Origin of the sequence: Dolomitihabitans soli (assembly GCF_022213955.1) — a bacterium.
Classification (GTDB): Bacteria; Actinomycetota; Actinomycetes; order Streptosporangiales; family Streptosporangiaceae; genus Streptosporangium_A; species Streptosporangium_A soli.
In genome coordinates this window covers 400,895-458,094 of sequence record NZ_JAKNTW010000007.1, presented here as the reverse complement: position 1 = coordinate 458,094, position 57,200 = coordinate 400,895, and the positions used below count along the sequence as shown (strand labels likewise).

Here is a 57,200-nt window from a genome sequence, read left to right as displayed (position 1 = left end):
GGCCGTCGCGGGCAGCGCCAACCTCGCCAACCTGTTCGACCTGCGGCCGGGCCGGGCCATCAAGGTGGGCCTGCTCACCGGCGGCCCGCTGCTCGGCGTCTCGCTGCTGCGTGGCCGTCCGGTCGCGGCCGCACTCACCGCGATTCCGCTGGGCGCCGCCGTCGCGCTGCTGCCCGACGACCTCGGCGAGCGGGCCATGCTGGGCGACGCGGGCGCCAACGCGCTGGGCGCGCTCCTCGGCCTCGCCGCCGTCACCCGGCTGGGCCGTCCCGGCCGCCTGGCGCTGCTGGGCACCGTCGCGGCGCTGACCGCGGCCTCCGAGAAGATCAGCTTCACCAAGGTCATCGCGGGCAACCCGGTGCTGAACCGCGTCGACATGCTCGGCCGCCGCCCGGCGCCGCCCGCCGTCCCCGCTCCCGTCCCGGCCGGGGTCTGAAGCGAGCGGAAGTGTTCAAACGGCTCGGCACGGGGATCGCCGGGGCGGCGGTGCTCATCGGGGCCATCACGATCGCCGCCCGGGTGACCGGATTCGGCAAGCAGCTCGCTTTCGCCCGTACCGTCGGGACCGAGTGCCTGTCGACCGCCTACTACACCGCCAACCATGTGCCCAACCTCGTCTACGAGGTCGTCGTCGGCGGCGCGCTCGCGGGAATGGTCGTGCCGGTCCTGGCCGGGTCCGCCACGCTGGCGATCGCCGGCGACCATGAGGCGAGAGCCCGGGTCGGCCGCGTCACCTCGGCACTCCTCACCTGGGTGATCATCGTACTGGTCCCGCTCGGCGCGCTCACGGCGGTGTTCGCCGAGCCGATCATCCGCCTCTTCCTCGGCGCCGCCGTGGAAGGCTGCGACGACACCGCCGGCCTGGTGACCGTGGCGACCAGGATGCTCGTCGTCTTCGCCGCGCAGATCCCGATGTACGGCGTGGCCGTCGTCCTGTACGGCGTGCTCCAGGCGCATCGGCGGTTCGCCGGGCCCGCGGTGGCCCCGCTCCTCTCCAGCCTGGTGGTCATCGCCGCCTACCTGGCCTTCGTCCCGCTCAGCGGCGGCCATCACCCCGACCTCGCGGACGTTCCCTGGCCCGCCGAGCTGGCCCTGTCGGCGGGGACGACCCTCGGCGTTCTCGCGCTCGTGGTCGCCGTGATCGGCCCCGCCGCCCGGCTCCGGCTGCGCCTGCGGCCGACGTTGCGCTTCCCGGACGGTGTCGCCGTGCAGGTCAGAAGCCTGGCGGCGGCGGGGCTGGCCGCGCTGCTCGCCCAGCAGGCCGCGATGGCGCTGGTCGTCATCCTGGCCAATCGGAAGGTGGGGGTGGGGGGCATCGCCGCCTACAACTACGCCTGGGCGATCTACCAGGTGCCCTACGCGGTGCTCGCCGTACCGATCGCGACGAGTGCCTTTCCCGCGCTCGCCGCGCGGGCGGCGGACGCCGTGGGGTTCGCCGCGACCGCCGCGCGGACCAGCCGGGCGGTGGTGCTGGTGTCGGGGCTGGCGGCCGGGTTCCTGGGGGCGGTGGCGCTGCCGGTCGCGAAGGTGTTCGTGCAGGGCACCGACAGCGGGGTCGACGCGGGGGAGCTGGCCAGGGGGATCGCGCTGTTCGCGCCCGGGCTCGTCGGGTACGGGCTGGTGGCGCATCTCAGCAGGGTGCTGTACGCGGCGGGGCGGGGGCGGGCCGCGGCCGCGGGGATGGTCACGGGATGGGTCGCCGTGATGATCGCGCAGACGGTCTTCGTGTTCGTGCTGCCGCGTGACTGGCTGATCGGCGGTCTCGCGCTGGGGAGCGCCGTCGGGATGAGCGTCGGCGGCGGCCTGCTGGCGGTGGCCGTGGTGGGGGCGCGGGGAGCGGCGGCGCTCGCCGGGGTGGGGAGGGCGACGGCGGCGGCGGTGCTCGGCGGCGGTCTCGGCTGGCTCGCCGGCGCGGCCGTGGTGGCCTGGCTCGATCTGGACGGCGTGTGGGCGAACGTGTTCCTGGCCGCCCTCGCCGGTCTGGTGGCCCTCGCCGTGAGCGGGCTGGTGGCGGTTCTGGTCGACGGGCCCGACGCTCGTGCGGTGCTGGCGCGGGTCACGCGCCGGAGGGACGACGTGGGAGAGGAAGGCTGATGGGCGAGCTGCGGATCATGCTGGTGCTGGGAACGAGTTCCGGCGGGGTGGGGCGGCACGTACGGATGCTCGCCGGCGGGCTGGTGCGGCAGGGACACCAGGTCGTGGTGGCGGGGCCCGCCGGCACCGAGGATCGCTTCGGGTTCACCGCCGCGGGCGCCCGCTTCCAGCCCGTCCCGATCTCCGACCGGCCGCACCCGCTTCGTGATCTGCGTGCGGGGACGACGATCCGGGGGGTGGCCGCGGGCCCGCGTCCCGGCGTCCCGGGGGCGGGCGCGGACGTGGTGCACGCGCACGGGGTGCGGGCCGGGGCGCTGGCCGGGCTGGCGTTGACGGGGACCCGGGTGCCGCTGGTGGTGACGTTGCACAACGCGCTCACCGCGGGCGGGGCCGTGGGGGCGGTGTACGGGGTGCTGGAGCGGGTGGTGGCCCGGAGGGCGTCGGCGGTGCTCGCGGTGTCCCCCGATCTGGGCGAGCGGATGTCGGCGCTCGGGGCGAAGGACGTGGCGGACGCCGTGGTGCCCGCGCCCGCTCCGGCCGGGCCTCGCCGTACGCCGGAGGCGGTGCGTGCGGAGCTGGGCGCCGGTGACCGGCCCGTGCTGCTCACGATCGCGAGGCTGGCCCAGCAGAAAGGGCTGGAGACGCTCCTCGACGTCGCGGCGGGATTCCCGGGCGGGCCGCTCTTCGTCGTGGCGGGGGGCGGGCCGTTGCGGGCGGAGCTGGGGGAGCGGATCGATCGGGACGGGCTTCCCGTGCGGCTGCTGGGGGACCGGGACGACGTCCCCGACCTGCTCGCCGCGGCGCACGCCGTACTGGTGCCGAGCAGGTGGGAGGGGCAGCCGCTGAGCGTCCACGAGGCGTTGCGGGCCGGGCGGCCCGTCGTCGCGACCGCCGTGGGGGGGATCCCCGCGATGGTGGGGGACGCGGGGCTGCTGGTGCCGTACGGCGATGTGGCGGCGATGCGGACCGCGGTGGCGCGCGTGCTGGACGACCCCGGCCTGGCCCGGAGCCTCGCCGAGGCGGCGGTACGGCGGGCCGGCGAGTTGCCGGACGAGGAACAGGCGCTCTCGGCGGCCCTGGCCGTCTACCGCCGCTGTGCCGGCGGCCGTCCCCGGCCGGGGCGTGCCGACGAGACGGGACGCTGATCCGGCGCCTCCGGATCGGGATGGCCCGGCTTTCAGAGGGGTTTGATCAGCGCGTATCCCGGTCCGTGGGGGATGATTAGGTCAGGCTTAGCCGTTCACCTATACTGAGCCGATTAGGGGGGGAGTATCCCTTCGCGACAGTCTCGTCATCACGGTGCCGCCTCGCTCCACGAGGCCCCCGGGGCTGCCGGTCCGTCTTGTTCAAGGGCGGGAGAGACCTCCGGCAGACTTGTCGCGCGCGCCGGAGGGTCAATTAACTGTGGACGTTTCTGTATGGGCATGGGCCGCCGTGATCGGCGGCCTTCTTGTGGTGCTCGCCGTCGATCTGTGGATCGTCGACCGAGGTGAACCCCGCGAGTTCTCGATGCGGCAAGCCGGCTTCTGGGTCGGCTTCTACGTCAGTCTCGCGGTTCTCTTCGGCCTCGGCGTCTGGCTGTTCGACGGGCCGACCCACGCGGGCCAGTTCTTCGCGGGCTATCTCACCGAGTACAGCCTGAGCGTGGACAACCTGTTCGTCTTCTACATCATCATGACCCGCTTCGCGGTCCCCAAGGAGTACCAGCACAAGGTGCTGCTGGTGGGCATCGTGATCGCGCTCGTCATGCGCGGCATCTTCATCGCCCTGGGCGCCGCCGCCCTGGCCAACTTCAGCTGGCTGTTCTACGTCTTCGGCATCTTCCTGATCTACACCGCGGTCAACCTCGTCCGCCAGCACGGCAAGGAAGACGATCTCAACGAGAACGCCCTGCTGCGCTGGGCCAGGCGTGCGCTGCCGACCACCGACGACTACGTGGGCTCCAAGGTCACCGTCAGGGTCGACGGCCGGCGGATGGTCACTCCGATGCTGATCGTGATGATCGCGATCGGCACCACCGACCTGCTGTTCGCGATCGACTCGATTCCGGCCATCTTCGGGCTCACCCAGGACGCCTTCATCGTCTTCACCGCCAACGCGTTCGCCCTGATGGGCCTGCGCCAGCTCTACTTCCTGCTCGGCGGTCTGCTCCAGCGTCTCGTCTACCTCAGCTATGGTCTGGCGTTCATCCTCGGTTTCATCGGAGTTAAGCTGATTCTTGAGGCGCTGCACTCCGGTGGCGTCACGTGGGCTCCCGAGGTGCCGATCTGGATGTCGCTGTCCGTCATCGTGCTCAGCATGTTCGTCACGACGGTCGCCTCTCTGGTCAAGTCCCGGCGCGACGCGCGCGGGGAGATCTCGACCGCCGACAGTTCGACACAGGGCTAGCGGAACGGCGTTCGAGACGGTTTGCTTGTCTCATTACGCCGACTATGGGTTGTGGGATCGGTAACATTCTCCACAAAGGCGGCGCACATAGCCGAAAGTCATCACAAAAGGTTCCCCGTGTCCCACGATTCTGCAAGGTCCAAGTCCGGCCGGGTACGGCTGGCCCGCGGTGTCTCACCGTGGCTGGCACCGACCGCGGCGGCCGCGGCGGCCACCTCGCTCCTCGCCGGGCGAGACCGGCGCTGGGCGTTCGCCGCGGTCCCGCTGACCGCGCTCACCGGCGGCATGCTCTGGTTCTTCCGCGATCCCGAGCGTGCCCCAGGGCCCGCGCGGATCCTCTCGCCGGCCGACGGGGTGGTGCAGAGCATCGACCCGTGGCCGGACGGCCGGACCAGGGTGGCGATCTTCATGAGCCCGCTCGACGTACACGTCAACCGGGCGCCTCTTGCCGGGACCGTCACCTCGGTGGAGCATGTGACAGGTGGATTCGTTCCCGCCTTCAACAAGGACAGCGACCAGAACGAGCGCGTGGTATGGCATTTCGACACCGAACTCGGCGACATCGAACTGGTGCAGATCGCCGGCGCGGTCGCGCGCCGCATCGTGCCGTATCTGAGGGTGGGCGCCAAGGTGGCGCGCGCCGACCGGATCGGACTGATCCGGCTGGGCTCACGGGTGGACGTGTACCTCCCCGAGGGCATCGCCCCGGCGCTGACCGTCGGGCAGAGAACCGTTGCGGGGGTGACAGGCCTTGACCACGGCTGACGCTAGCTGGCCGGTGGAGGAACTGGACGACGTCGACGAACCCAAGGGTCCGGTCGGTAAGGCGTTCCGCCTGTCCGCCGCGGACTCCTTGTCACTGGGCAACGCGCTGTGCGGCTTCCTCGCCGTGTGCGTGCTCGCCTGGTCGGCGATCAGCCAGCTCCAGGCGGAGCAGAAGTTCGCTCCTGAGCCACGCTACTTCGCGACCGCGGTGGTGCTGCTGCTGATCGGCGCCACCTGCGACCTGTTCGACGGGCTCGTGGCACGCAGGTTCCGGGCCTCCGCGATGGGCGCGGAGCTCGACAACCTCGCCGACGTGATCAGTTTCGGCTTCGCGCCGGCCTTCATGGTGGTGATCTGGGCGGGCTTCACCTCGAAGCTCCCGCTCTGGCTGGTGCTGTGCGCCGCGGCCTCGGTGCTGATCGCCGGTGTCGTACGGCTGGCCAGGTTCGCCTGCGTGAAGACCAACAGCGGCGACTTCATGGGACTGCCCATTCCGATGGGCGCCATGACCGTCGTCTCGGTCGTCCTGCTCTTCCAGCCGACGTACCTGTCGCTGGGCGCGATCTTCGCGGTGGCCTGGCTGATGGTCAGCCGGATCGAGTATCCCAAGCCCAAGGGCCAGCTCGCCGCGGTGGTGCTCGCCTGGATCATGATCAACGTCGCCTGCCTGACCGTGTGGGCGGCCTGGCCCGAGGGCGGCGACACGCTGATCAAGGTCGGTGCGAGCATGCAGATCGCGCTGGTCACGGCGATCCCGTTGCGCGTGCTGATGTTCAAGCGGGAGCAGCGCAGGGAACGCCGCCCCGGCTGATCGTCCCTGAGCCGGATCCGACGGCGAAGACCCGTGCACCGGGTCTTCGCCGTTCCGCGTTCCGGGGGCTACCAGCCGCGGGCCTCCCACTCGGGGAGCGAGGCGCGCTCCGCCCCGAGCGTGGTGTCCCTGCCGTGACCCGGGTAGACCCAGACCTCGTCGGGCAGCCTGTCGAAGATGCGCTCCTTCACGTCTCCGAAGAGCTGGGCGAAGCGGGCCCGGTCGCCCTGGGTGTTGCCCACCCCGCCGGGGAAGAGCGAGTCGCCGGTGAACAGGTGGGCGTCCTGATGGAGCAGGGCGATCGAGCCGGGTGTGTGACCGCGCAGGTGGATGACGTCCAGGCTCACGACGCCCACGGTGATCCGGTCGCCGTGCTCGACCTCCAGGCCGACGGGCACCGGCAATTCGGGTGCGTCCAGGGTGTGGGCGACCACCGTGGCCCCGGTGGACCTGGCCAGTTCGGTCAGTCCCATCCAGTGGTCCTTGTGCCGGTGGGTGGTGACGATCTTGCTGATCGGCAGGTCGCCGATCAGCTCGCGCAGCCGGTCGGGCTCGGCCGCCGCGTCGATCAGCAGGCCGTCGCCGGTCTCGTTGCAGCGAAGCAGGTAGGCGTTGTTGCCGAAGTCGCCGACCTCGAGCTTGCTGATGGTCAGCTCGGTCAGCTCGCGGACGTCGGCGGGGCCGCCTTTGGAGACGTCGCCGGTGTAGGTCACAAATACTCCCTCGACAGTGTCGCGTTCGGGCCCGCCGCCATGCGGCCCCTAAGGGTCCTATCCTCCACTACGCGGGCATAACTCGGTCGCCTCCCGTTGTTCCACCAGGTGACCTGCGAGAAGGCAGCCGGGCCCCTAGTCTGAAGAGGGCCGGGCACCGGGCGCCGGAAATTGTCGTAGCCCCCCGCTACCCTGCCCGTGAAGCAGGTACTGACCTTTTCGACCTTCGACATCGGGACCGCCGTGGCTGACCGCCTCATCGTGCGTGGCGCACGTGAACACAACCTCAAAGACGTCTCCCTGGATCTGCCACGGGATTCTCTGATCGTCTTCACCGGGCTCTCCGGGTCCGGCAAGTCCAGCCTGGCCTTCGACACCATCTTCGCGGAGGGCCAGCGCCGCTACGTGGAGTCGCTGTCGTCCTACGCCAGGCAGTTCCTCGGCCAGATGGACAAGCCGGACGTCGACTTCATCGAGGGCCTCTCGCCCGCGGTCTCCATCGACCAGAAGTCGACCAGCCGCAACCCGCGTTCGACCGTGGGCACCATCACGGAGGTCTACGACTACCTGCGGTTGCTCTGGGCGCGCATCGGCAAGCCGCACTGCCCGCAGTGCGAACGGCCCATCGCCCGGCAGACCCCCCAGCAGATCGTCGACCGCGTCCTGGAGTTGCCCGAGGGCACGCGTTTCCAGGTCCTGGCGCCGGTGGTCCGCGGCCGCAAGGGCGAATACGCCGAGCTCTTCGGCCAGCTCCAGACCAAGGGCTTCGCCAGGGCCAGGGTCGACGGCACGGTGGTCCGGCTGGAGGAGCCGCCCACCCTGAAGAAGTACGAGACGCACGACATCGAGGTGATCGTCGACCGGCTCGCGGTGAAGGACACCGCGCGGCGGCGGCTCACCGACTCGGTGGAGACCGCGCTCCTGCTCTCCGGCGGCACCATCACGCTGGAGTTCGTCGACCTCCCCGACGACGACCCCGGCCGTGAGCGGTTCTACTCCGAGCACCTCTACTGCCCCTACGACGACCTGTCGTTCGAGGAGCTGGAGCCGAGGTCCTTCTCCTTCAACTCGCCGTTCGGCGCCTGTCCCGACTGCACCGGGCTCGGCACCCGGATGGAGGTCGACCCCGACCTGGTGGTGCCCGACCCGGAGAAGACGCTCGGCGACGGCGCCCTGTCACCGTGGGCCAGCGGCCACACCAGCGACTACTTCATCCGGCTCGTCGAGGCGCTGGGCAACATCATGGCCTTCACCCTCGACACTCCGTGGGAGCGGCTGAGCAAGAAGGCGCAGAAGGCCCTGCTGCACGGTCACGACGAGCAGGTCCACGTCCGCTACAGCAACCGCTACGGCCGGCAGCGCTCCTACTACACGACCTACGAGGGCGTCATCCCCTGGGTGCAGCGCCGGCACGTGGAGGCGGAGAGCGACTCCTCGCGCGAGCGGTTCGAAGGCTTCATGCGCGAGATCCCCTGCCCGACCTGCAAGGGCGCCAGGCTGAAGCCGGTCTCGCTCGCGGTGACGGTCGCCGACCGGTCGATCGCCGACATCTCGGGTATGTCGATCGGGGAGTGCGCGAAGTTCCTGGCCGCGCTGAAGCTCTCCGACCGTGACATGCAGATCGCCGAGCGGGTGGTCAAGGAGATCAACGCCCGGATGGGCTTCCTGCTCGACGTCGGCCTCGACTACCTGACCATGGACCGCGCGGCGGGCACCCTGGCCGGTGGCGAGGCGCAGCGGATCCGCCTGGCCACGCAGATCGGCTCCGGCCTCGTCGGCGTCCTCTACGTGCTCGACGAGCCCTCCATCGGCCTGCACCAGCGTGACAACCACCGGCTGCTGGAGACCCTGATCCGGCTCCGCGACATGGGCAACACGCTGATCGTCGTCGAACACGACGAGGACACGATCGCCGCGGCCGACTGGGTCGTCGACATCGGCCCCGGAGCCGGTGAGCACGGCGGCCAGGTGGTGGTCTCCGGCACCGTAGAGGACCTGCTCACCAGCGAGGAGTCGATGACCGGCGCCTACCTGAGCGGCCGGAAGTCGATCGGCGTCCCCGCGGAGCGCCGCAAACGGGACAAGAAGCGTCAGCTCACCGTCAAGGGCGCCCGCGAGCACAACCTCAAGGGCGTCGACGTGGAGTTCCCGCTCGGCGTGTTCACCGCCGTGACGGGCGTCTCGGGCTCGGGCAAGTCGACCCTGGTCAACGACATCCTCTACAACGCCCTCGCGAGAGACCTCAACGGCGCCCGTACCGTCCCCGGCCGGCACTCCCGGGTCAACGGCGTCGACCAGGTGGACAAGGTCGTGCACGTGGACCAGTCGCCGATCGGCCGCACCCCGCGGTCCAACCCGGCGACCTACACCGGCGTCTTCGACCACGTGCGCAAACTGTTCGCGGCCACCGGCGAGGCGAAGATCCGCGGCTACCTGCCCGGCAGGTTCAGCTTCAACGTCAAGGGCGGGCGCTGCGAGGCGTGCGCGGGCGACGGCACCATCAAGATCGAGATGAACTTCCTGCCCGACGTCTACGTCCCCTGCGAGATCTGCCACGGGGCCCGCTACAACCGGGAGACCCTGGAGGTCCACTACAAGGGCAAGACGATCTCCGAGGTGCTCGACATGCCGATCGAGGAGGGACTGGCCTTCTTCGAGGCCATCCCGGCGATCAAGCGGCACCTGAAGACGCTCAACGACGTGGGCCTCGGTTACGTGCGGCTCGGCCAGCCGGCCACCACGTTGTCCGGCGGCGAGGCCCAGCGGGTGAAGCTCGCCTCGGAGCTGCAGCGCCGCTCCACCGGGCGCACCGTCTACGTTCTCGACGAGCCGACCACCGGCCTGCACTTCGAGGACATCCGCCGGCTCCTCGGCGTGCTCGGCCGCCTGGTCGACGGCGGCAACACGGTGATCGTCATCGAGCACAACCTCGACGTCATCAAGACCGCCGACTGGGTCGTCGACATGGGCCCGGAGGGCGGGTCCCGCGGCGGCGGCCTGGTGGCAGCCGGTACGCCCGAGGACATCGCCCTGGTCGAGGCGAGCCACACGGGCAGGTTCCTGCGGAAGATCCTGGCCATCTGACTGGGCCTCCCACGCGGGAATGGGTGGCCCCTCCCCAGATCGGGGACCGGGGCCACCCGTCAATACGCTTGGGACAAGCCCGGTTTCGGGGGAGTTGCGAGGAGGGGCCGCAACACGATGTCCACGGAGACAGCTGAGTTCGTCATGCCGGAAAACGGGCCGACGCGGCGCCGGGTGCTGGGCGTCGCCGGTGTGGCCGCCTGCGGGGTCGCGCTGACCGCGTGCGGCGCCGGTGAGCCGGGCGTGCCCGCCGTACCGCCGGGGATCAAGGGGAAGGTCATCGCGAAGACGGCCGACGTCCCGGTCGGCGGCGGCACGGTGATCGACAAGTGGAAGGTCGTGATCACTCAGCCGTCGGCGGGGGTGTTCAAGGCGTTCACCGCGAACTGTCCGCACAAGGGCTGCGCGGTGGGGCGGGTCGAGGAGGGGATCATCCAGTGCCCGTGTCACGGCAGTGAGTTCGCGGCGGACTCCGGAAAGTGCCTGAAGGGGCCCGCGGAGGCGCCGCTGGCCGAGTTCCCGCTGCGTGTGGACGACGACGAGATCGTGCTGCTCTGACCCGCCGTACGGGTAAATATTCATAGTTCCCAGGGAAGACGTTCGCCAGGCTGAACCTGTGCCGGGTGCGAGCCGTACGTCTAGGAAAGAACCCTGGGAGGGTGACTGTGTGTACCTTGTCGCTTATCAGCCCGCGAGCCGGGTCCTGTCTGCCGGGAGGCCGCGATGAGTGAGCGGAGCGACATCGGCAGGGGAGCGCCGACGACCACGCGCCGGGCCATGGTGCTCGGCGCGGGCGGCGCGGGCCTGGCCGCCGTCCTGACGGCCTGTTCGGGGTACGGCGAGCCGAGCGGGGCCGTGGTCGACGACAAGGCCACCGGGGAGCCCCAGCCGTCGGCGCCGGAGGAGACCGCCGGCGACGACGGCTCCGCCGGATTCGCCAAGACGTCCGACATCCCCGAAGGGGGCGGTAAGATCTTCGAGAGCGAGAAGGTCGTCGTCACCCAGCCGAGCGCGGGCGAGTTCAAGGCGTTCAGCACCACGTGCACCCACCAGGGATGCCCGGTGAAGAGTGTCAGCAACGGCACGATCAACTGCCCGTGTCACGGCAGCAAGTTCAAGATCGCCGATGGCTCGGTCGACAACGGCCCCGCGACCGACCCGCTACCCGAAGTGAAGATCAGCGTGGACGGCGACGCCATCTCGCTCGCCTGATCCTCGCCGGGGGCGCCAAGACGCCGCCGTCGCCCGCCGGGCCGCTCAGAACGGCGGGCGACGGCGGCAACCCTCGTCTCATATTTCTCTCAGCCGGGTGCGGTTGGCTGCCGTCATGCGAGTCAACGACAACACCACACGGCGCACCCTCATCATGGGCGCCGGAGCGAGCGGCCTGGCGGTGACGCTCGCGGCGTGCGGCGGGTCCGCGGAGGAGCCCACCGCGGCCCAGCCCACCGAGGCGGAGCCCGCCGCGTCCGCGGAACAGCCGGCGCCCTCCGCGTCGGCGGAACAGTCGGGGAAGACCGGGGCGGCGCTCGCCGCGACGGCCGACATCCCGGTGGGCGGCGGCGCGGTCTTCAAGGACCAGAAGGTCGTGGTGGTCCAGCCGAGCGCGGGCGAGTTCAAGGCGTTCACGGCGGTCTGCACCCACCGCGGCTGCTCGGTCGAGGAGGTGAAGGACGGCTCGATCATCTGCCCGTGCCACATGAGCAAGTTCAGCACGAGCGACGGCTCCGTGCAGGGAGGACCGGCGAAGGCGCCGCTGGCCGAGGTGAAGATCTCGGTGTCGGGAGACCAGATCGCCCTGGCCTGAGCGCCGCCGGGCCCGTTCCTGTCGGCGCGGGCCGATAGGCTTTCGAGTGTGGCGAGATCCGCGAGCAGCCCCCTCAGCTTCCGGCCCGCAGCAGGGTCGATCCCCGAGTCGCCCGGCGTCTACCGATTCAGAGACGCCGGCGGCCGGGTCATCTACGTGGGCAAGGCCAAGAGCCTGAGGCAGCGGCTCAACTCCTACTTCGCCGACTTCGCCGGCCTGCACCCGCGCACCCAGACCATGCTGACCACCGCCGCCGACGTCGACTGGACCGTGGTCGGCACCGAGGTCGAGGCGCTCCAGCTCGAATACTCCTGGATCAAGGAGTTCGACCCGCGGTTCAACGTGAAGTACCGCGACGACAAGTCCTATCCCTACCTCGCGGTGACCATGGACGAGCGGTTCCCGAGAGTCCAGGTGCTGCGCGGCGCCAAACGCAAGGGCACCCGCTACTTCGGCCCCTACTCCCACGCCTGGGCGATCCGCGAGACCGTCGACCTGCTGCTGCGGGTCTTCCCGGTGCGCACCTGCTCGGCCGGGGTGTTCAAGCGCGCGAGCCAGATCGGGCGGCCCTGCCTGCTCGGCTACATCGACAAGTGCGCCGCGCCGTGCGTCGCACGGGTGACCGAGGAGGAGCACCGGGCGCTCGCCGAGGAGTTCTGCGACTTCATGGCCGGCAACACGGCCAGGTTCATCAAACGCCTGGAGCGCCGGATGCACGCCGCCGCCGCCGAGGAGGAGTTCGAACGGGCGGCCAGGCTGCGCGACGACGTCCAGGCGTTGCAGCGGGCGCTCGAGAAGCAGGCCGTCGTGCTCGGCGAGGGCACCGACTGCGATGTGGTCGCACTGGCCGAGGACCAGCTCGAAGCCTCCGTCCAGGTGTTCTACGTGCGCAACGGGCGGATCAGGGGCCAGCGGGGCTGGGTCGTGGACAAGGTCGAGGAGACCACCCAGGGCGAGCTCGTGGAGCACTTCCTGCTGCAGATGTACGGCGCGGCCGCCCCCGAGGCGCTGCCCCGCGAGGTGCTGGTGCCCACCATGCCGCCGGAGGCCGAGGCCGTCGTCGAGTTGCTCGGCGAGCAGCGCCGTGGCCGGGTCGACGTGCGGGTGCCCCGGCGTGGCGACAAGAAGACGCTGATGGAGACCGTCGAGCGCAACGCCAAGGAGTCGCTGGCCCAGCACAAGCTGCGCAGGGCCAGTGATCTCACGACCCGCAGCAAGGCGCTGCAGGAGATCACGGACGCGCTCGACCTGGAGCAGGTCCCGCTCCGCATCGAGTGCTACGACGTGTCCCACATGATGGGTGACGACGTGGTGGCCTCGATGGTGGTCTTCGAAGACGGGCTCGCCCGCAAGAGCGAGTACCGCCGCTTCGCCATCCGCAACCTGTCCGGGCAGGGCGACGTCGCCTCCATCCACGAGGTGATCTCACGGCGGTTCAAGAGATACCTGGAGGAGCGCAGCGCGACGGGGGAGCTCGGCGCGGAGCCGGCCGGCGACCCGATCGACCCGGAGACCGGCCGCCCGCGGAAGTTCGCCTACCCGCCCAACCTGGTGGTCGTCGACGGCGGCCCCGCGCAGGCGGCGGCCGCCCAGCGGGCGCTCGACGAACTGGGCGTCGACGACGTGGCGATCTGCGGGCTGGCCAAGCGGCTGGAAGAGGTGTGGCAGCCCGGCGACGACCAACCGGTGATCATGCCAAGGTCGAGCGAAGGTCTCTACCTGCTGCAACGCGTGCGTGACGAAGCGCATCGCTTCGCCATCACCTACCATCGAGCCAAGCGGTCCAAGAGTGTCAAGGAAAGCGCGCTGGACCAGGTTCCAGGGCTCGGCCCCGCTCGCAGGCAAGCCCTGCTGCGGCACTTCGGCTCGGTGAAGCGGCTGCGTGACGCCACCGCCGCCGAGATGTGCGAGGTGCAGGGGATCGGTCCCGCGCTGGCCGAAGTGATCGTGTCGGCGTTGAAGGGGGAGGGTTCATGAGCGCGAAGGGCACGGAACCGGCGTTCGTCATCGTCACCGGCATGTCCGGCGCGGGGCGGAGCACGGCGGCGAAGGCGCTGGAGGACCTCGGCTGGTTCGTGATCGACAACCTGCCGCCGGGGCTGCTGTTCTCCCTGGCGGAGGAGGCGGGGCGGGTCAAACTCGCGGCCGACAAGGTGGCCGCGGTGGTCGACGTGCGCAGCCTGGCATTCACCACCGACATGAACGCGGCGATCGAGGAGCTGGAAGGCCGCGGCGTCGCCGTACGCGTGGTCTTCCTGGAGGCCGGCGACGACGGGCTGGTCCGCAGGTTCGAGAACGTCCGCCGTCCGCACCCGCTGCAGGGTGAGGGCCGGCTGGTCGACGGCATCGCACGCGAGCGGGGCCTGTTGCGCGAGGTGCGGGCCAACGCCGACCTGGTGCTCGACACCTCCTCCCTCAACGTGCACGAGCTCCGGCGCAAGATCGTGGCCTTCTTCGGCGGCGACGACCGGCCGGGGCTGCGCGTCAACGTGGTCTCCTTCGGTTACAAGTACGGCCTGCCCGTGGACGCCGATCTCGTCGTCGACTGCAGGTTCCTGCCCAATCCGCACTGGGTCCCGGAGCTGCGCCCCATGAACGGTCTCGACGCCCCCGTCCGCGACTACGTGCTCAACCAGCCCGGCGCCAAGGAGTTCCTCGACGCCTACGAGGAGGTGCTCGGCGTGATCGCGGCCGGCTACACGCGCGAGGGCAAGAGCTACGTGACGCTGGCCGTGGGCTGCACCGGGGGCAAGCACCGCAGCGTCGCCGTGTCCGAGCAGATCGGTGGCCGATTGCGTGATCGCTCGATGGAGGTGCAGGTGAGCCACAGAGATGTGGGCCGGGAGTGAGCGCCCCCGACGAACCTCCTCTCCCCTATCCCGCCGCGGCCGTCACTGACGCCGGACCGAAGGTGGTGGCGCTCGGCGGCGGCCACGGGCTGTACGCGTCGCTGTCGGCGCTGCGCCGGGTCACCTCCGCGCTGACCGCGGTGGTCACGGTGGCCGATGACGGCGGGTCCAGCGGCAGGCTGCGCAAGGAACTGGGTGTGCTGCCGCCCGGCGACCTGCGGATGGCGCTGGCCGCGCTGTGCGGCGACGACGAGTGGGGACGCACCTGGAGCGAGGTGGTCCAGCACCGGTTCCGCAGCGAGGGCGACCTGCACGGGCACGCGGTGGGGAACCTGCTCATCGTGGCGCTGTGGGAGCTGCTCGACGATCCCGTCGCCGCGCTCGACTGGGTGGGCCGCCTGCTCGGCGCGCACGGCAGGGTGCTGCCGATGGCCTCGGTTCCGCTCGACATCGTGGCGGAGGTCGAGGTCGACGGCCTGATCACCACCGTGCGCGGCCAGGTCGCGTGCGCGCTGACCCCTGGCACGGTGCGGGCGATCTCCCTGGTCCCCACTGATCCGCCCGCCTCACCCGAAGCCATCCAGGCCGTGCTCGACGCCGACTGGGTGGTGTTCGGACCCGGATCCTGGTTCACCAGTGTGCTGCCGCACCTGAAGGTGCCTCGGCTGGCCGAGGCCCTGCACGCCACCAAGGCCAGGAGGCTGGTGGCGCTCAACCTCGCGCCGCAGGCCGGCGAGACCGACGGCTTCTCCCCCCAGGAGCACCTGGCGGTCCTGAGGCGGCACGCGCCCGCCCTCGGCCTCGACGTCGTACTCGCCGACACCGGGGTGGTGGACGACCCCGAGGAGTTGGAGAAGGCCGCCGTCGCGATGGGCGCGCGCCTCGTCACGGCCGGCGTCGCAGCGGCCGACGGGTCGCCCAGGCATGATGCACGACGTCTTGCCTCGGTCCTGGACGAGATTTTCCGTGAGAAGCGTTGATCCTGGTCAGCGCGGTCTGTGAGTGCGAGAGACTGCTGTGAGCCGGTCTGAATGGGGGAGGACTAACGCACATGGCGATGACAGGTGTGGTGAAGGACGAGCTGAGCCGCCTTTCGGTCCTGAAGCCTTGCTGCCGCAAGGCGGAGGTGTCGACGCTGCTCCGGTTCGCGAGCGGGCTGCACCTGGTGGGCGGGCGCATCGTGATCGAGGCCGAGCTCGACACCAACGTCACGGCGCGGCGGCTGATCAAGGACATCGGCGAGGTGTTCGGCCACAAGGCCGAGGTGCTCGTCCTGGCCCCTGCGGGACTGCGCAAGGGATCACGTTATGTGGTGCGGGTCTACCGCGACGGTGAGGCGCTGGCCCGGCAGACCGGGTTGATCGACAACCACGGCCGGCCGGTTCGCGGCCTGCCGCGTCAGGTGGTCGCGGGGGCGACCTGCGACGCGGAGGCGGCGTGGCGGGGGGCGTTCCTGGCGCACGGCTCGCTGACCGAGCCCGGCAGGTCGATGTCGCTGGAGGTGACGTGCCCGGGGCCCGAGGCGGCGCTGGCCCTGGTCGGATCCGCGCGGCGGTTGAAGATCCACGCGAAGGCCCGCGAGGTACGCGGCGTCGACCGCGTGGTGGTCCGCGACGGCGACGCCATCGGCGCGCTGCTGACCCGTCTCGGCGCCCACGACAGCGTGCTGGCCTGGGAGGAGCGCCGGATGCGGCGCGAGGTCCGTGCCACGGCCAACCGGCTGGCCAACTTCGACGACGCCAATCTGCGCAGGTCGGCCCGTGCGGCCGTGGCGGCCGGGGCCAGGGTGCAGCGCGCCCTGGAGATCCTCGGTGAGGAGGCGCCGGAGCATCTCGTGGTGGCCGGTCGCCTGCGCGTCGAGCACAAGCAGGCCTCGCTGGAGGAGCTCGGCCAGATCGCCGACCCGCCCCTGACCAAGGACGCGATCGCGGGGCGGATCCGCCGCCTGCTCGCCATGGCCGACAAGCGCGCCGTCGATCTCGGCATTCCGAACACTGAGGCCAATCTCACCATCGACATGCTCGCGCCCTGACGGTATGTGCTCGCATGACGGAGAGTGGTCTCACTTTCCGTCGTGCGGCGTCTGCGGGGGGCCGGGGAAGGGCCGGGCGGGAGGCAGCGGGAAGGCCGGGGCGTCGGCGACCGGTGTCTTGGCGGAGCCGGTGGCGGCCGCCTCGAACGGGCCGCGCGGCTGGGCTGCCGGCTGCTCCGAAGCCGACCGGGCCGCGACGGCGGCCTTGACGCGCCTGTTCACGAAGCCGAAGCCGGCGAAGGCGCTGATCGCCCAGAAGAGCAGCGTCATGGGATCCTCGCCGACGATTTCACCGAAGAGGTTGACGGTCTGGGTGAACGACCTGACGTAGTCGTCGTCGTTCGTGGCCTTCATGTAGAGGGCCGTCAGCCCGCCGATCTGCCCGAGCGCGCAGGCGATCAGGGCGAACAGGGCCGCCAGCGCGGGCAGCACCGGACTGGTGGGCTTGACGGCCGTCACCGCCAGGCCGACCACGACGCCGACGCCGACCGCGGCGATGCCGATCTGGGCTTCGGTGACGGCGATGAGGGTGCCGTAGGCGGCGGCGCCGACCAGGGCGGCGACGAGTCCGGCGACGATGCCGGGGATGAGTCCTGTCCTGGGTGGGGCGATCTCCTGTGACATGGGGCGATCCTTGGGTCTCGTGTGCTTACAGTGACAATTCGGGCACTTTACTGGAACGGGGCATAAGCCGTCTGGGGATCGACCATGCCGGGGGGGACCCGGACGTGGTCTAAACCAATTTGGGTCCGATAGTGTTCGTAGTTGAGGTTTCAGCCCGCCATGGCGTCGGCCTGGTCCGGCGCATTCCCACTTACAAGGAGATCGGTGCCGTGAGCATCCGCGTAGGCGTCAACGGCTTCGGCCGTATCGGCCGCAACTTCTGGCGTGCAGTTGCGGCAAGCGGCAAGGACATTGAGATCGTCGCGGTCAACGACCTGACCGACAATGCGACGCTTGCCCATCTGCTGAAGTACGACAGCATCCTCGGCCGCCTGCCGTACGAGGTGAAGGCCTCTGCGGACGAGATCGCCGTTGACGGCAAGGCCATCAAGGCGTTCGCCGAGCGTGACCCGGCCAAGCTGCCCTGGGGCGACCTCGGGGTCGACGTGGTGGTCGAGTCCACGGGCTTCTTCACCGACGCCAACAAGGCGAGGGCGCACGCCGACAACGGCGCGAAGAAGGTCATCATCTCGGCGCCCGCCAAGAACGAGGACGTCACGATCGTGATGGGCGTCAACCACGACACGTACGACGCGTCGACGCACACGATCATCTCCAACGCGTCCTGCACCACCAACTGCCTGGCTCCGATGGCCAAGGTCCTCAACGACACTCTCGGCATCGAGAAGGGTCTGATGACCACCATCCACGCCTACACGCAGGACCAGAACCTGCAGGACGGCCCGCACAGCGACCTGCGCCGCGCCCGCGCCGCCGCGCTGAACATCGTGCCGACCTCGACCGGCGCGGCCAAGGCCATCGGCCTGGTGCTGCCGGAGCTGAAGGGCAAGCTCGACGGGTTCGCGCTGCGCGTGCCGATCCCCACGGGGTCCGCCACCGACCTGACCGTCGACGTCGGCCGTGAGACCAGCGTCGAGGAGGTCAACGGCGCGATCAAGGCCGCCGCCGAGGGCTACCTGAAGGGCTACCTCACCTACACCGAGGACCCGATCGTCTCGTCCGACATCGTCACCGACCCGTCGTCCTGCATCCTCGACGCCGGCCTCACCAGGGTCATCGGCAACCAGGTCAAGGTCGTCGGGTGGTACGACAACGAGTGGGGCTACTCCAACCGCCTCGCCGACCTCATCGAGCTGGTGGGCGCGGACCTCTGATGCGCCGGATCGACGACCTCGACGTCCAGGGCAGGCGCGTGCTCGTGCGCGCCGACCTGAACGTCCCCCTGGACGGGGAGACGATCACCGACGACGGCCGGATCAGGGCTTCGGTCCCGACGATCCAGGCCCTCGCCGGGCGGGGTGCGCGCGTGATCGTGTGCGCGCACCTCGGGCGGCCCAAGGGCTCGCCCACCCCGAAGTTCTCGCTGCGCCCGGTGGCCGCCAGGCTGGGCGAGCTGCTCGGCACCGAGGTGGCCTTCGCCACCGACGTGGTGGGCGACTCGGCCGTGCGGACCGCTCAGGAGCTCCAGGACGGCCAGGTGGCGCTCCTGGAGAATCTCCGCTTCGAGCCGGGGGAGGAGTCCAAGGACGACGCCGCCCGCACGGCGTTCGCCGAGCGTCTGGCCGGCCTCGCCGAGCTGTACGTCGGCGACGGCTTCGGCGCGGTCCACCGCAAGCACGCCAGCGTCTACGATGTGCCGCGCCTGCTGCCGCACGCCGCGGGCGGTCTCGTGCTGGCCGAGGTCGAGGTGCTGAAGAAGCTCACCGAGGACCCCGCCAGGCCGTACGTCGTGGTTCTCGGCGGGGCGAAGGTCTCCGACAAGCTCGGTGTGATCTCCAATCTGCTCGCCAAGGTCGACAGGCTGCTCATCGGCGGCGGCATGGCCTACACCTTCCTCGCGGCACAGGGTCACGAGGTCGGCGGCTCGCTGCTGCAGGCCGACCAGCTGGAGCAGGTGCGCGGGTTCATCGACGAGGCGGCCAAGCGCGGGGTGGAGCTGATCCTCCCCGTGGACGTGCTGGCCGCCACCGGGTTCGCGCCGGACGCCGAGCACGAGGTGGTCCCGACCACCGCGATCCCGGCCGACAGGCAGGGGCTCGACATCGGACCGGCGACCCGTGAGCTGTTCGCCGGTAAGCTGGCCGACGCGCGCACGGTCTTCTGGAACGGGCCGATGGGCGTGTTCGAGTTCGAGGCGTTCTCCGGCGGAACCCGCGCGGTGGCCGAAGCGTTGATCGGGTCGGACGCCTTCACCGTCGTCGGTGGCGGCGACTCCGCCGCGGCCGTACGGCAGCTGGGGCTGCCGGAGGCCGGGTTCTCGCACATCTCCACCGGTGGCGGTGCGAGTCTTGAATATCTCGAGGGCAAGACCCTTCCCGGGCTCGCCGCGCTGGAGGACTGACCATCATGGGGCGCACGCCGCTCATCGCCGGCAACTGGAAGATGAACCTCAACCACCTTGAGGCCATCAACACCGTCCAGAAGCTGGCGTTCTCGCTCATCGACAAGGACTTCAACGCGGTCGAGGTGGCCGTGCTGCCGCCGTACACCGACCTGCGCAGCGTGCAGACCCTGGTCGACGGGGACAAGCTGCGGATCGTGTACGGCGCGCAGGACGTCTCCCCGCACGAGGGCGGCGCGTACACCGGGGAGATCTCCGGTGCGATGCTGGCCAAGTTGGGTTGCACCTTCGTCACGATCGGCCACTCCGAGCGGCGGCAGTATCACTCGGAGGACGACGACCTGGTCAACGCCAAGGTGCTGGCCGCCTACCGGCACTCGCTGACGCCGATCCTGTGCGTCGGTGAGGGCTTGGCGGTGCGTCAGGCGGGTGCTCAGGTGGCCCACAGCGTCGCGCAGCTCGACGGTGCGCTGCGTAAGGTCACCGCCGAGCAGGCGAAGTCGATCGTGGTCGCTTATGAGCCGGTCTGGGCGATCGGTACTGGTGAGGTGGCCACTCCGGAGGACGCGCAGGAGGTCTGTGCGGCCCTGCGGACGCGACTCGCCGAGCTGTACGACGCCGAGGTGGCCGCTGCGGTCCGTATCCTTTACGGAGGTTCGGTGAAGTCCGACAACATCGCTGGGATAATGGCGAAGCCGGACGTGGACGGCGCTCTCGTCGGTGGCGCGAGTCTCGATCCGAGCGAGTTTGTCAAGATTTGCCGGTTTGGCGAAATGTCGAGCTAACTCGGCAGTTCGAAGGGTGCGGCTTGACACTACGTCGTACCCTTCTAGAGCAGGTTTGAATCGTCACACCGACGACGTCGTGCAAGGGGTCGCGCCCGGACGCGGGTCAGCGCATACAGAAACAGGTCTACGGTGATTATCGGAATCTCCATCGCTCTCATCCTGGCGAGCATGCTCATGGTGCTGCTCGTCCTGCTCCACAAGGGCAAGGGTGGTGGCCTTTCTGACATGTTCGGCGGTGGATTCTCCACGTCGTTCGGCGGGTCGTCGGTGGTTGAGCGCAACCTCGACCGGCTCACGGTCATCACGGGTGTGGTCTGGTTCGTCTGCATCATCGCACTCGGCCTGCTTCTGAAGCCCTGACCGGAGAAGGCCCTTGACAGTGGCGATGTGTGACAGTGTTTCTCCCCCGCGTTCCGCGGGGCGAACGAGCGAGGAGTTCATCCGTGGGTAGTGGCAACGCGATCCGTGGCAGCCGTGTCGGCGCCGGCCCGATGGGGGAGGCCGAGCGGGGCGAGGCAGCTCCACGTGTCCGGGTCCCGTTCTGGTGCGCGAACATGCACGAGACGCGCCCCAGCTTCGCCAGTGACGCCGCCGTGCCGGAGCTGTGGGACTGCCCCCGGTGCGGCCTTCCGGCCGGCCAGGACGAGGCGAATCCGCCGGCTCCGCCGAGGAACGAGCCGTACAAGACGCACCTGGCCTACGTGAAGGAGCGCCGGAGCGACAAGGACGGCGCCGCCATACTCGCCGAAGCCCTGGAGCGCCTGCGCACGTCCTCACGGCCCATTTACTGAGCCGGCCGTGCGACCCGAGGCCCTCCGCGCGTCACCGCGCGGAGGGCCTCTCGCATGTCATCGGTAGACGCACTCGCCGTCGATGAAGGTCATCGCCACCCGGGTGGTCCAGATCTCCTCCGGCGGCAGGGCGAACGGGTCGCGGTCCAGGACGACCAGGTCGGCCGGGGCGCCCACGGCGATGGTCCCCGCGGGGGAACGGTTGATCCAGGCGGAGCCTGCCGTGTAGGCGGTCAGCGCGTCGCCGAGGCCGAGGGCCTGGCCTGGGAGGAACGGGGTCAGGGCCGTCGGGTAGGAGGCGTGCACCGAGCCGCCGGGCTCGGTGCGGTTGACGGCCACGTGTACGGCCTGCAGCGGATCGGGGCTGGAGACCGGCCAGTCGCTCCCCGCGCACAGCCGGGTGCCGCGGGCCAGCAGGTCGGCGAAGGGATACTGCCAGGCCGAGCGCTCCTCGCCGAGGAAGGGCAGGGTCAGCTCGTCCATCTGGGCGTGGTGGGTCGCCCACAGCGGTTGCAGGTTGGCGGTGACGCCCAGCGCGGCGAAGCGGGGCACGTCGGAGGGCTCGATGACCTGCAGGTGCGCGATGTGGTGGCGGTTGGCCGGATCGGTGCCCGTCAGGCTGTCCAGCGCCTCGCGCACGGCGCGCTCGCCGATCGCGTGGAAGTGCACCTGGAAGCCGTGCCGGTCCAGCTCGGCGACATAGCCGTTCAGTTTCGCCGGTTCGATGTAGGACAGTCCGGTGCCGCCGCACCGGCAGTAGGGCTCGATCACGGCCGCGGTGAAGTTCTCGGTGATCCCGTCCTGCATGATCTTGACTGAGGTCGCCCGGAAGCGGTCCAGCCCGTCGGCCAGGGCGCGGCGGCCGAGTAGTTCGCCGATCTGCTCGGCGCCACGGGCCCTGTCCCACCACAGCGCGCCGACGACCCGGGCCTTGAGCCGCCCGGATTCGGCCGCGGAGAGGTAGACGGGGAGCTGGTCCACCGATCCGGCGTAGGAGCCCACGATCGCGTCCTGCCAGCCGGTGACGCCGCACGCGAAGAGGTACTCCTGCGCGTCGAGCAGGGCCGCCGTGAGGTCGTCCGGGGTGGGCCGGGGGGTGAGGAGGCCGACGAGCTCCATCGCGCCCTCGTGCAGCACGCCGCTCGGGGTGCCGTCGGCGTCGCGCTCGATCCTGCCGTCGGCGGGGTCGGGGGTGTCCCGGGTGATCCCGGCGAGTTCCAGGGCCCGGTGGTTGACCCAGGCGGCGTGGTGGTCGCGCTGGATGAGATAGGCGGGCCGGTCGAGGAAGCCGAGTTGCGAGGCGTGCGGCAGCCCGCCGGGGAAGGCCGACATGTCCCAGCCGCCGCCGTCGATCCACTCCTTGCCCGGGTTCGCGGCGGCGTAGGCGTGGATCACCTCCAGGTAGCCGGCCAGGCCGTAGGTCTCCGACAGGTCGCACCTGGCCCGTTCGAGCCCCGCCTGGACGGGGTGGACGTGCGCGTCGGTGAAGCCGGGGAGGATCAGGCGGCCGTCGAGGTCGACGGTGTCGTGGCCCGGGCGGGCCTGCCGTACGACCTCGGGTTCCGGGCCGTGGGCGGCGATCACGCCGTCGCGGACCAGCACGGCTCCGGCGGGTGCGGGCGCGGGCGAGGCGGCGGTGAACACGGGGCCGCCACGGAAGAGGAGATCGGTCACGGTGGTCACCTGCCGGTGATGGCGTCGGCGATGCGGGCCAGCACGGACGTGCGGGGCTGCCCGGCGTTCTCACGCGCGTCGGCCATCCGGTAGAGCCGGTACATGGTGTGAACGCCGATCCAGCGTAGTGGCTCCACCTCCCAGCCGCGCACGTTGCGGCCCACCCAGGGCAGCGCGGTCAGCTCGGTGTCCTCGCGCAGGACGAGGTCGCGGAGGGTACGGCCGGCCAGGTTGGTGGTCGTGACGCCGTGCCCCGTGTAGCCGCCCGCCCAGCCGAGGCCCGTCCGGTGGTCCACGTGCGCGGTGGAGCACCAGTCGCGCGGCACCGCGAGCACGCCGGACCAGGCGTGCGCCACGCGGCTCTGCCGTACCGCCGGGAACATGCCGGTCAGCAGGTCCCACAGCGCGCTGACGGTCCAGTCGTGGGTGTGGCCGCGCCGATCGACCTGTGACCCGTAGAGATACGGTTTGCCGCGCCCGCCGAACGCGATCCGCCCGTCGGCGGTGCGCTGGGCGTACATGTAGTAGTGGGCGAGGTCGCCGAGCAGTTCGGCGCCGTCCCAGCCGATCGCCTCCCACATGGCGGGAGTAAGCGGCTCGGTGACGATCATGGAGCTGTTCATCGGCAGCCACGCCCGGTGGTACTGCTTGAGCTCGGCGGTGAAGCCCTCCGTCGCGCGTATGACGTACTCGGCGCTGACGGTCCCGTGCGGTGTCACGGCGCGGCGCGGCGCGATCTCCGTGACCGGCGTGTGCTCGTAGACCGTCACCCCGAGCTCCCGTACGGCCCGCAGCAGCCCGCGAACCAGCTTGGCGGGCTGGATCCTGGCGCAGTGCGGGCTCCACAGCGCGTTGGCGGCTCCCGCGACCCGCAGCCGGCCCTCGCGTTCGGCGGGATCGAGCAGTCGCAGGTCCTCCTCGGCCCAGCCCCACCGCCGGGCGTGCGCCAGCATCTCCGTCAGCCGCCGGTCCTGGGCCGCGTTGGTCGCCACGTGCAGGACGCCGCCCTTGACGATGTCGGCGTCGATGCCCTCCGCCCGCGCCACCGCGATGACCTCGTCGATGGCGGTGAACATCGTCCGCTGGAGCCGTCTGGCGGCGTCCGCGCCATGGGTCCTGGCGTACCGCTCGGGGCTGCCCGCCATGTCGCCGGTGAGCCAGCCGCCGTTCCTGCCGGAGGCGCCGTAGCCGGCGAACTCCCGTTCCAGCACGACCACCCGCAGGCCGGGACGCGCCTTCTTGAGGTAGTAGGCGGTCCACAGGCCCGTGTAGCCGGCGCCGACGATCGCCACGTCGGCGTCGAGGTCCCCGCCGAGCGGCGGGCCGGGCGCGGGCATTCCGAGGGAGCGGTACCAGAAGGAGACGTCTCCGTTGACGAAGTCTCCTGACAGGGGAACACGGGTGCTCATGGCCCTTTATCCTGCTATATCCGTGTGATCCTCCGCACCTTGCCACGGAATACGTACTTCGGGCAGATGAAACGGCCTGCACACCGCCGTGTATCAAGGACGTAACAGTCCTCCGGCAGGCTTGGTGCCGACGGAGGGAGCACGACGATGGGGTTCTGGCGGATTCGAACAACGGTTGACGAGCGTCCGGGCAGGCTGGCCTCGCTGGCGACGGCCCTCGCCGGTCTGGGCGGCAACGTCCTCGGCTTGAACGTGCATCCCGACACCGACGGCACGGTGGACGAGTTCATGGCCGACATCCCGGCCGCGCCCGACGCGGTCAGGAAGGCGCTGGAGGGCGCGGGCGGGCGTCGCGTCCAGGTCGTCCCGGCCACGGCCCACGAACTGACCGACGAGCCCACCCGGGCGCTGCTCCTCTCGGCGCGCTTGCGCGGAACGCCGTGGCGGCTCCCCGAACTGCTGGCCGAGCTCCTGCGCGCCGAGAGCGGCAGGTGGGTGTACGGTTCGGCGGTGACCGAAGGGGACGTGCCCGACCCGACGCTGCTGACCGTGCCGGTGGCACACCGGCGCGCCGTCCGGCTGCGCCGCCCCGAACTTCCGTTCACGCTCAGCGAGGCCGCCAGGGCCGCCGCCTTCATCCGGCTCGCCCAACCCCCGGCCCAGCCGGTCGCCGCCGAGCGTCCGGTACGGCTGGCGGACGGCGGCGAGGTCACGGTCGGGCAACTCGGCCCGATCTACCGCGAGGCCGTGCGCGACCTCCATGACCGCTGCTCCCCGGAGACCCGCAGGTTCCGCTACTTCACCGCGATGCCCACGCTGCCACCGCGCGTCTTCGACCGGCTGTGCGATCGGGGTCTCGGCCACTCGCTGATCGCCGGGCACGACGGCCAGGTCGTGGCGCTCGCCTCCCTGATGTTCACCCCGGATCCCGGCATCGCCGAGATGGCCTTCCTGGTCGAGGACACCTGGCAGGGGCGTGGCCTCGGCTCGCGGCTGGCCCGGATGGTGGTGCGCGAGGCGCGGGATCTCGGCTTCGCCGAGGTGCGGGCCACGCTGCTGTCCGACAACATGCGGATGCGGCGGCTGATGCTGGCGCTGGGCGCGACGCTCTCCTACACCGAGGACCCGGGCTTGATCGAGGGCAGGCTCCCCGTCGGCGTGATGGCGGCGTCTGCGAGCTGACCCGCCTAGATGCCCTGCAATGGGCTGATAAAGCGGACGAAAGCATCGTTCTTTCCGCCAGCCGACTCCCTCATCCCCAGCCGTACGGCGAGCCGTACCGAGGCCAGGTTGTCCGGGTCGGCCTCGGCGACCACCTCGCGCAGGCCGAGCGCACCGGCGTGCGCCAGCACCGCCCTCGCCGCCTCGGTGGCCAGCCCGCGCCCCCACAGGCCGGGATCAAGGCTGTACAGCAACTCGATCCGCCCGTCGTCGGCGGCTCGCAGTCCGCACACGCCGACGAACCCGTCTTCGCCGAGCATCGCCCACAGTCCGTAGCCGTGCCCGGCGAAGTCGGCCTCGCTGTCCCCGATGATCTCGCGGATCAGCTCGTGGGAGACGGTCTCGCCGTCGAAGAGGTAGCGCCGCACGCCGGGCTGGTCCCAGTGGGCGCGCAGGGCGTCGGCGTCCTGCGTCCCGATCGGCCGCAGCACCAAACGCGGCGTCCTCAGCATCACCGTTCCGGCCACACCTCCGAGGAAACCATGCCCGCCCCGGCATCGGGTAGACGCGCCGCGGGCCTCACGTCGTCACCGATCCGATCGCCTCTCTTGAGAAGGATGCCTGGCTGTCGGGCACGGTGCGCGCCGCCCGGCCTGCGGGGTGATCGCCCGTCGGGCCGGCGCCGGCCGTCCCGCGCGGTGGTACCGAGCGTTTCTTCGAACGTGCCCTGCCGAGTTGATCGCCGTGGAAACCTTGCGAGCGCCCGAATGCGGGTAGATCCCCGATGTGGACCTTGATGAGGCCGCCGACCGGCTCTACGCGCTAGCCCCCGCACAGTTCACCGCCGAGCGTGACGCCCTGGCGCGCGCGGCCAAGGACGCGGGCGACGGAGGGCTCTCCCGCGACATCGGCAAACTGCGCCGCCCGACCGTTTCCGCCTGGGCCGTCAACCAGGGCTCCCGTGCCCACGCCGCCGAGATCGGCGAACTGCTCGACCTCGGCGCGCGCCTCCGGGAGGCCTGGCAGGACCAGGACGCCGACACCCTCGCCGAGCTCACCCGAACCCGTGGCCCCCTCACGACCCGCCTGGCCCGCCTGATCCGCGACCTCGCCACCCAGGCGGGCCAGCCCTTGTCGGGATCCGCCCCCACCGAGATCGAACAGACCCTCGATGCGGCCACCGTCGACGTCGAGGCCGCCGACCTGGTACGGCAGGGCCGTCTCTCCCGCCCTCTCAACTACAGCGGTTTCACCCCGGCCCCGGCTCCGACCACCCCCAGGAAGCCTCGCGCGAGCGATGACCACGGGTCGTCGCAGGCGCGGGTCAAACGCGGTCGTTCCGAGGAGGAGGTGGCGAAGGAGCGGCGAGAACAGGAGGATCGTCGCCGCGAGCAGTTGGCGAAGACCGCGGCCGAGGCCGAGCGCGCCGCCTCCGATGCCGAACGCGACCACGCGGAATGGGCCGCCGAACTCGAATCGGCCACCCGGAGTCACGACCGCCTCGCCGCGAGAGTCGAGGACCTGACCCGCGAACTCGCCGCGGCACGCAAGGAACTGGCCGCCGCCGAGCACCGCCAGGAGATAGCCGGGCGGGACGAGCAACGCGCCCGGCGCACGGCCTCCTCCGCCCGCCAGAAAGCCAGGGACGCCGCCGCTCTCATCGCCGACCAGCCGTCGTCCTCCGCCACCTGACCGGCACAGCTGGCGACGCGATACTGACAATATTATGTCAGATAACACCTAATTGCCTATATATGTGGCCATACAGCTGCATAGGGTCATCGGCATGACGAACGAATTCATCGAAGCGCTGCCGAAGGTCGAGCTGCACGTGCACCTGGTCGGGTCCGCGTCCGTGCGCACCGTGCTGGAGCTGGCACGGCGGCATCCGGCGACACGGGTGCCGGTCGTGGAGGAGGAACTGCGGGCGTTCTACACCTTCCGTGACTTCCCCCACTTCTCCGAGGTCTACCAGCAGGTGAACGCCCTGGTGCGGGAGCCCGAGGACGTGGCGACCCTGGTGACAGGGCTGGCCAGGGATCTGGCGGCGCAACGGGGACGCTATGTGGAACTCCAGGTCACGCCGTACTCCCACCTTCAGGCCGGGCTGCCCGCGCGGGCGGTCACCGAGGCGCTCGACCTGGCCGCCCGGCAGGCCGCCGCCGACCACGGAGTGCGGGTGGCCTACATCTTCGACATCCCCGGCCAGCTCGGCGCGGAGGCGGCGCGGGTCACCCTGGACCACGCGCTGAACGAGCCGCCGGAGGCACTGATCGGCTTGGGGCTGGCCGGCATCGAACAGCGCCGCCCGCCCTATCGTGACGCGTTCAGGGACGCCTTCCGCGCGGCCCGTACGGCGGGCCTGCACAGCCTGCCGCACGGCGGGGAGATGACCGGGCCGGAGACGATCTGGGAGATCGTCGAAGGGCTCGGCGCGGAGCGGATCGGGCACGGGATCAACTGTCTGGAGGACCCGCGACTGGTCGCCCACCTCCGTGAGACGCAGTTGCCGCTGGAGGTCTGCCCGACGTCCAACGTGTGCACCGGCCAGGTGCCGGATATCGCCTCCCACCCGCTGCCACGGCTGCTGAAGGAGGGCCTGTTCGTCACGCTCAACAGTGACGACCCGCCGATGTTCGGCACCACGCTGACGGGGGAGTACCGGGTGGCCGCCGAGGTCTTCGGCCTCGACGACGCCGCGCTCGCCGGCCTGGCGCGCAACGCGGTGCACGCCTCCTTCCTCGATCCGGTCGGCAAGCAGGCGATCCTCACCGAGATCGACGACCTCGCCGGCTCCCACGCCTGACGGCCCGGCGTCCGCTGTTCTCCCGGGGCGTACGGCACCGGCGGGCGCGAGGCGCGGCCCTTCTCTCCGGCGAGTCTGATCTATGCCCCGGTCGCCGGGCACCCCGGCAAGTCCGTCGCTACCGGATTCCGAAGGCGATCCCCCTGTTCCCTGAGGAGAGGGGATCCGGTCAGGGGAAGCGGGCACCGCCGGAGTTCGGCGGTGCCCCGTTCACGCCGGTCAGGGTGAGGCGATCCGGCCGAGGCCCGGTGGGATCTTGCCGGCGGCCTGGCGGTCGAGCAGGAACAGGGTCCGCTGCCTGCCCCGGGCTCCGGCCGCGGGGATCTGCATGATGCCCGTCGCCGACAGGGCCAGCCGTACGGCCTGCGCCTTCTCCGGGCCGGCGGCGACCACCCACACCTCACGGGCGGCCTTGATCGTCGCCATGGTCAGCGAGATCCGGGTGGGCGGCGGCTTGGGGGCGCCGTGCACCGCGACCACGGGACGGTCGTCGTACAGGGCGGGCGTCTCGGGGAACAACGACGCCACGTGGCCGTCGGGGCCCATCCCCAGGAGCAGCACGTCGAAGGAGGGGACCGGGCCGTGGTCTTCGGGCCGTGAGGCGCGGCGCAGCTCCTCGGCGTAGCGTTCCGCCGACTCCTCCGCCGACGACGACTTGTCGGGACCGGCCATCACGTGCACCCGGGCCGGATCGAGGTCGACATGGTCGAGCAGCGCCGCGCGGGCGCCCGTCTCGTTGCGCTCGGGATCGCCGGTCGGCACGTAGCGCTCGTCGCCCCACCACACGTCGAGGCGCTGCCAGTCGACCGCGTCCCTGGCCGGCGTCACGGCCAGCTCGGCGAGCGAGGCGTGCCCGACGGTGCCGCCGGTGAGCACCAGCGACGCCGAGCCGGTGGCCGACTGCAGATCGACCAAACGAGTGATCAGGCGCGCCGCGACTGCCTTGGCGAGCACGTCAGCGTCCCGGTGGACGACAACGCTTGGGACGGTCACGGCGGTGCCTTTCGATTGCGGGTGAAGATCAGCGGGACGACGTGGCGGCGGTCCGGGACAGCCACCTGATGGCCGCCGCGTAGAGCTCGTCGGGGTCGAGACGGCGCAGCTCCTCGCTCAGCAGTTCGGAGGTGGGGCGCCTGGCGAGCGCGACCCTGCGGTCGGGCTGGCCGGGCCGGGAGAGAGTGGCGAGCCGGGCGTCCGACCTGGTCACGGCGATCTCGCCGTCGACCGTTTCGACCCGTACCGCCGTCAGCCCGGGGCCGGCCGAGGGGGAGACCTCCATCGGGGCGCCGATCCGCTCCGACAGCCAGGCCGCCAGCAGCGGCGCGCTCGCGTGGCCGCTCACCGCCTCGACGGAGCCACCGGTGACCTCGCCCACCCGCTGGTCGAAGGCGGCGGCCAGCAGCGTGCGCCACGGTGTGAGGCGGGTCCAGGCCAGGTCGGTGTCGCCGGGCACGTAACCGCGCGCCCGGCCGGTGATGGCCCGCACCGAGTCGGCCGCGGAACGGGCGTCGGTGATGCGTCGCTGGGCGAGCACCCCGATGGGGTCCTCGGCGGGGGAGTCGGGACAGTCGCCCGGCCACCAGGCGACGACCGGGGTGTCGGGCAGCAGCAGCGGGCTGACCACGGAGTCGGCGTGCGCGGTCAGCTCGCCGTACAGGCGGAGCAGGACGACCTCGCCGGGCGTGGACTCGCCGATGCGCAGCTCGGCGTCGAGCCGGATGCCCTCCTCGGGATCCCTTGAGATCACCACCAGGATCCGCGACGGGTGCTCGCGGGCGGCCTCGGTGGCGGCACGCACCGCGTCGTACTGGTTGCTCTCATCGCAGACCACCACCAGCGTCAGCACCATGCCGATCGCGGGTGCGCCCATCTGGTGGCGCAGGTGGGTCAGGTGCGATGAGATCTTGGAGGCGTTCGTTCCGCTCAGCATGAAGCTCGCCATCTCAGAGCCTCCTCCAGACTCGGCCGTCGCGGGCCATCATGGCATCGGCGGAGGCGGGACCCCAGGTGCCCGCCAGGTAACCCTCGGGCTGGCCCTGCGAGGCCCAGTACTCCTCGATCGGATCGAGGATCCGCCAGGACAACTCCACCTCGCGCTGGTGCGGGAACAACGGCGGATCGCCGATCAGCACGTCGATCAGCAGGCGCTCGTACGCCTCGGGGGAGGACTCCATGAACGACTCGCCGTAGGCGAAGTCCATGCTGACGTCCCTGACCTCCATCGCGGTGCCCGGCACCTTGGAGCCGAACCTGACCGTGATGCCCTCGTCGGGCTGGACCCGGATGACCAGCGCGTTCTGCCCGAGGATCTCGGTGTCGTCCTTGCTGAACGGCAGGTGCGGCGCACGCTGGAACACCACGGCCACCTCGGTCACCCGCCGCCCGAGCCGCTTGCCGGTGCGCAGGTAGAACGGCACGCCCGCCCACCTGCGGTTGGCGATCTCCAGCTTGACGGCGGCGTAGGTCTCCGTCGTGGAGGTCGCGGGGATGCCCTGCTCGTCGAGGTAGCCGACGACGGGCTCGCCGCCCTGCCAGCCCGCGGTGTAGGCGCCGCGCGCCGTGCCCAGGGACAGGTCCTGCGGGAGCCGTACGGCCTTGAGGACCTTCTCCTTCTCCCTGCGCAGCGAGTCGGCCTCGAAGGAGGTCGGGTCCTCCATCGCGACCAGCGCGAGGAGTTGGAGCAGGTGGTTCTGGATGACGTCGCGGGCCGCGCCGATGCCGTCGTAGTAACCCGCGCGGGCGCCGATGCCGATGTCCTCGGCCATGGTGATCTGCACGTGGTCGACGTAGCCGCGGTTCCAGATCGGCTCGAACAGGTTGTTGGCGAACCGCAGCGCCATGATGTTCTGGACGGTCTCCTTGCCGAGGTAGTGGTCGATCCTGAAGACCGAACTCTCGGGGAAGACCGCGCTGGTGATCGCGTTGAGGTCCGTGGCGCTCTTCAGGTCGTGCCCGAAGGGCTTCTCGATGACCACCCGCCGCCACGAGTCGTCGGGCGCGTTGGCCAGGCCGGTCCGTTTGAGCTGCTCGACCACCTGCGGGAAGAACTTCGGCGGGACCGACAGGTAGAAGGCGTAGTTGCCGCCCGTGCCCCTGGTCTCGTCGATCTCCTTGAGCGCCATCGCCAGCGCATCGAAGGCGCCGTCGTCGGAGAACTCGCCGGGGACGAAGTGGATGCCCTCGCGGAGCTGCTTCCACACCTCCTCGCGGAAGGGGGTGCGCGCGTGTTCCTTGATGGCGTCATGCGTGAGCTGGGCGAAGTCCTGGTTCGCCCAGTCACGCCTGGCGAAGCCCACCAGCGAGAAGCCCGGGGGCAGCAGCCCCCGGTTGCCCAGATCGTAGATGGCCGGCAGCAGCTTGCGTTTGGCCAGGTCGCCGGTCACGCCGAAGAGCACCAGCACGCACGGTCCGGCCACCCTCGGCAGCCGTTTGTCACGCGGGTCACGGAGCGGATTGGCGGCCATGATCTCCTCGGTCGTGCCCGCCACCGCCGCGGCCGCGGCGACGGTGGTCGCCTCGTCCGCGGCGGCCGCCGGCTCTACCGGCTCGTTGTTCATCTGGGCTTCTCCCGTGTTCATGCCTGGTTCATACCTGGCGAGCGGCGGCCAGCAGGTGCGGCACACCGGCCACGCGATCGGTGAGGTGCAGCCGGACCGCCGGCCGGCCGCGCTGGGTCAGCGCGCCGAAGTCGCCGAGCGCCTGCGCGTGCTGGAGCACGCCCAGCGTGTACGGCTTGCCGGGGACGGCGACGTCGTCGGTGACCGCGCCGGTGATCTGGAGGAACACGCCGTTCTGCGGGCCGCCCTTGTGGTACTGCCCGGTGGAGTGCAGGAACCTGGGGCCCCACCCGAAGGTGATCGGGCGGTCGGTCCTGACGGCCAGCAGGGCGCGCAGGGTGGCCGGGTCGGCCGCGGACCACGCCTCGGTGAGCTCGTCGAGCGAGGCGTCGTCCGGCTGCCGCACGTCGAAGGCCGCCCAGCGGTCCAGGTAGGCCATCACCGCGAGGTAGCCGTCGTCGGGCACCGCCCCCAGCAGCCAGGTCAGCACGTCGGAGAGGTCCTTCGCGCCCGCGGGCAGCTCGCCGTACACCTCCACGGGACCGTCGACCAGCGTCGGCTTCTCCTCGCCGGGACCGCTGTCGAGGATCGCCGAGGTGTTCTGCTTGGACTCCGCGACGTTCGGCTGGTTGAAGGGGTCGATGCCGAGCAGCCGCCCGGCGATGGCCGTGGCGTACTCCCAGATCAGGAATTGCGCCCCCAGCGGGCCCTGGATCTGGACCGTGCCCTCGGTGCCGATGTTGACCACGAACTCGTCGCCGACCCCGTTCGGCTCGGCGCCGACGACCGGCAGGATGCCCTTGCCGTCCTTGCCCGTGGACTCGGCGATGAGCTGCTCGATCCAGTCGGGCAGCCCGTTGATCTCCGAGAGGCTGTCCTCGAGCAGCAGCTTGTCGCGGCCGGCGAGAGCCGCGATGCCCAGGGCCGCGCCGAGCTCCAGGCCCGGGTTGCCCTCGTCGCGGACGAGCAGCTCGTGGGCCGCCGCCGCGTCGTCGAGCAGGGCGGTCACGTCGGCGCCGGCCAGCGCGCTCGGCACCAGTCCGAACGCGCTGAGCGCGCTGTAACGGCCGCCGACGTTCGGGTCGGCGAGTATCACCGGATAGCCCGCCTCGATGGCGATCTGCTCCAGCGGCGATCCCGGGTCGGTCACGACGACGATCCGGTCGGCCGGGTCGATCCCCGCCTCGCGGAAGGCGTCCTCGTAGATCCGGCGGTGGCTGTCGGTCTCGACGGTGCCGCCGCTCTTACTGGAGATCACCACGATCGTGCGGTCGAGCCGGTCGGACAGGGCACGGCGCACCTGCCCGGGATCGGTCGTGTCGAGCACGGTCAGCGGCACGTCGGCCGTGGCGCAGATGACCTCGGGGGCCAGCGAGGACCCGCCCATGCCGGCCAGGACCACGTGGTCCAGGCTCTCCGCGCGGGCGCGCTCCACCAGCTTGCCGATCTCCGGCAGCAGCTCCCTGCTGGTCAGCGGCAGGTTCAGCCAGCCGAGGCGGATCGTCGCCTCCGCCTGTGCCCCGGGCCCCCACAGCGTGGGGTCTCCCGAGGCGAGCGCCGCGGGCACGCCCTCGGCGATCAGCGTGCGGACGGTGGCGGCCACCTCGGACGCCACCGAGTCGTCACCGAACGTTACCGACATTTGCTCACGCCTTCTTCAGCTCGGCGGCCACGGTGTCGATCAGTTCCTGCCAGGACGCCTCGAACTTCTGCACGCCCTCCTCCTCCAGCACCCCGACCACGTCGTCGTAGTCGATGCCCACGTCCTTCAGGGCGGCCATGGTGTTCCACGCCTGCTCGTAGAAGGTGCGGACGGTGTCGCCGTTGATCCTGGCATGATCCGCGGTCGCGTCGAGGGTCTTTTCCGGCATTGTGTTGACCGTGCCGGAAGTGACCAGTTCGTCGACGTAGAGGGTGTCGGGGTAGTCGGGGTTCTTGGTGCCGGTCGAGGCCCAGAGCGGGCGCTGCGGGCGGGCGCCCGCGGCGAGCAGCGCCTGCCAGCGCGGCGACGAGGTCATCTCCTCGAACGCGGCGTAGGCGAGGCGGGCGTTGGCCACCGCGGCCTTGCCCTTCAGCGCCAGCGCCTGCTCGGTGCCGATCGCGTCGAGCCGCTTGTCGATCTCGGAGTCGACCCGGCTGACGAAGAAGGAGGCGACCGACTCGATCGTGGCCAGGTCGATCCCGTTGGCCTTGGCGCCCTCCAGGCCGGTCAGCCAGGCGTCCATGACCGCGCGGTAGCGCTCCAGCGAGAAGATCAGCGTGACGTTGATGCTGATGCCCTCGGACAGGCACGTGGTGATCGCGGGCAGTCCCTCGACCGTCGCGGGGATCTTCACGAACAGGTTGGGCCGGTCGACCAGCCAGGCCAGCGCGCGGGCCTCGGCGATGGTCCGCTCGGTCTCCCTGGCCAGCCGGGGGTCCACCTCGATCGAGACGCGGCCGTCGACGCCGCCGGTGGCGTCGAAGACGGGCCGCAGCACGTCGGCCGCCCAGCGGATGTCGTAGGTCGTCACCGCGCGCACGGCCTCGCCCACGTCGACCCCGCGCACCTTGAGATCGTGCAGCTGGGCGTCGTAGGCGTCGCCCTTGCTCAACGCGGACGCGAAGATCGTGGGATTGGACGTGACCCCCACCACGTACTTGTCCCTGACCAGTTCTGCCAGGCCGCCGGTGCGCAGGCGCTCACGGCTGATGTCGTCCAGCCAGACGGACACGCCCTGGCCGGAGAGTCTCTTGAGGATCTCACTCATGATCAGTTTCCCGTCGTCTCGCCCTTGTCGGCCCCGGTCCTGGCGAGGCTGGCCCTCGCGGCCGCCACCACCCGGTCGGCGGTGAGGCCGAACTGTTCGAACAGGGTCTTGTACGGCGCTGACGCACCGAAGTGCTCCAGGCTGAGTACTTCCCCGTCTTCACCTACGAACTCCCGCCAGCCCAGCGCGATTCCCGCTTCCACCGCGACGCGGGCCCGGACCGAGCGGGGCAGCACGGACTGCCGGTAGGCGGTGTCCTGCGCGGTGTACCACTCCACGCAGGGCATCGACACGACACGGGTGGGGACGCCCTCGGCCTCCAGCCGCTCGCGGGCCTCCACGGCGAGATGCACCTCGCTGCCGGTGCCGATGAGGATCACCTTCGGCTGCCCGTCGGAGGCGTCATGCAGGATGTAACCGCCCCTGGCGACCTTCGCGGCGTCGGCGGTGCCCTCGTAGACCGGCAGGTTCTGCCGGGTCAGGGCCAGCGCCGCCGGCCGGTCGGTGTGCTGGAGCACGATCTTCCACGCCGCGGCGGTCTCGTTGGCGTCGGCGGGGCGGACCACGTCGAGGCCGGGGATCGCACGCAGCGCCCACAGGTGCTCCACCGGCTGGTGGGTCGGGCCGTCCTCGCCCAGCCCGATGGAGTCGTGGGTCCAGACATAGGTGACGGGCAGCTTCATCAGCGCGGCCAGCCGTACGGCGGGGCGCATGTAGTCGCTGAACACCAGGAAGGTGCCGCCGTAGGGGCGGGTGCCGCCGTGCAGGGCGATGCCGTTGAGGATCGAGCCCATGCCGTGCTCGCGGATGCCGAAGTGCAGGGTCCTGCCGTACTTGTGCCCGGGGAACGCCTTGGTCTGGAACTCCTCGGGGATGAAGGACGGCTCGCCCTTCATCGTGGTGTTGTTGGACTCGGCCAGGTCGGCGGAGCCGCCCCACAGCTCGGGCAGGACCGGCGCGAGCGCGCTGAGCACCTCGCCGGACGCCTTGCGGGTGGCGATGGAGGCGCCGGTCTCGAAGGTCGGCAGCGCCCTGTCCCACCCGTCGGGGAGCCTGCGCGCGTCGATCCGGTCGAACTCCGCGGCGCGCTCGGGGTTGGCCGATCGCCAGCTCTGGTAGGACTTCTCCCACTCGGCGTGGGCCGCCCGGCCCCGGGCGACCACCTCACGGGAGTGGTCGAGCACGTCCTGCGGCACCTCGAAGCTCCTGGCCGGGTCGAGGCCGAGGACCTTCTTGGTGGCCGCGACCTCGTCGGCGCCGAGCGCGGCACCGTGGATCTTGCCGGTGTTCTGCTTGCCGGGAGAGGGCCAGCCGATGATGGTGCGCAGCTTGATCAGGGTCGGCTTGGTCGTCTCCTCGCGCGCGGCCTCCATGGCCTGGTGCAGCGCCTGGACGTCCTCCTCGTACTTGCCGCCGGCGGTCCAGTCGACGGAGACGACGTGCCAGCCGTACGCCTCGTAGCGCTTGGCCACGTCCTCCGACAGGGCGATCTGCGTGTCGTCCTCGATGGAGATGTGGTTGCTGTCGTACAGGACGGTGAGGTTGCCGAGCTGCTGGTGGCCGGCGAGCGCGCTGACCTCGTGGCTGAGGCCCTCCTCGATGTCACCGTCGGAGGCGAAGCACCAGATTCGGTGGTCGAAGGGGCTGGTGCCCGGCTCGGCGTCGGGGTCGAACAGGCCGCGCTCGCGGCGGGCCGCCATGGCCATGCCGACCGCGTTGCCGATGCCCTGGCCGAGCGGGCCGGTGGTGGTCTCGACGCCGACCGTGTGACCGTGCTCAGGGTGGCCGGGCGTGAGACTGTCCCACTGCCGCAGCATGCTGAGGTCCTCCACCGTCAGGCCGTAGCCGGAGAGGTAGAGCTGGATGTAGAGGGTCAGGCTCGAGTGGCCGCACGACAGGACGAACCTGTCCCGCCCCGCCCACATCGCGTCTGAGGGATCGTGCCGCATGGTGCGCTGGAAAAGCAGGTATGCGGCGGGAGCCAGGCTCATCGCGGTGCCGGGGTGTCCCGAGCCGGCTTTCTCGACCGCGTCCATCGCCAGGGCCCGTACGACGTCGACGGACCGCCGATCGAGGTCGCTCCATTCAAGGGCTGGCACTCGTTCGCTGCTCAACTGCTCGATCTCCGGATCTTGTTGTGATGATGGCGCCGGTTTGGCGTTTCCCGCCCACACCGGACCCTAACGGGTTGACCTTGCTACCGTTGCGTAGCCCACCCGGCGCGGCTCGCGCGGGAGGACCGGCGATCGGCACGGGGGAGATGCCCGGTGTGAGGCATCTCGCCACGCGAGCCCCGCCCCCCGAACGGGGACCGGCCATACCTGGGACTACAGTGAGTCTCCAAGCTGGCTGGTGCCCGCATTCCACGGATCCGCTCTAATCAGAGGTTACGCGTTGACCCCGCACGTGCTGGAAGCGCCTTGACGGTGCTGACGAATAAGCCCTCGACGGTCCCTGCGGGGACCGCCCCGGCGGCGCGTCCTCAGGAGACGCCCCGCTCTCTGGGCGCTCTGATCAAGGCTTACGTCGCGCTGACCAAGCCGCGGATCATCGAGCTTCTGCTGATCACCACCCTTCCGGTGATGTTCCTCGCGGCCCGTGGCCTGCCCGACCTGTGGGCGGCCGTCGCCACCCTGGTGTTCGGTACCCTGTCGGCGGGCAGCGCCAACGCGCTCAACTGCTACATCGACCGTGACATCGACGCCGCGATGCGCCGCACCAGGCGCCGGCCGCTGGCCCGGCACCAGGTGTCGCCCACCGGTGCGCTGATCTTCGGAATCGTGCTCGGCGCCCTGGCCACCGTGGGGCTCGGCCTGTCGGTGAACTGGCTGGCGGGTGGCCTCTCGCTCGCGGCGATCCTGTTCTACGTGTTCGTCTACTCCCTGCTCCTGAAGCGCCGCACCTCGCAGAACGTGGTGTGGGGTGGCATCGCGGGATGCATGCCGGTGCTGATCGGCTGGGCGGGGATCACCGGCGGCCTCGACTGGGCGCCGGTGGTGCTGTTCGGCGTGGTGTTCTTCTGGACGCCGCCGCACACCTGGACGCTGGCGATGCGCTACAAGGAGGACTACGCGGCGGCCGAGGTGCCGATGCTCCCCGTGGTGGCCACCGAGCGCCGCGTGGTCCTGGAGAGCATCGCCTACACCTGGGCGACCGTGCTCTGCTCGCTGCTGCTGTGGCCGGTCGCCGGCACCACGCTGTTGTATCCCATCGTGGCCGCCGTGCTCGGCGCGGCCTGCCTGTGGGAGGTCCACCGCCTGCTCGCCCGGGTCAACGCCGGCAAGACCGGTGTCGAGCTGCGGCCGATGCGCTTCTTCCACTGGTCCAACGCGTACCTCGCGTTGCTCTTCCTCGCCGTTGCGATCGACTCCCTGCTCGTCTGACCTCCTCGCCGGGGGCGGACAGGTGGTGGCTGATCAGTTACGCTCGCCACATGACGAGCCATGATCCTCGTTGGGTGCTGCGGGAGCGCCCGTCCGTCGGTCTGATCATCGGGCTCATCGTGGCGGGGCTCTGCGCGCTGGCGTCGTTCTCGTTCGACGTGCTCGACGGCGACCCGGTGCGGTTCGTCATCGCGTTGATCCTCGCCATCGCGCCGGTGCCGCTGCTGCTGGCGGCGGTGCTGGCGCTGGACCGGATGGAACCCGAGCCGCGCAGCAACCTGATCTTCGCCTTCGCCTGGGGCGCGGGCATCGCCGTGCTGGTCGCGGGCGTCATCAACTCCTTCGGGCTGCTCTACATCGAGCAGGCGGCCGACCTGCACTTCGACGACGCCAGGAGCATCGCGGCGACGTTCGGGGCGCCCGTCGTGGAGGAGACGATGAAGGGGCTGGTGCTGCTCGGCCTGCTGCGGTTCCGCAGGCAGGAGCTGGACGGGCCGACCGACGGCATCATCTACGCCAGCATGGTGGGCCTGGGGTTCGCCATGTCGGAGAACGTCAGTTACTACGTCGCCGCCCAGGACGGGCCGCTCGGCGTGCAGGGGCTCGCGGTCACGGTGGTCCTGCGCGGGGTGTTGTCGCCGTTCGCCCATCCGTTGTTCACCTCGATGATCGGGGTGGCCGTCGCGGTGGCCGCCAGGCGGCAGGGGCCGGGCCGGGTGGGCATCGTGGTGGCCGGGTGGATCGGCGCGATGCTGCTGCACGGCCTGTGGAACGGGCTCGCCTCCTACAGCGGTTTCGGCGGGCTCGCCCTGGCCTACCTGGTGCTGATGATCGTGCTGTTCGTGCTCATCGGCGTGGTGGTGCGGGACCGGCGGCGGATCGTCGCGCTGCTCCAGCGCTATCTGCCGCCCTACCAGCCCACCGGGCTGATCACGCCCGCCGACGTGAACATGCTCTCCTCGCTGCCCGCCAGGCGGCAGGCCCGGCAGTGGGCCAAGACCCACGGCAGACGGCCGGGGCTGCGCGCGATGAACGACTACCAGCTCGCCGCCACCGAGCTCGGCCTGCTGCACGAACGCGCCTCGCGCCGGGCGATCGGCGAGGAGACGTTCCGGCAGGAGCAGCAGGCGTTGCTGGAGTGCATGCGGGCGGCCAGGGAGCGGTTCCCCGCGCCCGCGGGCCGCTGGGGACACCGCCCCACGCCGTGAGCCCTCTCGCTCAGCGGGTCAGGGCGTGCTCCAGCGAGGTCTCCCGCGGCCCCGGGAAGCGAGGCTGCGAGCGCAGCACCACCGAGTCCAGGAACCCCTTGGCCGAGGCGACGAACTCCCTCATCGCGTAGACGTAGGTGGCGGACCACCGCCCGGCCGAGTCGTCGCCGACCCCGAACGTCTCGATGCCGGCCGTACGGCAGAGCGTCACGGCTCTGGGCAGGTGGAAGACCTGGGTGACCACGGTGAGGCGCCGGGCGCCGAACACCTGCCGGGCCCGGACGCAGGAGTCCCAGGTGTCGAAGCCGGCGTAGTCGAGGACCACCTGCTCGCCGGGCACGCCCTTGGCGAGGAGGTAGTCGCGCATCACGGTCGGCTCGTCGTAGCCCGCACGCCCGTTGTCGCCCGACAGCAGGATCGCGCGGACCTTGCCCGCGTGGTAGAGCGCGGCGGTGATGTCGAGACGCCTGGCCAGCATGGGGGTGGGCCGCTCGCCGCGGACTCCCGCGCCGAGGACCAGGGCGACCGGCGCGGCCGGCACCTCCTCGATCCAGCGCGGCGTCTCCTCGGCGATGACCCGGTGGCCGGAACTGGCGAGCCAGACCCAGGTGATCGGCGCGAGGACGAGCAGGCTGAGCAGTACGGCGCACTGGAAGAGGCGGCGCAGAACGGCGCGTGCGGGCAGTCGCATGTTCCTCAGACGGGCTCCTCGGACGGGTTCCGCACACGGGTCCCTCAGATGCGTCCCTCAGACGGGGACGGCGTCGAGCGGCTGCGTGGCCGGGGTCCCGAGCGGGCCACATGATCGCATCATATAGACCACCCGGAGGGTCGCGATCCACACCAGCGTCGCGCCGACCACGTGCATGGCGACGAGCGTCGCGGGGACGGCCGTGAAGTACTGGACGTAGCCGATGACGCCCTGGGCGAGCTCCACGCCGAACAGCAGCAGCGCCGCCCGCCGGACCCGGCCCGGGGCGTCGGTCACGTGCAGCCCGAGCAGCAGCGCGAACGTCATGCCGACCACGACGTACACGATGTCGGCGTGCAGCCGGGCGACGGTCTCGATGTCGAAGTCGAACCTGGAGGCCGCCACGTCACCGGAGTGCGGCCCGGTGCCGGTCACCACCACTCCCGCGACCAGCAGCACGGCCACGGCCGCGACCAGCGCGAACCCGAGGGTGCGGAGGTGACGGTGCACCAGCGCGACCGGCTTGGCGTCGCCCTCGACCGACCGCGCGTACAGGGCGTAGCAGGCGGCGATCAGGCCGATGGAGACCACGAAGTGCACGCTCACGGTCACCGGGTTGAGCAGGGAACGCACCACGATCCCGCCCCACATCGCCTGGAAGAGGACGCCGATGAGTTGCAGCCAGGCCAGGCGCACCAGGTCGCGGCGGCGCGCGGCCAGCCGCAGGGCGGCCACCACGCACGCGACGGCCGCCACCAGGACCACGAAGCTCAGCAGCCGGTTACCGAACTCGATCAACGTGTTCATCATCGAGTGCTCGGGGTGCGCGACCGGGGTGAAACTGTCGGGTGTGCAGCGAGGCCAGGTGGGGCAGCCGAGGCCGGAGCCGGTGACCCGCACCACGGCGCCGGTCACGGTGATCACGGTGTTGAACACGATCGCCGTCACCGCCCAGCGGCGCACCGTGTCGGCGGTGGGCGACCAGAACGAGTGGAAGAGGGTCCTCGCGCGGTCGCGTGGGACGTCGATGAGGCGGGTCACGGCACACATCGTAGGCGGCCGGGACCGCGGTCCCGCCGACGCCCCGTCTTCCCGGAGTGCCCGTTTCGCGCTAAGGTATGTGACATATTACTAGGAGGTGCGTGTGCCGGACGTCGTGGTGATCGGCGCGGGGGTCGTCGGAGCGGCCTGCGCCTACTACGCGGCGCGCGCCGGCCTGGAGGTCACCGTCGTCGAGCGCGGCTCGGTGGCGAGCGGCACCACCGGCGCGGGCGAGGGCAACGTGCTCGTCTCGGACAAGGAGCCGGGGCCCGAACTCGACCTGGCCCTGCTGTCCAACGTCCTGTGGCGGGAGCTGGCGGAGCTCGGCGGCTTCGAGTTCGAGGCCAAGGGCGGGCTGGTGGTCGCCGAGACCGGCGAGGTGCAGCGGGCGCTCACCGGGCTGGCGCGGGCGCAGGCGGTCGAGCACGAGGTGGTCGCCCCCGAGGACCTGCCCCGCTACGAGCCGCACCTGGCCACAGGGCTCGCCGGCGGCGTCTTCTATCCGCAGGACGCGCAGGTCCAGCCGATGCTGGCCGCCGCGCGGCTGCTGCGGCACGGCGCGCCGGAACTGCGCACAGGCGAGACCGTCACCGGGTTCCTCCGCTCCGGCGACCGGGTCACCGGGGTGCGCACCGACCGCGCCGAGATCCCCGCCGCGGCCGTGGTGAATGCCGCCGGCACCTGGGCCGGGGAGATCGCCGAACTCGCGGGGGCTCCGCTGCCGATCCTGCCCAGGCGCGGGTTCGTCCTCGTCACCGAGCCGCTGCCCGAGCCGCTGATCCGCCACAAGGTCTACACCGCCGCCTACGTGACGAACGTGGCCAGCGACTCGGCCGGCCTGGAGTCCAGCGCCGTGGTGGAGGGCACCCCGTCCGGAACCGTGCTGATCGGCGCGAGCAGGGAACGGGTCGGCTTCGACCGCACCCTGTCGATACCCGTGCTGCGCGCGCTGGCCCGCCAGGCGGTCGAGCTGTTCCCCGTGCTGGCCGACACCCGCCTCATCCGCGCCTACTGCGGATTCCGCCCCTACTGCCCCGACCACCTCCCCGTCATCGGCCCCGACCCGAGAGCGCCCGGCCTCTACCACGCCTGCGGCCACGAGGGCGCCGGCATCGGCCTCGCGCCCGCCACCGGCCACCTCGTCGCCCGCCTCCTCACCGGCGCCGAGACCGGCCTGGACCTGCGGCCCTTCCTGCCCGACCGGTTCGCCGGGGAGACCTCATGAAACACGAGACCGAATTCGAGATCAGCTTCGACGGCGGGCCGGTGCCCGCCCGGCAGGGGCAGACGATCGGCGCCGTTCTGCACGCGGCGGGCATCCGGTCCTGGCGCACCACCCGGTTCGGCGGGCGCCCGCGCGGGCTGTTCTGCGGCATCGGGGTGTGCTTCGACTGCCTGGTCACCGTCAACGGCACGCCCTCCCTGCGCGCCTGCCAGACCGAGGCCCTGCCGGGCGACGAGGTGACCTCCGGATGACGTATGACCTGGTGGTGATCGGTGGCGGACCGGCGGGCATGGCCGGAGCCGCCGCGGCCGCCCTGGCGGGCCTGCGGGTCGCGCTGGTCGACGGCGGACCCCGGCTCGGCGGGCAGTACTTCCGCCATCCGCACAGCGCCGAACCCCTGCGCGGCCGGTTCCCCCGGCTGCGCGCGGCGGTGGCCGGCCGGGCTACGGTCCTCGCCCGGCACCGGGTGTGGACCGTGCAGCGTGAGGACGACTTGCTGGCCGTACACTGCCTGGCCGGTGAGCGGGACGAGCGGCCCCGCACGGTGCGGGGGCGGCGCCTGCTGATCGCCACGGGCGCGCACGACCGGTCGCTGCCCTTCCCCGGCTGGGATCTGCCGGGGGTGCTGACGGCGGGGGGAGCGCAGGCGCTCCTCAAGGGGGACCGGGTGGTGGCGGGGCGGCGGATCGTGGTCGCGGGCACCGGGCCGTTCCTGCTGCCGGTGGCGAGCGGGCTGGCCGGGGCGGGGGCGGACGTGGCCGGGGTGTACGAGGCCAACCGGCTCACGGGCATCGCCCGCCGGGCCAGGCCCGCGCCCGCGAAGGTCGCGGAGGCGACCGGCTACGCGCTGGAGCTGCTGCGGCACCGGGTGCCCTTCCACGCGGGGCAGGCCGTGATCGCCGCGCACGGCGACACCGGGCTGACCCATGTGACCGTGGCGCGGCTCGACCGCGACTGGCGGCCGCTCGCCACGCGGACCGTCGAGTGCGACACGCTGGCCGTCGGCTACGGCTTCCTCCCGCAGCTCGATCTGCCCGTGCAGCTCGGCTGCGCCACCCGTCCCGGAGTGGACGGCTCCCCGGTGGTCGAGGTGGACGCCGGCCTGCGCACCTCGGTGCCCGGCGTCTACGCGGCGGGCGAGGCGACCGGTGTGGGCGGCGCGGATCTGGCCGAGGTCGAGGGCCTGCTCGCCGGCCGTACGGTCGCGATGGACCTCGGGCGTACGGCACGGCCCGCGCCCGCGCTGGCCCGGCGGCGGAGACGGCTGACCGCGTTCGCCGAGGCGTTGCTGCGGGCCTACCCGGTGCGCGACGGCTGGCGCGGCTGGCTGAGCCCCGGCACACTCGTGTGCCGCTGCGAGGAGGTGCCCTACGCGCGGGTGCTCGAGGCCCGTGACCTCGGCGCGCTCGACTCCCGCGCGATCAAGCTGCTGGCCAGGCCCGGCATGGGCTGGTGCCAGGGCCGTGTCTGCGGTTACGCCGTGGCCTGCCTCATGGGCGAGGCGCCGCAGCCTCCCCGCAGGCCCATCGCCCAGCCGATCCGGCTGGGCGATCTCGCCGATCAACCCGAGGAGACTCCATGACGGTCAGAGAGAAGCCCTGGCACGGTGTGCTCGTCGCCACCGCGCTGCCCCTGCACGACGACCTGTCGGTCGACTACGACGGCTACGCCGCGCACTGCCGGTGGCTGATGGAGAGCGGCTGCGACGGCGTGGTGCCGAACGGCTCGCTCGGGGAGTACCAGACCCTGACGGCGGAGGAGCGGGCCAGGGTGCTGACCACCGCCGTCGAGGCGGCCGGCGGTGACCGGGTGATGCCCGGCGTGGCGGCCTACGGCTCGGGGGAGGCGCGCCGGCTGGCCGAGGCCGCGGGGGAGGCGGGCTGCCAGGCCGTCATGCTGCTGCCCCCCAACGGCTACCGGGCCGACGAGCGGACCGTGGTCGAGCACTACCGCGAGGTGGCCAGGGCCGGACTGCCCGTCGTGGCCTACAACAACCCCTACGACACCAAGGTGGACCTGACGCCGGCGCTGCTCGCCCGGCTGCACGGCGAGGGCCTGATCGTCGGGGTCAAGGAGTTCTCCGGAGACGTACGGCGCGCCTACGAGCTGGCCGAGCTGGCTCCCGGCCTGGACCTGCTGGTCGGCTCCGACGACGTGCTGCTGGAGCTGGGGATCGCCGGGGTCGTAGGCTGGGTGGCGGGGTATCCCAACGCGCTTCCCGCCTCGAACGTGGCGCTCTACCGGGCCGCGCAGGCGGGCGACCTGGCGGTGGCGCTGCCGCTCTACCGGACGCTGCACCCGCTGCTCCGCTGGGATGCCAAGACCGAGTTCGTGCAGGCCATCAAGTTGTCGATGGACATCGCCGGCCGTAAGGGCGGGGCGTGCAGGCCGCCGAGGCTGCCGCTCACGCCCGAGCAGGCGGCGGTGGTGCGCGCCGCCACCGAGAAGGTCCTGGCCGAAGGGCTGAGATGAGGACACGTCACGTCTACCACGCCGTCGACTCGCACACCGAGGGCATGCCCACCAGGGTGATCACCGGCGGCGCCGGGGTGATCCCCGGCGAGACCATGGCCGAGCGGCGCGCGTACTTCCTGGCCAACCTGGATCACGTGCGGACCCTGCTGATGTACGAGCCGCGCGGCCACTCGGCCATGAGCGGCGCGATCCTGCAACCGCCGACCAGGAAGGACGCCGACTACGGCGTGCTCTACATCGAGGTGTCCGGCTGCCTGCCGATGTGCGGGCACGGGACCATCGGGGTGGCGACGGTACTGGTGGAGACGGGCATGGTGCCCGTCGTGGAGCCCGTCACCACCGTCCGCCTGGACACCCCGGCGGGGCTGGTGGTGGCCCGCGTCCAGGTGGAGGACGGCGCGGCGAGGGCCGTGACGATCGAGAACGTGGCCTCCTACAGCGCCGGTCTGGACCTGACGGTCAAGGTGCCGGGGCTGGGTGAGATCAACTACGACCTCGCCTACGGCGGCAACTTCTACGCCATCCTGCCCATCGAGTCGGTCGGCCTGCCCTTCGACCGGGCGCACAAGCAGCAGATCCTGGACGCGGGGCTGGCCGTCATGGCGGCGATCAACGAGCAGGACGAGCCGGTGCACCGGCTCGACTCCGGCATCCGGGGCTGCCATCACGTCCAGTTCGTCGCGCCCGGTTCCGACGAGCGGTTGTCCCGGCACGCGATGGCCATCCATCCCGGCTGGTTCGACCGCTCGCCCTGCGGCACCGGCACCAGCGCCAGGATGGCCCAGTTGCACGCCCGCGGCGCGTTGCCCGTGGGGCGGGAGTTCGTCAACGAGTCGTTCATCGGCACCAGGTTCACCGGCAGGCTGGTGGCGGAGACCGAGGTGGGCGGGCGGCCCGCCGTCCTGCCGGAGATCACCGGCCGGGCCTGGATCACCGGCACCGCGCAGTACTTCCTGGATCCCGGCGACCCGTTCCCGGCCGGCTTCCTGCTCTAGGGGTCACGCCCGGGCCCGCGCTCTGGGTTCACGCTCTGGGCTCATGTCCGGGCCCGCGCTCCGGGTTCACGAGCGACCGGTGGCCCTGCGCCTGCCGAGGCCGGCGATGACGGCGAGCACCGACACCGACATCATGCAGGCCAGGGCCCACTGGTAGCCGGTGACGAGCTGCCCGGTGGCGGTGGCGGAGACCTCGGAGAGCGTGCCGGCGAAGACGAGGTCGTGCAGGGCCGGCGGCAGCGGCAGGGTGATGATCGACAGCGCCAGGGCGGTGCCCACGACCATGCCCGTGTTCTGCAGCATGAGCCGCATGGCGTTGGCGATCCCCACCCGGTCGGACGGCATCCCGTCGAGGATCACGGTGGTGTTCGACGGCAAGAACATCCCCGATCCGATCCCGATGATCACCAGCGCGGTGGCGACCACGGGGTAGGGCACGGCCGGCGAGATCGTGACCAGCAGCAGGCCGAGACCGCAGGTCTTCATCGCGGTGCCGAGTACGGCGAGCGTGTGCGCCGGGATCAGCCGCTGGAGGAAGCCCGAGGTCGCGGAGAAGATCATCGCGGCGATCGCCATCGGCAGGATCTTGACTCCGGCGGTGACCGGGTCGTCGCCGTTGACCGCCTGGAAGAACAGCGCCAGCAGGAAGACCACGCCGACCCGCGAGGCGGAGTTCAGCAGGGAGGTCAGCGTCCCGAGCCCGAACGCGGGATCGCGGAACATCCGCAGGTCGACCACCGGCCGCCGGTGACGGAGCTCCTGCAGGACGAACAGCGGCAGCGTGATCGCGAACCCGGCGAGACCGGCCAGGATGAGCGGATCGCCCCAGCCGCGCCTGCTCACCTCCGACAGGGCCAGCAGCAGGCTGCCGAGGCAGATCAGCACCAGCAGGTTGCCGGGCAGGTCGAGGCCGCGCTCACGGGACGCGGGCCGCCCCTTGCGCAGCACGATCGCCCCCCAGATCAGGCCGATGACGCCGAGCGGGACGTTGTACCAGAACACCCAGCGCCAGCCGAGGCCGTCGGCCAGGAACCCGCCCATCGTGGGGCCGACGAGCTGGGCGATGGAGAACGAGGCGGTGTAGACGCCCATGCCCTCGCCGAGCCTGGCACGGGGGAAGGCGTCGGTGATGAGGGCGGCGCTGTTGGTCAGCAGCATCGCGGTGCCCACCGCCTGCAGCACGCGCAGTCCCACGATCACCCAGGGGTCGGGCGAGAATCCGGCGGCGAGGCTGGCCAGGGTGTAGGTGGCCAGGCCGGTCAGATACATCGTGCGCCTGCCGTACGTGTCGGCGAGGCGGCCGAAGGCGACCATCAGGACCGTGGTGGTGAGCTGGAAGGACAGCAGGATCCAGCTCGCGGCCGCGGCGCTCGCCCCGGTCTGCCTGGTGATCTCGGGCAGGGCGACGTTGAGCGCGCTGCCGCCGAGGGCGGTGAGGACGCTGGCCAGGCCGACGACGGACACCACGCGCCAGGCGTATCCGATCGGTTTGCCGTCCTCTTCGGCGGGCGGGGTGCCGGACCGTGCCGTCTCCGCTCTCCCAGCCACGTCGAGCGGCCCCCCGTCTCGGATTCTTAGATTGGAATACTAGAATCCGATTCAAAGCCTCCCGCGTCAAGTATTGACATATCAGGACACCTCCGTCAGTCTCGTTCTAGAACTACATTCTAATATTCGGAGATCGCATGAACGGAATCGTGGCCGGCCGCACCGTGATCGTGACCGGGGCGGCACGGGGGATCGGACGGGGGCACGCGCTGGAGTTCGCGCGCCAGGGCGCCAGGGTCGTGGTCAACGACCTCGGGGCGGAGGTGGACGGCAGCGGCTCCTCCTCGGGGCCGGCGGGCGAGGTCGTCGAGCAGATCCGTGCCATGGGCGGCGAGGCGATCGTCAACGGCGAGGACGTCTCCGACTCCGCAGGCGCCGCCCGGCTGATCCAGGCCGCGGTCGACCACTTCGGCGAGCTCCACATCCTGGTCAACAACGCCGGAATCCTGCGCGACCGGATGCTGGTCAACATGACCGAGGACGAGTGGGACGCCGTCATCCGCGTCCACCTGCGCGGCACCTTCGCACCCACCAGGCACGCCGCGGCCTACTGGCGCGAGCGGGCGAAGGCCGGCCACCCCGTCGACGCGAGGATCATCAACACCACCTCCTCCTCCGGCATCTACGGCAACCCCGGCCAGAGCAACTACGGCGCCGCGAAGGCCGGTATCGCGGCCTTCACCATCATCACCTCCCAGGAGCTCGCCCGCTACGGCGTGACCGTCAACGCCATCGCGCCGGCGGCCCTGACCCGGATGACCGAGAACCTGCGGCCCGACCGCCCCAAGCCGGCCGCGGACGAGTTCGACGCCGGCCATCCCGACAACGTTGCCCCGCTGGTCGTCTGGCTGGCCAGCGAGGAGGCCAAGGAGATCACCGGCCGGGTGTTCAACGTGCGGGGCGGCATGATCAGCGTGGCCGAGGGCTGGCACGCCGGCCCCGGCGTCGACAAGGGCGCGCGCTGGGATCCCGCCGAGCTGGGCGCGATCGTGCCCGGGCTGGTCGAGAAGTCGGCGCCCAACGCCCGGCAGAACGGGGTCATCCCCGGACGGGAGAGCTGACGATGCCCCTCGACCACGGTGTCGTCGGCGTGCCGAGCGCGCCGTACGAGCGCTCATGGACCTCCAAGGACAGCCTGCTCTACGCCGTGGGGGTCGGCGCGGGGCTCGGCGACCCGCTCCAGGAGCTGGCCTTCACGACCGAGAACTCCGCAGGCGTACGGCAGCGCGCCCTGCCCACCTTCGCCGTGCTGGCGGCCCAGGCGCCCACCGGCCGCAAACTGGGCGACTTCGACCCGGCCATGCTGGTCCACGCCGAACAGCACTTCGAACTGCACCGCGAACTGCCCGCCGCGGGGTCGGTCCGCACCACCTCCCGGGTCACCGGCATCTACGACAAGGGGTCGGGCGCGCTGGTGGCCACCGAGGCGCACGCGGTCGACGCGGCGTCCGGCGAGCCGATGATCACCTCGCGCAGCTCCGTCTTCATCCGCGGCGAGGGCGGGTTCGGCGGCGACCGTGGGCCGCGCGAGGAGTGGGCCGAACCCGGACGCGCCCCCGACCACGTGGTCACCTACGCCACCCGGCCCGAGCAGGCCCTGCTCTACCGCCTCTCCGGCGACCGCAACCCGCTGCACGCCGATCCCGTGTTCGCCGGGCGCGCCGGTTTCCCCCGCCCGATCCTGCACGGCCTGTGCACCTACGGCGTCACCGGCCGCGCCCTCCTGCACGCCCTCGCGGGTTCCGACCCCGCCCGTTTCACCTCGATGTCCGGCCGCTTCAGCAGCCCGGTACTGCCGGGCGAGTCGCTGACCGTGTCCATCTGGGTGGACGGCGCGACCGCGCTGTTCCGCACCGCCAAGGACGACGGCACGGTGGTGATCGACCGCGGCCGCGCCGCCTTCACCCCCTGACGCCCCGCCCCCAAGGCCGTACGGCACGCCAGGCTCGCACTACGCGCCGCCGGCAGCGGGGGCCGGTGGGGTCAACGCTCCTCGGGCGCGCAGGCCGGGCGCCGCCACGCCCCGGCCGCTGGAGCCGTTCTCCGGTTCAACCCAGGTCGTTTCCCGGGCGTAGCCATAGGAATGAGATTACTAGTACTGTAATTACTATGAGAAGATCGGAGGGCGGCCGGCGTTCGTCCCTGGGATTGATCGTGCTCGGGCTGCTGGCGGAGGAGCCGATGCACGCGTACCGGATGCAGAAGCTGATCCGGCAGCGCGGCAAGGATCGGGTGGTCAACGTGCGGGCGCGGCAGAGCCTGTACCAGACGATCGAGCGGCTGGTGCGGCTCGAGCTGGCGGAGGTGCGGGGGACGGTCCGGGGCGAGAGCCACCCCGACCGGATCGTCTACGCCATCACCGACGCCGGGCGCGCAGCCGCGGTGGACTGGCACCGCCAGATGCTGAGCCTGGGCCAGGACGAGTTCCCCGAGTTCGTCGCGGCCGTGTCGATGCTGGTGGCGCTGCCGCCCGACGACGCGCGGCAGCAGCTGGAGCGCCGGATGGAGCGGCTCGTGGCCGACCTGGCCGAGACGGAGGCGGTGCTCGGCAGCGTTCCCGATCTGCCGCGCCTGTTCCTGCTCGACGAGGAGTACCGGCGGGCGCTTCTCGCCGCGGAGCTGACGTGGGTCCGGTCGGTCGTGGCCGACCTGCGGGCCGGGCGCCTGGACTGGGACGAGTCGTGGCGGCGCGAGGTGGCCGAAAGGTTCGATCAGCCAGTTGATGAGGCCTCCCCGGCTGATGCTGAGAAGGAAGGACGGCCTGCTGATGAGCGACCTTGACGCCGGGGCCACCGGCGGCTTCCTCGACGTGCCGGGCGCGCGTCTCCGCTACCAGGTGGTGGGGTCGGGTCCCACGTTGCTGATGATCCCGGGCTCGCCCGCCGACTCCTATGACTTCGTGAGCATCGCCCCGCTACTCGCGGACCGGTACACGGTCGTCACCTACGACTGGCGCGGGTTCTCCGGCAGCCGGCTGGCGGGCCCGCCCGCCGACACCTCGATCCGGCTGCACGCCGACGACGCGCACCGGCTGCTGGCCGCGGTGGGCGGCGGGCCCGCGTACGTGTTCGCCAGCAGCGCGGGCGGCCTGGTCGGGCTCAACCTGATCGCCGACCATCCCGGCCAGGTGCGGGTCCTGGTCGCGCACGAGCCACCGGCCATCGAACTGCTGGCCGGCACGGATCACCGGTTCGGGGTCGGCCGCGAGGCGTACGAGATCTACCAGCAGCAGGGCGTCGTCCCCGCGATGCAGGCGTTCGCCGCCGGGCTGGGATTCGGCGGTCCGCCCCCGGCGACGTGGGACGAGCCGTCGCCCGCGATGCGGGAGACGATGGCGCGGATGCAGGAGAAGATCGCACGCCAGATGAAGAACGCCGACTTCTTCCTCGCCCATGTCGTGCGTTCGGTCTACCACGCGCTGCCGGACCTGGCCGTGCTGGCGGACGTCTCCTCCGGGGTGGTGGTCGCGGTCGGCGACGACTCGGGGGGACAGCTCGCCCACGACACCGGGCTTGCCCTGGCCGAACGCCTCGGCGTCGTCGCCGAGACGTTTCCCGGCGGTCATGCCGGGTTTCTGACACATCCCACCGCATTCGCCGACAAGCTGCACCAGATACTCCAGTGACAGACGGGAGAGCGGCCTGGATCATCCCAGCTCAGCCACCTGCAGGGCTCGCACCCCATCACCACCACCTGCGGTAGGCGAAACCAGGCTCCGCCGTACGTCAGGAGACCCCCGGTCAGGTGGCGTGGGGGATGGGGTCGAAGCGGGCGATGAGTTCGAGGGCGGCCTTGATCACCTCGCGCGCCTCGTCCTCGGTCTCGCTGGTGGCGACCTCGCGGCCGGCCTCGCCGATGACGCTGGTGAGGACCATGACGGTGAGGCGGCCCCCGGGATCGTCGCCGGCGCCGAGGAGGATGGCGTTCTGGCGGACCCACTCGCGGCTGCGGGTGCGGCGCATCAGTTCGAAGCCGGGTGGGCCGTCGCGGTCCATGAACAGGCGGGCCAGGTCGCGCCGTTCCCAGGAACCTTCCAGGAAGGCCCGCGCGCCGGCGATGAACAGCGCCATGGGGTCGCGGACGCCCTCGTGCTTGACGGCGGCGACGGTTCCGGCGGCGGCCTCCTCGTGGGCGGCCTGGTGCTCCTCCCACAGGGCCATGAACAACTCGGTCTTGCCGCCGAAGTGGTGGTAGAGGCTGCCGACGCTGGATCCCGCGCGGCCCACCACGTCGGCCACGCTGGCCTCGGCGAAGCCGTGCTCGCCGAAGACCTCCCGGGCGGCCTGAAGCATGCTCCTGCGGGTCTGGGCCGTGCGGCTCCACTCCCATGATGCGCCCTTGCCGGTACGTGCCATCGCAGCCTCTCGTGATCGCGTTCGCGCTACCCGTCCGTTCGCTCTGCCCAATGGTAGCCAGAGAATTCTAGAATCCGATTACAGCAACTTCACCTCTGGCCCTTGACACTGTGCGGACCTGGTCCCAGTCTGGAATCACTTCCTAGAGGCGTATTCTAGAAACAGCGTCGGCCCGGCGGCGGGCCGCACGTCCAGCCACGAAAGGACGCCGGCCATGGACTTCTCGCTGAGCCCCGAAGAGCGGCAGATCCGCGACACCGTTCGCTCCTTCATCGAGAGGGAGGTCATGCCACTGGAGCCGGACGTCCTGCGCAACGAGCGCGCGGGCGGCCCGGGAATCGACCCCGACCACCACCGAGAGCTGCGGCAGAAGGCCAGGCAGATGGGCTTCTGGGGGATCAACACCCCAGAGGAGTACGGCGGAGCCGCGCTCGGCCCGGTGATGTCGGCGATCATCGCCATGGAGATGGGCCGGACCTTCGTGCCCTTCACCTTCGGCGGCAACGCCGACAACATCCTCTACGCGGGCAACGCGGAACAGAAGAAGCGTTACCTGATCCCGACCATCGAGGGCGAGCGGCGCTCCTGCTTCGCGATCACCGAGCCGGGTGCGGGCTCCGACGCGCGCAACATCCGCACCAGGGCCGTCAAGGACGGCGCCGAATGGGTGATCAACGGCGAGAAGACGTTCATCACCGGCGGCAACGAGGCCGACTTCGTGATGGTGTTCGCGGTGACCGACCCGGAGAAGGGCGCGAACGGCGGGGTGACCTGCTTCCTGGTCGACCGGGACATGGGCTGGAAGTCGGAGCCGATCCCGACCATGGGCCAGTGGGGGCCGGCCGCGCTGGTCTTCGAGGACGTACGCGTGCCGGAGTCGAACATCCTGGGTGAGCTCGGCCTCGGGTTCAACCTGGCCATGCAGTGGATCGGGCAGGGCCGCTACATGATCCCGGCCCGTGCGATCGGGGCGTCGGAACGGCTGCTGAGCATGGCGATCGACTACGCCAAGATCCGCAAGTCGATGGGCCAGCCGATCTCGGAGTACCAGGCGATCCAGTGGATGATCGCCGACTCCGCGGTGGAGATCGAGTCCGCCAAGTGGCTCACGCTGCACGCCGCCTGGGAGGTCCAGCAGGGCCGCGACGCCCGGCACGCCTCCTCCATCGCCAAGCTGCACGGTGCGGTCATGGCCAACCAGGTGGTCGACCGGGTCATGCAGATCCACGGCGGCATGGGCTACACCAAGGAACTGCCGATCGAGCGGTGGTACCGCGAGCTGCGCCTGCTGCGCATCTTCGAGGGGACCGACGAGATCCAGCGCCGCACCATCGCCCGCAACCTGCTGCGCGGCCATGCCCGCCTCGGCACCATCGGGGAGTGAGATGACGGCCGGTTCCGAAACCGAGGCGCGGCCGGGCATGGACGTCCGCGCGCTGTTCAATCCCCGCTCGATCGCCCTCGTGGGCGCCACCGACAAGTCGGGCTGGTCGATCAGCACCCTGGTCAACCTGCGCACGCACGGCTTCCCCGGCCCCGTCCACCTGGTCAATCCGCGCGGCGGCGTGGTGCACGGCGAGCAGTCGTACGCCAGCCTGTCCGACCTTCCGGAGCCGGTGGACCTCGCCTACGTGATGGTGCCCACCGGCGCGGTGCTTCCCGTGCTCAAGGAGGGGACGGCGCTCGGCATCCGCTCCTACGTGGTGCTCACCGCGGGCTTCGGCGAAGTGGGGGAGGAGGGGGCCCGGCTGGAGGCGGAGATCACCGCCTTCGCCCGCGACAACGGGCTGGCCCTGCTCGGCCCCAACGGCAACGGCTTCATCAACGCCGCCGCCGGCATCACCCCCTACGGCCTGCCCATCGCCGCGCCGCTGCTGCGCGGCTCGGTCGGCGTGGTGTTGCAGAGCGGGGCGCTGGCCAGCTCGGTACTGGGCTTCGCCCAGGCCCGCAATGTGGGGGTGAGCCTGCTCACCTCGATGGGCAACGAGACGGCCATGACGGTCACCGACGTCCTCGACTACCTGGTCGACGACCCCTCGACCAAGGTCATCGCGCTGTTCCTGGAGTCGATCAGGAATCCCGCCGAGTTCACCCGGGCCGCCACCCGCGCGCTGCTCGCCGGCAAACCGATCGTCGCATTGAAGATCGGCCGCAGCAGGCTCGCCTCCAACACGGCGCAGGCGCACACCGGCGCGCTAGTCGGCGACGACAACGTCATCGACGCCGCGTTCCGGAAACTCGGCGTGATCCGGGTCCGGTCGCTGGAGGACCTGCTGATCACCGCGGGACTGCTCGCCGAGGTGGGCCCGCTGCCCGGACCGCGGATCGGCGTCGTCACCCCGTCGGGCGGCGCCTCGGAGATCATCGCCGACCGGGCCGAGGACGAGGGCCTCGAAATCCCGCCCTACGCCCCCGAGACGGTCGCCAGGCTCACCGAGATCGTGCCCGGGTTCGCGACCGTGCAGAACCCGCTCGACGTCACCGGCTACGTGCTGATCGACAGGACGTTGCTGGGCCGCGCGCTGGAGGCCGTCACCGAAGACCCCGGCATCGACATGGTGATGCTCCTGTCGGAGACGCCCAAGAAGGCGCCGCCGGATCCGGCGCCCACCTTCGCCCTCTACAAGGCGAACGCCGAGCGGATCGCGGCGGCCGCACGGCCGGTCGTGGTCGTGAGCAACGTGCTGGTCGACGTGACCGAGTTCGGCCGCGCCGTACAGCACGAGACAGGTTTCCCCTACGTCGCCGGCGGCATCGAGCACGGGATGCACGCCATCGGCGCCGCCGTCCGCTGGTCCGAGAGCTGGCGAGAGGCCACGCGCGGGGCGGCGGGCGGGGCGGCCGCGCGGAACGGAGCCCACCCGGCGACCACCACCCGGCCGGCGGCCGTGGCGGGGGCGACCGGGCTCTGGGCCGAGCACCGCGCGGCCGCCCTGCTGGCGGACGCCGGGATCCCCGTCGTGCCCTCCGAACTCGCCGGCGACGAGGAGGCGGCGGTCGCGGCGGCGACCCGGTTCGGTTACCCGGTGGTGCTCAAGGCCGCCGCCGAAGGGCTCGGCCACAAGAGCGACATCGGCGGGGTGCGCCTCGGGCTGAACAGCCCGCAGGACGTCAGGAAGGCGTTCGGCGAGATCGTCGGCGCGGTGCGCGCCGCGACGGGCGTGGCCGAGGTGGGCACGCTGGTCCAGCCGCAACGCGGCGGCGGAGTCGAGTTGCTGGTCGGGATCGTGCGCGACCCGGGCTGGGGGCTCACCCTGGCCGTCGGGCTCGGCGGCGTCTGGGTGGAGGTGCTGCGCGACACCGCGCTGCGCATCCTCCCGGTGGACGCGGCCGGGGTACGGCAGGCGCTGTCGGAACTGCGCGGCGTACGGCTGCTGCAGGGCGCGCGCGGCACCGAGCCCGCCGACCTGGACGCCGTCGCGGAGGTCGTGGCCCGGCTCGCCGCCTTCGCCGAGACCCTCGGTGACGATCTGGAGGCCCTGGAGATCAACCCGCTGCTGGTGAACGGTTCCCGTGTCGAGGCATTGGACGCCCTGGTGACGTGGCGTGGATGAATGCGGCGACGCCGCGCTGAAGACGGGGGGACGGCCGGGACGGGCCGTTCCCCCGCCGCCCGCCGAGGATGAGGCCGGGCGGCTTCGCTACGCGTGGCGGGCGGTCTCGGTCACCAGCCTCGGCATGCTCCTCACCGGGCTCAACAGCAGCACGCTCAACGTGGCGCTGCCCGAGGTCGTGCGGCACTTCGAGGCGGGTCCCTTCGCGGCGAGCTGGGTGCTGCTGGCCTACATGCTGGTGAGCTCGGTCGGGCTGGTCGTCTTCGGCCGGGTGGCCGACCTGTTCGGACGGCGGGGCACCTACCTGCTGGGATTCGTGGTCTTCAGCGTGGCGAGCCTGGCCGCGGGCTTCTCGCCGACGATCGAGGTGCTGCTCGCCCTGCGCGTCGCCCAGGCCTGCGGCTCGGCGATGATCCTCTCCAACAGCTCGGCCATCCTCACCGACGCCTTCCCGGCCGCCAGACTCGGTCAGGGCATGGCCGTGTACATGGCGGTGATCTCCGTCGGGCAGCTCGTCGGGCCGTCCTTCGGCGGGTTCCTCGCCGACGCGGCGGGCTGGCGCTGGGTGTTCTGGTTCAACGTGCCGGTCGGGCTGATCGCGATCGTGTGGGGCTTCATCACGTTGCGGCCGGTCGCGGCGGGGGCGCGCGAGCGGCTCGACGTCCCCGGGATCCTGCTGTTGTTCGTCTGGCTCGGCGGCCTGCTGCTGGCGCTCTCGCAGGGCGGCGCACTCGGCTGGAGCGATCCGTGGGTGATCGCCGGTGCCGCGGCGTTCCTGCTGGCGTTGCCGGCCTTCGTGCTGGTCGAACGCCGCGGCCGGGCGCCGCTGCTGGACCTGCGGCTCTTCGCCGACCGCAGTTTCACCCTGGCCAACGTGGCGGCCGTGCTCAACTCGCTCGGCCAGTTCTCCGTCGTGCTGCTGATGGCGCTGTTCCTGCAGACCGCGCGGGGTTTCAGCCCGGTGGAGGCGGGACTGGCGATCCTGCCCGTCCCCGCCGCCTCGATGCTCTCCTCGCTGGTGGCCGGACTCCTGGTCACCCGCCTGCACCCGCGCACGGTGGCCGTCGTGGGATCGATGCTGAGCGCGGCGGGCATGGGGGTGCTGCTGGCGGCCCTCGACCCCGCCGTGCCGTACGGCGTGGCGGCCACGGCGCTGGCGCTGGTCGGGATGGGGGCGGGGCTGTTCATCACCGCCAACACCACGGCCATCATGATGGACGCGCCGCAGAACCGGCTCGGCGTGGTCAACGGGATACGCCTGATGCTGGTCAACGTCTCCGGAGTGCTCGGCACCGCGATGTCGCTGGTCGTGGTGGCCTCGGCGATGGCGCCCGCCGACCGGCACCTGGTCTACGCGGCCGGGTCGGAAAGCCTGTCCGCGGCGGCAGCGGCCGGCCTGCTGGAGGGCTACCACCGCGCGGTCGCGGTGCTGCTGGTGCTCGGCCTCTTCGCGGCGGCGGCCTCCGTGCTCAGCCGCCGCCGCGCGCGGCGCTGAGCTCAGCCCCGATGGCCGGCCAGCACCAGCGTGGCGGCCGAGGCGAACATGCCGCCGTTGCCGAGCACCACGCTGATCTCCGCGCCGGGCACCTGGGCGGCGGCCTCGCCGCGGAGTTGGCGCACCGCCTCCTGGATGGCGAACATGCCGTACATCCCGGTGTGCGTGTACGACAGGCCGCCGCCGTTGGTGTTGAGCGGCAACCGGCCGCCGGGGGAGGTGTGCCCCTCGGCGATGAACGCGCCGGCCTCCCCGCGCTTGAGGAATCCCATGTCCTCAAGGCCGTAGATCGGGACGTGCGCGAACGCGTCGTAGATCATCACATGGTCGACGTCGTCGTGCGAGATCCCGGCCTCGGCGAAGGCGGCCGCACTGGACAGCCTGAAGCCCTTGGAGCTGGTGAAGTCCTCCATCTGGGAGATGATCGGCGCGTCGGCCGACTCCCCCGTGCCCAGCACGTGGACGAGCGGCTTCGCGGTGCCGAGCGCGCGGGCCCGGTCCTCGGAGGTGACGATCAGCGCGCCGCCCCCGTCGGTGACCAGGCAGCACTCCAGCAGGTGGAAGGGGTAGGCCACCATGCGGGAGGCGAAGACGTCGTCGACCGTGATCAGGTCGCGCATCGCCGCGCGGGGGTTGAGGTTCGCCCAGCGGCGCTGGGCGACGGCGACCTCGGCGAGCTGCTCGTGGGTGAGCCCGGTCTCCTTCATGTAGCGCAGCGCGGGGATG

Annotated in this window: 52 protein-coding genes (2 of these 52 running past the window's edge); 36 read left to right on the top strand and 16 right to left on the bottom strand. The window is 71.1% G+C overall.

Annotated features, from left to right (window positions below):
• The 6 genes from MBA17_RS17590 to pssA all read left to right on the top strand — a co-directional run.
• Positions 1-436, top strand: partial view of a hypothetical protein gene (locus MBA17_RS17590; protein ID WP_238497552.1) — the 3' portion only. 443 nt of this gene lie to the left of the window's left edge; only the last 436 of its 879 coding nucleotides appear in the window; its start codon lies off the left edge, out of view; the stop codon is at positions 434-436.
• An 11-nt stretch (positions 437-447) separates the two neighbouring features.
• The gene (murJ, locus tag MBA17_RS17585) at positions 448-2,094 is read left to right on the top strand and encodes a murein biosynthesis integral membrane protein MurJ (protein ID WP_238497551.1); all 1,647 of its coding nucleotides are present in this window, start codon (positions 448-450) and stop codon (positions 2,092-2,094) included.
• Complete coding sequence (locus MBA17_RS17580; RefSeq protein WP_238497550.1) at positions 2,094-3,239, top strand: glycosyltransferase family 4 protein; 1,146 nt, start codon at positions 2,094-2,096, stop codon at positions 3,237-3,239. Before murJ ends, MBA17_RS17580 begins: the two co-directional genes overlap by 1 nt.
• Before the next feature lie 259 nt (positions 3,240-3,498).
• Positions 3,499-4,482, top strand: coding sequence for a TerC family protein (locus MBA17_RS17575; RefSeq protein ID WP_238497549.1), 984 nt, complete (start codon positions 3,499-3,501; stop codon positions 4,480-4,482).
• A gap of 117 nt (positions 4,483-4,599) precedes the next feature.
• Positions 4,600-5,247: a phosphatidylserine decarboxylase gene (locus MBA17_RS17570; RefSeq protein ID WP_238497548.1), complete on the top strand. Its 648-nt coding sequence runs from the start codon at positions 4,600-4,602 to the stop codon at positions 5,245-5,247.
• Positions 5,234-6,058 (top strand): CDP-diacylglycerol--serine O-phosphatidyltransferase, encoded by an 825-nt coding sequence (gene pssA, locus MBA17_RS17565; RefSeq protein ID WP_238497547.1) that lies wholly within the window; start codon positions 5,234-5,236, stop codon positions 6,056-6,058. Before MBA17_RS17570 ends, pssA begins: the two co-directional genes overlap by 14 nt.
• 68 nt (positions 6,059-6,126) lie before the next feature.
• Here pssA and MBA17_RS17560 read toward each other — a convergent pair whose 3' ends face one another.
• Positions 6,127-6,771 carry an MBL fold metallo-hydrolase gene (locus MBA17_RS17560; RefSeq protein WP_238497546.1) on the bottom strand — a complete coding sequence of 215 codons (645 nt, stop codon included), beginning with the start codon at positions 6,769-6,771 and terminating at the stop codon, positions 6,127-6,129.
• 243 nt (positions 6,772-7,014) lie between these two features.
• Here MBA17_RS17560 and uvrA point away from each other — a divergent pair, with 243 nt between their 5' ends.
• The 8 genes from uvrA (at position 7,015) to whiA (ending at position 16,543) form a co-directional block, all read left to right on the top strand.
• On the top strand, positions 7,015-9,855 hold the full coding sequence (gene uvrA, locus MBA17_RS17555; protein ID WP_238497591.1) for an excinuclease ABC subunit UvrA: 2,841 nt from the start codon (positions 7,015-7,017) through the stop codon (positions 9,853-9,855).
• Positions 9,856-9,972: 117 nt separating this feature from the next.
• The gene (locus tag MBA17_RS17550; protein WP_238497545.1) at positions 9,973-10,413 is read left to right on the top strand and encodes a Rieske (2Fe-2S) protein; all 441 of its coding nucleotides are present in this window, start codon (positions 9,973-9,975) and stop codon (positions 10,411-10,413) included.
• Positions 10,414-10,578: 165 nt separating this feature from the next.
• Positions 10,579-11,067, top strand: a complete 489-nt coding sequence (locus tag MBA17_RS17545; RefSeq protein WP_238497544.1) for a Rieske (2Fe-2S) protein — start codon at positions 10,579-10,581, stop codon at positions 11,065-11,067.
• Positions 11,068-11,182: 115 nt separating this feature from the next.
• The gene (locus tag MBA17_RS17540; protein ID WP_238497543.1) at positions 11,183-11,662 is read left to right on the top strand and encodes a Rieske (2Fe-2S) protein; all 480 of its coding nucleotides are present in this window, start codon (positions 11,183-11,185) and stop codon (positions 11,660-11,662) included.
• A gap of 48 nt (positions 11,663-11,710) precedes the next feature.
• Positions 11,711-13,639, top strand: coding sequence for an excinuclease ABC subunit UvrC (gene uvrC, locus MBA17_RS17535; protein WP_238497542.1), 1,929 nt, complete (start codon positions 11,711-11,713; stop codon positions 13,637-13,639).
• A complete protein-coding gene (rapZ, locus tag MBA17_RS17530; protein WP_238497541.1) occupies positions 13,636-14,511 on the top strand; it encodes an RNase adapter RapZ in 876 nt (291 codons plus the stop codon). Before uvrC ends, rapZ begins: the two co-directional genes overlap by 4 nt.
• 62 nt (positions 14,512-14,573) lie before the next feature.
• Positions 14,574-15,491 carry a gluconeogenesis factor YvcK family protein gene (locus MBA17_RS17525; RefSeq protein WP_238497590.1) on the top strand — a complete coding sequence of 306 codons (918 nt, stop codon included), beginning with the start codon at positions 14,574-14,576 and terminating at the stop codon, positions 15,489-15,491.
• 71 nt (positions 15,492-15,562) lie between these two features.
• Entirely contained in the window at positions 15,563-16,543 is a 981-nt protein-coding gene (gene whiA, locus MBA17_RS17520; RefSeq protein WP_238497540.1) for a DNA-binding protein WhiA, read from the top strand.
• Between the two features lie 30 nt (positions 16,544-16,573).
• On the opposite strand, the gene MBA17_RS17515 is transcribed toward whiA, so the two are convergent.
• The gene (locus tag MBA17_RS17515) at positions 16,574-17,167 is read right to left on the bottom strand and encodes a hypothetical protein (RefSeq protein WP_238497539.1); all 594 of its coding nucleotides are present in this window, start codon (positions 17,165-17,167) and stop codon (positions 16,574-16,576) included.
• Between the two features lie 209 nt (positions 17,168-17,376).
• Between MBA17_RS17515 and gap the strand changes: the two genes are divergently transcribed.
• The 5 genes from gap to MBA17_RS17490 all read left to right on the top strand — a co-directional run bounded on the left by gap (position 17,377) and on the right by MBA17_RS17490 (position 21,147).
• Positions 17,377-18,381 (top strand): type I glyceraldehyde-3-phosphate dehydrogenase, encoded by a 1,005-nt coding sequence (gene gap / locus MBA17_RS17510; RefSeq protein ID WP_238497538.1) that lies wholly within the window; start codon positions 17,377-17,379, stop codon positions 18,379-18,381.
• Positions 18,381-19,568 carry a phosphoglycerate kinase gene (locus MBA17_RS17505; protein ID WP_238497537.1) on the top strand — a complete coding sequence of 396 codons (1,188 nt, stop codon included), beginning with the start codon at positions 18,381-18,383 and terminating at the stop codon, positions 19,566-19,568. The genes gap and MBA17_RS17505 overlap by 1 nt, the downstream gene beginning before the upstream one ends.
• A gap of 5 nt (positions 19,569-19,573) precedes the next feature.
• Positions 19,574-20,353: a triose-phosphate isomerase gene (gene tpiA, locus MBA17_RS17500; RefSeq protein ID WP_274385512.1), complete on the top strand. Its 780-nt coding sequence runs from the start codon at positions 19,574-19,576 to the stop codon at positions 20,351-20,353.
• Positions 20,354-20,485: 132 nt separating this feature from the next.
• Positions 20,486-20,716 carry a preprotein translocase subunit SecG gene (gene secG, locus MBA17_RS17495; protein ID WP_238497536.1) on the top strand — a complete coding sequence of 77 codons (231 nt, stop codon included), beginning with the start codon at positions 20,486-20,488 and terminating at the stop codon, positions 20,714-20,716.
• A gap of 83 nt (positions 20,717-20,799) precedes the next feature.
• Positions 20,800-21,147: an RNA polymerase-binding protein RbpA gene (locus tag MBA17_RS17490; RefSeq protein WP_238497535.1), complete on the top strand. Its 348-nt coding sequence runs from the start codon at positions 20,800-20,802 to the stop codon at positions 21,145-21,147.
• 57 nt (positions 21,148-21,204) lie between these two features.
• On the opposite strand, the gene MBA17_RS17485 is transcribed toward MBA17_RS17490, so the two are convergent.
• Positions 21,205-22,821 (bottom strand): amidohydrolase, encoded by a 1,617-nt coding sequence (locus MBA17_RS17485; RefSeq protein ID WP_238497534.1) that lies wholly within the window; start codon positions 22,819-22,821, stop codon positions 21,205-21,207.
• Positions 22,822-22,826: 5 nt separating this feature from the next.
• A complete protein-coding gene (locus MBA17_RS17480) occupies positions 22,827-24,230 on the bottom strand; it encodes an NAD(P)/FAD-dependent oxidoreductase (protein ID WP_238497533.1) in 1,404 nt (467 codons plus the stop codon).
• Between the two features lie 147 nt (positions 24,231-24,377).
• Here MBA17_RS17480 and MBA17_RS17475 point away from each other — a divergent pair, with 147 nt between their 5' ends.
• The gene (locus MBA17_RS17475) at positions 24,378-25,412 is read left to right on the top strand and encodes a GNAT family N-acetyltransferase (RefSeq protein ID WP_238497532.1); all 1,035 of its coding nucleotides are present in this window, start codon (positions 24,378-24,380) and stop codon (positions 25,410-25,412) included.
• 5 nt (positions 25,413-25,417) lie between these two features.
• On the opposite strand, the gene MBA17_RS17470 is transcribed toward MBA17_RS17475, so the two are convergent.
• Positions 25,418-25,882, bottom strand: a complete 465-nt coding sequence (locus MBA17_RS17470; protein WP_238497531.1) for a GNAT family N-acetyltransferase — start codon at positions 25,880-25,882, stop codon at positions 25,418-25,420.
• 295 nt (positions 25,883-26,177) lie between these two features.
• Between MBA17_RS17470 and MBA17_RS17465 the strand changes: the two genes are divergently transcribed.
• Entirely contained in the window at positions 26,178-27,083 is a 906-nt protein-coding gene (locus MBA17_RS17465) for a hypothetical protein (RefSeq protein ID WP_238497530.1), read from the top strand.
• Positions 27,084-27,177: 94 nt separating this feature from the next.
• Positions 27,178-28,197, top strand: a complete 1,020-nt coding sequence (gene add, locus MBA17_RS17460; RefSeq protein WP_238497529.1) for an adenosine deaminase — start codon at positions 27,178-27,180, stop codon at positions 28,195-28,197.
• A 219-nt stretch (positions 28,198-28,416) separates the two neighbouring features.
• Here the strand turns inward: add and pgl are convergent, their stop codons facing one another.
• The 6 genes from pgl to tkt form a co-directional block, all read right to left on the bottom strand.
• Positions 28,417-29,190: a 6-phosphogluconolactonase gene (gene pgl, locus MBA17_RS17455; protein WP_238497528.1), complete on the bottom strand. Its 774-nt coding sequence runs from the start codon at positions 29,188-29,190 to the stop codon at positions 28,417-28,419.
• A gap of 28 nt (positions 29,191-29,218) precedes the next feature.
• Positions 29,219-30,139, bottom strand: coding sequence for a glucose-6-phosphate dehydrogenase assembly protein OpcA (locus MBA17_RS17450; RefSeq protein ID WP_455432777.1), 921 nt, complete (start codon positions 30,137-30,139; stop codon positions 29,219-29,221).
• Position 30,140: 1 nt separating this feature from the next.
• Entirely contained in the window at positions 30,141-31,661 is a 1,521-nt protein-coding gene (gene zwf, locus MBA17_RS17445) for a glucose-6-phosphate dehydrogenase (protein WP_238497587.1), read from the bottom strand.
• 121 nt (positions 31,662-31,782) lie between these two features.
• Complete coding sequence (locus tag MBA17_RS17440) at positions 31,783-33,396, bottom strand: glucose-6-phosphate isomerase (protein ID WP_238497527.1); 1,614 nt, start codon at positions 33,394-33,396, stop codon at positions 31,783-31,785.
• 4 nt (positions 33,397-33,400) lie between these two features.
• The gene (gene tal / locus MBA17_RS17435) at positions 33,401-34,504 is read right to left on the bottom strand and encodes a transaldolase (RefSeq protein ID WP_238497526.1); all 1,104 of its coding nucleotides are present in this window, start codon (positions 34,502-34,504) and stop codon (positions 33,401-33,403) included.
• Between the two features lie 2 nt (positions 34,505-34,506).
• Positions 34,507-36,540 carry a transketolase gene (gene tkt, locus MBA17_RS17430; protein ID WP_238497586.1) on the bottom strand — a complete coding sequence of 678 codons (2,034 nt, stop codon included), beginning with the start codon at positions 36,538-36,540 and terminating at the stop codon, positions 34,507-34,509.
• A 384-nt stretch (positions 36,541-36,924) separates the two neighbouring features.
• Between tkt and MBA17_RS17425 the strand changes: the two genes are divergently transcribed.
• Both MBA17_RS17425 and MBA17_RS17420 read left to right on the top strand, forming a co-directional pair.
• Positions 36,925-37,887, top strand: a complete 963-nt coding sequence (locus tag MBA17_RS17425) for a heme o synthase (RefSeq protein WP_274385511.1) — start codon at positions 36,925-36,927, stop codon at positions 37,885-37,887.
• 50 nt (positions 37,888-37,937) lie between these two features.
• Positions 37,938-39,095, top strand: coding sequence for a PrsW family intramembrane metalloprotease (locus tag MBA17_RS17420; protein ID WP_238497525.1), 1,158 nt, complete (start codon positions 37,938-37,940; stop codon positions 39,093-39,095).
• A gap of 10 nt (positions 39,096-39,105) precedes the next feature.
• Here the strand turns inward: MBA17_RS17420 and MBA17_RS17415 are convergent, their stop codons facing one another.
• Together MBA17_RS17415 and MBA17_RS17410 are read right to left on the bottom strand one after the other, a co-directional pair.
• The gene (locus tag MBA17_RS17415) at positions 39,106-39,786 is read right to left on the bottom strand and encodes a SanA/YdcF family protein (protein ID WP_238497524.1); all 681 of its coding nucleotides are present in this window, start codon (positions 39,784-39,786) and stop codon (positions 39,106-39,108) included.
• Between the two features lie 57 nt (positions 39,787-39,843).
• A complete protein-coding gene (locus tag MBA17_RS17410; RefSeq protein WP_274385510.1) occupies positions 39,844-40,836 on the bottom strand; it encodes a COX15/CtaA family protein in 993 nt (330 codons plus the stop codon).
• Between the two features lie 94 nt (positions 40,837-40,930).
• Here MBA17_RS17410 and MBA17_RS17405 point away from each other — a divergent pair, with 94 nt between their 5' ends.
• From MBA17_RS17405 to MBA17_RS17385, 5 genes are read left to right on the top strand one after another with little or no spacing between them, the layout of a single operon-like run.
• Positions 40,931-42,052: an NAD(P)/FAD-dependent oxidoreductase gene (locus MBA17_RS17405; protein ID WP_238497522.1), complete on the top strand. Its 1,122-nt coding sequence runs from the start codon at positions 40,931-40,933 to the stop codon at positions 42,050-42,052.
• Entirely contained in the window at positions 42,049-42,303 is a 255-nt protein-coding gene (locus MBA17_RS17400) for a (2Fe-2S)-binding protein (RefSeq protein ID WP_238497521.1), read from the top strand. Before MBA17_RS17405 ends, MBA17_RS17400 begins: the two co-directional genes overlap by 4 nt.
• Positions 42,300-43,634: an FAD/NAD(P)-dependent oxidoreductase gene (locus tag MBA17_RS17395; RefSeq protein WP_238497520.1), complete on the top strand. Its 1,335-nt coding sequence runs from the start codon at positions 42,300-42,302 to the stop codon at positions 43,632-43,634. The genes MBA17_RS17400 and MBA17_RS17395 overlap by 4 nt, the downstream gene beginning before the upstream one ends.
• Positions 43,631-44,524: a dihydrodipicolinate synthase family protein gene (locus MBA17_RS17390; RefSeq protein WP_238497519.1), complete on the top strand. Its 894-nt coding sequence runs from the start codon at positions 43,631-43,633 to the stop codon at positions 44,522-44,524. The genes MBA17_RS17395 and MBA17_RS17390 overlap by 4 nt, the downstream gene beginning before the upstream one ends.
• Complete coding sequence (locus tag MBA17_RS17385) at positions 44,521-45,522, top strand: proline racemase family protein (RefSeq protein ID WP_238497518.1); 1,002 nt, start codon at positions 44,521-44,523, stop codon at positions 45,520-45,522. Before MBA17_RS17390 ends, MBA17_RS17385 begins: the two co-directional genes overlap by 4 nt.
• 66 nt (positions 45,523-45,588) lie before the next feature.
• Here MBA17_RS17385 and MBA17_RS17380 read toward each other — a convergent pair whose 3' ends face one another.
• Positions 45,589-47,070 carry an MFS transporter gene (locus tag MBA17_RS17380; protein WP_238497517.1) on the bottom strand — a complete coding sequence of 494 codons (1,482 nt, stop codon included), beginning with the start codon at positions 47,068-47,070 and terminating at the stop codon, positions 45,589-45,591.
• A 137-nt stretch (positions 47,071-47,207) separates the two neighbouring features.
• Here MBA17_RS17380 and MBA17_RS17375 point away from each other — a divergent pair, with 137 nt between their 5' ends.
• From MBA17_RS17375 to MBA17_RS17360, 4 genes are all read left to right on the top strand, one after another.
• Positions 47,208-48,131, top strand: a complete 924-nt coding sequence (locus MBA17_RS17375) for an SDR family oxidoreductase (protein ID WP_238497516.1) — start codon at positions 47,208-47,210, stop codon at positions 48,129-48,131.
• Between the two features lie 2 nt (positions 48,132-48,133).
• Positions 48,134-48,982 (top strand): MaoC/PaaZ C-terminal domain-containing protein, encoded by an 849-nt coding sequence (locus MBA17_RS17370; RefSeq protein WP_238497515.1) that lies wholly within the window; start codon positions 48,134-48,136, stop codon positions 48,980-48,982.
• Between the two features lie 197 nt (positions 48,983-49,179).
• Entirely contained in the window at positions 49,180-49,851 is a 672-nt protein-coding gene (locus MBA17_RS17365) for a PadR family transcriptional regulator (protein WP_238497514.1), read from the top strand.
• Complete coding sequence (locus tag MBA17_RS17360; protein ID WP_238497513.1) at positions 49,838-50,695, top strand: alpha/beta fold hydrolase; 858 nt, start codon at positions 49,838-49,840, stop codon at positions 50,693-50,695. The genes MBA17_RS17365 and MBA17_RS17360 overlap by 14 nt, the downstream gene beginning before the upstream one ends.
• 115 nt (positions 50,696-50,810) lie before the next feature.
• On the opposite strand, the gene MBA17_RS17355 is transcribed toward MBA17_RS17360, so the two are convergent.
• Positions 50,811-51,425, bottom strand: a complete 615-nt coding sequence (locus MBA17_RS17355) for a TetR/AcrR family transcriptional regulator (protein WP_238497512.1) — start codon at positions 51,423-51,425, stop codon at positions 50,811-50,813.
• 214 nt (positions 51,426-51,639) lie between these two features.
• Here MBA17_RS17355 and MBA17_RS17350 point away from each other — a divergent pair, with 214 nt between their 5' ends.
• The 3 genes from MBA17_RS17350 to MBA17_RS17340 are packed head-to-tail and all read left to right on the top strand — an operon-like array spanning position 51,640 to position 56,474.
• Positions 51,640-52,809: an acyl-CoA dehydrogenase family protein gene (locus MBA17_RS17350; RefSeq protein WP_238497511.1), complete on the top strand. Its 1,170-nt coding sequence runs from the start codon at positions 51,640-51,642 to the stop codon at positions 52,807-52,809.
• 1 nt (position 52,810) lies between these two features.
• Entirely contained in the window at positions 52,811-54,979 is a 2,169-nt protein-coding gene (locus MBA17_RS17345; protein ID WP_238497510.1) for an acetate--CoA ligase family protein, read from the top strand.
• Entirely contained in the window at positions 54,972-56,474 is a 1,503-nt protein-coding gene (locus MBA17_RS17340; RefSeq protein ID WP_238497509.1) for a DHA2 family efflux MFS transporter permease subunit, read from the top strand. Before MBA17_RS17345 ends, MBA17_RS17340 begins: the two co-directional genes overlap by 8 nt.
• 2 nt (positions 56,475-56,476) lie before the next feature.
• Here the strand turns inward: MBA17_RS17340 and MBA17_RS17335 are convergent, their stop codons facing one another.
• A protein-coding gene (locus tag MBA17_RS17335) for a thiolase C-terminal domain-containing protein (RefSeq protein ID WP_238497508.1) crosses the window boundary here: on the bottom strand, positions 56,477-57,200 show its 3' portion. Its footprint extends 419 nt past the window's final position; only the last 724 of its 1,143 coding nucleotides appear in the window; its start codon lies beyond the right edge, outside the window; the stop codon is at positions 56,477-56,479.

Bases quoted from the DNA above. Each gene is read 5' to 3' on its own strand.
- MBA17_RS17580 (WP_238497550.1), top strand. From the start codon at position 2,094: ATGGGCGAGCTGCGGATCATGCTGGTGCTGGGAACGAGTTCCGGCGGG.
- MBA17_RS17550 (WP_238497545.1), top strand. From the start codon at position 9,973: ATGTCCACGGAGACAGCTGAGTTCGTCATGCCGGAAAACGGGCCGACG.
- MBA17_RS17545 (WP_238497544.1), top strand. From the start codon at position 10,579: ATGAGTGAGCGGAGCGACATCGGCAGGGGAGCGCCGACGACCACGCGC.
- MBA17_RS17540 (WP_238497543.1), top strand. From the start codon at position 11,183: ATGCGAGTCAACGACAACACCACACGGCGCACCCTCATCATGGGCGCC.
- rapZ (WP_238497541.1), top strand. From the start codon at position 13,636: ATGAGCGCGAAGGGCACGGAACCGGCGTTCGTCATCGTCACCGGCATG.
- whiA (WP_238497540.1), top strand. From the start codon at position 15,563: ATGGCGATGACAGGTGTGGTGAAGGACGAGCTGAGCCGCCTTTCGGTC.
- MBA17_RS17515 (WP_238497539.1), bottom strand. From the start codon at position 17,167: ATGTCACAGGAGATCGCCCCACCCAGGACAGGACTCATCCCCGGCATC.
- MBA17_RS17505 (WP_238497537.1), top strand. From the start codon at position 18,381: ATGCGCCGGATCGACGACCTCGACGTCCAGGGCAGGCGCGTGCTCGTG.
- tpiA (WP_274385512.1), top strand. From the start codon at position 19,574: ATGGGGCGCACGCCGCTCATCGCCGGCAACTGGAAGATGAACCTCAAC.
- MBA17_RS17480 (WP_238497533.1), bottom strand. From the start codon at position 24,230: ATGAGCACCCGTGTTCCCCTGTCAGGAGACTTCGTCAACGGAGACGTC.
- MBA17_RS17475 (WP_238497532.1), top strand. From the start codon at position 24,378: ATGGGGTTCTGGCGGATTCGAACAACGGTTGACGAGCGTCCGGGCAGG.
- add (WP_238497529.1), top strand. From the start codon at position 27,178: ATGACGAACGAATTCATCGAAGCGCTGCCGAAGGTCGAGCTGCACGTG.
- MBA17_RS17450 (WP_455432777.1), bottom strand. From the start codon at position 30,139: ATGGCGAGCTTCATGCTGAGCGGAACGAACGCCTCCAAGATCTCATCG.
- zwf (WP_238497587.1), bottom strand. From the start codon at position 31,661: ATGGCCGCCAATCCGCTCCGTGACCCGCGTGACAAACGGCTGCCGAGG.
- MBA17_RS17440 (WP_238497527.1), bottom strand. From the start codon at position 33,396: ATGTCGGTAACGTTCGGTGACGACTCGGTGGCGTCCGAGGTGGCCGCC.
- tal (WP_238497526.1), bottom strand. From the start codon at position 34,504: ATGAGTGAGATCCTCAAGAGACTCTCCGGCCAGGGCGTGTCCGTCTGG.
- tkt (WP_238497586.1), bottom strand. From the start codon at position 36,540: ATGGACGCGGTCGAGAAAGCCGGCTCGGGACACCCCGGCACCGCGATG.
- MBA17_RS17420 (WP_238497525.1), top strand. From the start codon at position 37,938: ATGACGAGCCATGATCCTCGTTGGGTGCTGCGGGAGCGCCCGTCCGTC.
- MBA17_RS17415 (WP_238497524.1), bottom strand. From the start codon at position 39,786: ATGCGACTGCCCGCACGCGCCGTTCTGCGCCGCCTCTTCCAGTGCGCC.
- MBA17_RS17410 (WP_274385510.1), bottom strand. From the start codon at position 40,836: ATGTGTGCCGTGACCCGCCTCATCGACGTCCCACGCGACCGCGCGAGG.
- MBA17_RS17400 (WP_238497521.1), top strand. From the start codon at position 42,049: ATGAAACACGAGACCGAATTCGAGATCAGCTTCGACGGCGGGCCGGTG.
- MBA17_RS17395 (WP_238497520.1), top strand. From the start codon at position 42,300: ATGACGTATGACCTGGTGGTGATCGGTGGCGGACCGGCGGGCATGGCC.
- MBA17_RS17390 (WP_238497519.1), top strand. From the start codon at position 43,631: ATGACGGTCAGAGAGAAGCCCTGGCACGGTGTGCTCGTCGCCACCGCG.
- MBA17_RS17385 (WP_238497518.1), top strand. From the start codon at position 44,521: ATGAGGACACGTCACGTCTACCACGCCGTCGACTCGCACACCGAGGGC.
- MBA17_RS17375 (WP_238497516.1), top strand. From the start codon at position 47,208: ATGAACGGAATCGTGGCCGGCCGCACCGTGATCGTGACCGGGGCGGCA.
- MBA17_RS17370 (WP_238497515.1), top strand. From the start codon at position 48,134: ATGCCCCTCGACCACGGTGTCGTCGGCGTGCCGAGCGCGCCGTACGAG.
- MBA17_RS17365 (WP_238497514.1), top strand. From the start codon at position 49,180: ATGAGAAGATCGGAGGGCGGCCGGCGTTCGTCCCTGGGATTGATCGTG.
- MBA17_RS17360 (WP_238497513.1), top strand. From the start codon at position 49,838: ATGAGCGACCTTGACGCCGGGGCCACCGGCGGCTTCCTCGACGTGCCG.
- MBA17_RS17355 (WP_238497512.1), bottom strand. From the start codon at position 51,425: ATGGCACGTACCGGCAAGGGCGCATCATGGGAGTGGAGCCGCACGGCC.
- MBA17_RS17350 (WP_238497511.1), top strand. From the start codon at position 51,640: ATGGACTTCTCGCTGAGCCCCGAAGAGCGGCAGATCCGCGACACCGTT.
- MBA17_RS17345 (WP_238497510.1), top strand. From the start codon at position 52,811: ATGACGGCCGGTTCCGAAACCGAGGCGCGGCCGGGCATGGACGTCCGC.